Source organism: Streptomyces thermodiastaticus, assembly GCF_014656135.1.
Classification (GTDB): domain Bacteria; phylum Actinomycetota; class Actinomycetes; order Streptomycetales; family Streptomycetaceae; genus Streptomyces; species Streptomyces thermodiastaticus.
The window spans coordinates 114902-171287 of record NZ_BNBV01000002.1 but is presented as its reverse complement, the minus strand read 5'-3'; the positions used below and the strand labels follow the sequence as shown (position 1 = coordinate 171287).

The window sequence follows — 56386 nt, the reverse complement described above, 5'->3', positions numbered from 1 at the left end:
GTGCTGTGCACCCCGGTGTACGAGCCGTTCGGCATCGTGCCGCTGGAGGCGATGGCCTGCGCGGTGCCCGTCGTCGCCACCGACGTCGGCGGCCACCGCGACTCCGTCGCCGACGGCCGCACCGGCCGCCTGGTCACCCCCGGCGACCCGGACGCGGTGGCCCGCGCGGTCCGCGACCTGCTGGGCAGCGCCCGGCTCCGCCGCCGCTGCGGCAGCGCGGGCCGCGCCCGGGTCCTGGCCCGTTTCACCTGGCCGCGCGTCGCCGACGGCGTCGAGCAGGTCTACCGGCGTCTGACGGCCGAGAGCGCACCGCGGCCGCAGGTGGCCTGAGTGCCCACCGCCCGTCCTGAGTGCGCACCGCCCGTCAGCCCACCGAGCCCACGGAGGTGACGAACATGAGCGTCGAGTCACCGGCCGTCACCGGACACTGCGACGAACTGCTGCTCGCCCTCGGCCGCTTCCGCGCGTCCGCCCACATCACCCAGCGCTGGGGCGAGCATCTGGCCGCCGTCCTCGGCGGCGGCGGGCGGCTGCTGGCCGCCGGCAACGGCGGCAGCGCGGCCCAGGCCCAGCACCTGACCGCCGAACTCGTCGGCCGCTACCGCGACGACCGGCCGCCGTTCTCCGCGATCGCCCTGCACGCCGACACCTCCTCCACCACCGCCATCGCCAACGACTACGGCGTCCACGAGGTGTTCGCCCGCCAGGTGCGCGCCCACGGCCGCCCCGGCGACGTGCTGATGCTGCTGTCCACCAGCGGCGCCAGCGCCAACCTGCTGTCCGCGGCCGACGCCGGACGCGCCGCCGGCATGCGGGTGTGGGCGCTGACCGGACCCGCGCCCAACCCGCTCAGCGCGGGCAGCGACGAGGCGCTGTGCGCGGCCGGGTCCTCCACCGCGACCGTGCAGGAACTCCACCTGGTCGCGGTGCACATGATCTGCGCCGCCTTCGACGCGGCCCTCGAACGGACCGGGAGGTGACATGGCGGGAACGTCTCCCCTGGTCGTGGTCGGCGACGCCCTGCTCGACCGCGACCTGACCGGACGCGCCGACCGGCTGGCGCCGGACGCACCCGTGCCGGTGGTCGCCGGCTGCACGGAACGCACCCGTCCCGGCGGCGCCGCCCTGGCGGCCCTCCTCGCCGCCCGCGACGGCCGCGACGTCACCCTGATCACCGGCCTGGACGACGGCCCGGCCGGCCGCACCCTGCGCCGGCTGCTGGAGCCCTGGCTGGAGCTGGTCGCGCTGCCGATGACCGGCGCCCTGCCGGAGAAGACCCGCATCCTCGCCCAGGACCGTCCCGTGGCCCGCCTGGACCGCGGTGACGGCCGGGCCCGCGAGGCCACCGCGGCCGCCCGCGCCGTGCTCGCCGCCGCGCCCGCCGTCCTCGTCTCCGACTACGGCCGGGGCGCCGCCGACGTGCTGCGCCCGCACCTGCGCGGGCGCACCCCGGTGGTGTGGGACCCGCACGCGCGCGGCGGCCGGCCGGTGCCCGGCGCCCGCCTGGTCACCCCGGCCCGCGCCGAGGCCCGGACCTTCGCCGCCGCACTGCCCGGCGGCCGGGCGGCGGACGGCGCGGCGCCTTGCGGCACCCCGGCCGCCGCGGAACTGCGCGCCCACGCCGAGGAGGCCGCCGCCCTGCTGCGGCACTGGCGGGCCGGCGCCGTCGCCGTCACCCTCGGCGCGCGCGGCGCCCTGCTGTCCTACGGGGAGCACCCGCTGCTGGTGCCCGCGCCCGCCGGCCACCACGGCGACGCCTGCGGCGCGGGCGACCGGTTCGCGGCCACCGCGGCCGGGCTGCTCGCCGACGGCGCGCTGGTCGGCGAGGCCGTGGAGGGCGCGGTCGCCGTGGCCACCGCCTTCGTCGGCGCCGGTGGTGCGGGCGCCCTGTCCGGCACGGCGCACCCCGGCGGTGCGCCGCGTTCCCCGGCCGCACCGCCGCCCGGCGACGACCCGGCGGCGCTCGTCGCCCGCATCCGGGCGGCCGGCGGCACCGTCGTCGCCGCGGGCGGCTGCTTCGACCTGCTGCACGCCGGGCACGTCGGCCTGCTGCAGGCGGCCCGGCGCCTCGGCGACTGCCTGGTGGTGTGCGTCAACTCCGACGCCTCCGTGCGCCGCCGCAAGGGCGAGGGACGGCCGGTCAGCCCGCTCGCCGACCGGGTCCGTGTGCTGCGTGCCCTGTCCTGCGTGGACGCCGTCGCCGTCTTCGACGAGGACACCCCCGAACGGCTGCTGTCCCGACTCCGCCCGGACGTGTGGGTCAAGGGCGGGGACTACGCGGCCGCCGACCTGCCCGAGGCGGCCCTGCTGCGGGAGTGGGGAGGCCAGGCCGTGCTGCTGCCCTACCTCGACGGCCGCTCCTCCACGGTCCTGATGGCCCGGGCGGCGGGAGGCGCGTCATGACCGGCACGGCACCGTCAGGACCGACGGCGCCTCAGCCCGCCCGCACCGTGCTGGTGCTGCGCGCCCTCGGCCTCGGGGACCTGCTCGCCGGCGTCCCCGCGCTGCGCGCCCTGCGCCGCGGCTTCCCCGGCCACCGGCTGGTGCTCGCCGCACCGGCCGGGCTGCGGGAGGCGGCCGCCGCCACCGGTGCCGTCGACCGGCTGCTGCCCGCCGCCGCGCCCGGCCGCGCCGTGCCGCGCACCCTCGGCTGGACCGGCCCGCCCCCGGACGTCGCCGTCGACCTGCACGGCAACGGCCCGCCCAGCCACCGCCTGCTCGCGGCCCTGCGCCCTCGTCGGCTGTTCGCCTTCGCCCACCCCGGCACCCCGGACATCGCGGGCCCGCCCTGGTACGCCGACGAGCACGAACGCGACCGCTGGTGCCGGCTGCTGCGCTGGTACGGCCTCGACGCCGACCCCGCCGACCTGCGGCTGCCCCGTCCCGCCGGGCCGGGCCCGGCCCCCGGCGCGGTCGTGGTGCACCCCGGGGCCGGATCCCCGGCCCGCTGCTGGCCCGTCGAACGGTTCGCCGTCGTCGCCGAGGCGCTGCGCGCCCGCGGCCACCGGGTCGTGGTCACCGGGGGAGCGGACGAGGACGGCCTCGTCGCCGACCTCGCCAAGCGGGTCCGCCTGCCCGACACGGACGTCTTCGGCGGCGGCCTGCCCTTCGCCCGGCTGTCGGCGCTGGTGGCCGGCGCCCGTGCCGTCGTCAGCGGCGACACCGGCATCGCGCACCTCGCCGTCGCCCTCGCCACCCCCTCGGTGACCCTGTGCGGCCCGGTCGCCCCCAGCCGCTGGGGTCCGCCCCCCGGCGACCCGCGCCACCTCGCCCTGTGGCACGGCCCGGAAGGCGACCCGCACGGCCGCCGTCCCGACCCGGCCCTGCTGAGGATCCGTCCCGACGAGGTCCTGGCCGCCCTCGACACGCTCCCCGGGCCGCGGGGCTGACCCCGTCTCACCGACGCCATGGACGACGCACCCGTCGGCGTGGTCATCGCCACCCGCGACCGCTCGGACCGCCTCGCCGTCACCCTGCGGCATCTGCTGGCGCTGCCCGAGCGGCCGCCGGTCGTGGTGGCCGACAACGCCTCCACGGACGACACCCGCGCCCTGCTCGCCCGTGACTTCCCGCAGGTGCGGGTCCTCGCCCTGCCGTCCAACCGGGGGGCGGTGGCCCGGACCCACGGCGTCCGCGCCCTGCACACCCCCTGTGTGGCGTTCTGCGACGACGACTCGTGGTGGGCGCCGGGCGCCCTGGCCACCGCCGCCCGCCACTTCGAGCAGCACCCGCGGCTCGGCCTGCTCGCCGCCCGCACCCTCGTCGGCCCCGACGAACGGGACGACCCGATCGACGAGGTGCTCGCGCACTCCCCGCTCGGCCAGGTCAGCGACCTGCCCGGCACCCAGATCCTCGGCTTCCTCGCCTGCGCCGCCGTGGTGCGTCGCACCGCCTACCTGGGCGCCGGCGGCTTCCACCCGCTGCTGTTCTTCGGCGCCGAGGAGACCCTGCTCGCCTACGACCTGGCCGCCCGCGGCTGGGGCGTCACCCACTGCCCGGACGTGGTCGCCCACCACCATCCGGCGCCCGGACCCCGCGCCGGCCGGCCCGCCGTGGTCCGCCGCAACGAGACCCTCACCGCCTGGCTGCGCCGCCCCCTGCCGTACGCCCTGGCCCGCACCGGCGCCCTGGCCGCCGACGCCCGCCACGACCCGGCGGCCCGGCAGGCCCTGCGCGAGACGCTCGCCCGCCTGCCGCACGCCCTGCGCGCCCGCCGCCCCCTGCCCCCGCACATCGAACGCGCCGCCCGACTCCTGGACGAGACATCATGAACGACCCCCGCACCACCGTCGTGGTCATCACCCACAACCGGCGCCCCGAACTGCTGCGCACCCTCGACCGGCTCGCCGAACTGCCCGAACAGCCCGAGGTGTTCGTCACCGACAACGCCTCCACCGACGGCACCTCCACCGCCGTCGCCCTGCGCCACCCGCAGGTGCGCCTGGTGCGCCCCGGCCGCAACCTCGGCGCCGTGGGCCGCAATCTCGCGGTGCGCCGGGTCCGCAGCCCGTACGTGGCGTTCTGCGACGACGACTCCTGGTGGGCACCGGGCTCCCTGTCCGCCGCGGCCGACCTGCTCGACCGGTACCCCGCGCTCGGCGCGGTCACTGCGCGCATCGTCGTCGAACCGGACGGCACCGAGGACCCCATCGTCGAGGAACTGCGCACCTCGCCCGTCCCCGGCCCGTCCTGGCTGCCCGGCCCGGCGCTCGGGTCCTTCCTCGCCGCGGCAACGGTCCTGCGCACCGAGGCGTTCCGGCGGGCCGGCGGCTTCCATCCACGGCTGTGGCTCGGCGGCGAGGAGGAGCTGCTCGCCGCCGACCTGGCCGCGGACGGCTGGTGGCTGTCCTACGCCGAGGACCTGACGGTCCACCACCACCCGAGCGTGGTCCGGGACCATACGCGCCGCCGCCATGACGGCATCCGCAACACCCTGTGGTTCACCTGGCTGCGCCGGCCCGTCCGGCCCGCCCTGCGCCGCACCCTGCACCTGGCCCGCACGGTGCCCCGTGACTCCGTCTCCCTGAAGGCGTTCGCCGAGGCGGCCGCCGCCTGGCCGTGGATCGTGCGCGAGCGGCGCGTGCTGCCCCCGGGCGTGGAGAGGCGGCTGCGGGCGCTGGAGGACAGCCAGCGCACCTCGAAAGCCCGCCGGTACACGGGGTGAGTCGCTGCAGGTGCGTCCCACCGGCGCCGCCGCACGGGGTGAGTCCCACCGGCGGTACGGCGTTCCCCGGGCCCGGGGGGAACGTGCCCGCCTCCGGCCCGTCACCGGCCGGAGTGCTCAGCCGCCGCGTGCGGACGACCACCGGCACAGCAGCCTGAGCACGGCGAACGACGCCGGCGCCCACAGCACCGCGAACGCCCAGATCACCCCCGGATCGTCGGTGACGATGCCGGCCGCCAGCAGAGCGGCGCTGACCAGCACGAGCAGCACCGCGGTCCAGGGCCGCGGGGCCCACTGCGCCACCTTCGACAGGTCCGGGCGGTGCCGGCGCGGCGGACGCAGCCGCCGGGCGAGCCGGCGGTCACGGCTCAGCGCGCGTTCGATCTCGTCCAGGATGCGCTGTTCGTGCTCGGGAAGTCTGCTTGTCGACACTGTTGCTCCTCAGGGGACCGGTCCTCACGGGGACCGAGCTGCCTGTCCCGTCGGGGTCCGGGTGCCCGTGCCCCCTGCGGGTTAACCGGTGCGCAGCGGCCGCAGCGCCCGCAGCAGCTCCTCGGCGCCGTCCTGCCGGGCCCCCGCCGCGAACTTCTCGCACACCTGCCGGGCGGCGACCCGGCCCGAGGTCAGGCACCAGCGCCACCAGTGGTCCAGCTCGTCCCGTCCGAGGCGTTCGGCGGGCACCAGCGCGGGCCAGCCGCAGGCACGGGCCTGCGCACTCACCTTCGCGCCGCCCGCCACCGGGTCCACGGCCAGCGCGGGCGTGCCGGTGCGCAGGGCGAGCACCATGCCGTGCAGCCGGTCGGTGACCAGGAGGTCCAGCCGGGCCAGGACGGACTGCAGCTGGGCGGGCGTGGCGCACATCCGCCAGTCACGGGTGTCCAGCCGGGTCTCCAGCTCCAGCCGCGCGCAGTCCTTGCCGTGCAGCCAGGCGGTCAGCTCCCGGGCGACGCGGTCGTGCCGGCGTGCCGCGCCGTACTCGTGCTGGCCGTGGGTGAGGATCACCCCGGCCACGGGCCGGGCGGGCAGCGCGGGCGCGCGGGCGGCCAGGTCCAGGCGGGGCCCGGCGCCGGGCGCGTCCCGGGCGACGACATGGTGGAAGCCGGTGACGGCGGCACCGCCCGGGTCGATCACCGAGGTGCCCACCGCGACCCGCAGACAGTGCGCGAACCGGCGGTGCAGCCGTTCGACCTGCGGCCCGTGCAGCGGACCGCACACGAACACCAGCTGCCCGTACCGTTCGGGCACCACCTCGTCCAGGTGCAGCGCGCGGGGCCGGAAACCGGGACTCCAGGCGACGTCGTAGGGCAGCCCCGCCCGCCGCAGCACGTCCTCCATCCGGTGCAGCGCCAGCACGTCACCGGCGGTCGCCTCCCCGTCGGGAAAGGAGAACCAGCCCGTGAGCAAAGTCCGCGGGGCATCGTCTCGCCCGTGCACAGTGCCCCCGGGTGCCCGCCGGCCGCACGGGTCACACCCCACCCCGGGGTCACCGCACACACGGAACCCCGCGGACCCGGCTCAGGCGTCGCCGGCCTCCTCCTCGCCCATGCGCAGCTCGACGTCGAGGACGTTCTCGTCCCGGAACAGCTCGGAGGCCAGCCGGCCGGCGTCCGCGGTGCCCTCCAGGCGCAGCAGCACCTGGGCGGCCGCGCCGGCGTGCCGGGGCAGCCGGTCGGCTCTGACCTCCAGGATGCGGAAACCCCGCCGGGTGCACAGCTGCATCAGCTGCGGCAGCAGGGCCTGCCCGGTCAGATACGTCAGCCGCAGCTCCACCGTGGCAGGGGCCGTGGCGGCGCTGAGCCGGCGGGACAGCGGTGCGTAGCCGCGGACCACCAGGAAGTGCAGTGCGGTGACCGCCAGGGCGAGGACCGGCAGCCCGCCGCCGCAGGCCATACCGACCGCGCAGGTCAGCCACACGGTCGCGGCGGTGGTCAGCCCGCGCACCGCGTCCCGGCGCACGAAGATCAGGCCACCGCCGATGAAGCCGATGCCGGAGACGATCTGGGCGGCCACGCGGGAGGGGTCGAAGGAGACGTTGTCCAGGTGCAGCACCTGCAGAAAGCCGTGCTGCGACACCTCCATCATCAGGGCGCTGGCGACGCCGACCAGGGTGTGGGTGCGCAGCCCGGCGCTCTTCTGATGCGCCTCCCGTTCCAGGCCGATCAGACTCGACAGCAGCAGGGCGAGCCCCAGCTCGGCCAGCTGCCGCGGGCCCTGTCCTTGGGTCACGTCCCACAACGGAACCGCAAGCCACGGCATGCGTCTCCCTTCGCCGCTCGCTCGTGCGCCGTCCGTCGGCCGTCCTGCGACTTCGGCGGCGTCAGGTTGGGGCGCGCCCGGCCCCGCGGGCCGTCACCGCGGCCCGGCGGTGCGGGTGACCCGACCACAGCTGAGGGGGTACCCGGAAGCCGCTGCGGGACGCCGCCGGGCGGGCGCGCGGCACCCGGGCGGACGCACACGGCGGCAGCCCGGACCGGACGGTGCGCAAGGGCTGTCCGCAGGCGGTGAGCAGGTCACAGCAGGAGAGGAGCAGCACGTGACACGGATGGACCCCGCCCAGGCCCGGCAGTGCTTCGCGGCCGCCCGGGTGGCCCGGCTCGCCACGGTCGACGACCTGGGCTGCCCCCACCTGGTGCCGATCGTGTTCGCCACCGACGGCGCCGACCACGTCGTGACGGCCGTCGACCGCAAACCGAAGAGCACCGCACGGCTGCGGCGCCTGCACAACATCGAGGTCACCCCGGCCGTGTGCCTGCTCGCCGACGGCTACGCCGAGGACTGGTCGAGGCTGTGGTGGGTCCGCGCGGACGGCGGCGCCCGGATCGTGCCGCCCGACGCGCCGGACCTGGCCACCCGCGAGGAGTACGAGGCCGCGCTGGTGCGGCTGCGGGCCAAGTACCCGCAGTACCGGGACGACCCGCCGGCCGGGCCGGTGATCGTGGTCGCCGTCCACGACTGGACCGGATGGCAGGCCGACCCGGCGTCCGCCCCGCTCCCGGCCGGGTGAACGGCCCCGCTCGGACCCGTGCCCGTACGGCCCCGGTTTGGCCCGGCCCGTTCTGGCTACGCGGCGGGCAGGGACGTCGTCCCGCGTCCCCGTGCCCAGCCCGGCCCCCGGGAGGTGGCCCCATGACCCGGCGAGTACGCGACGTGATGTCCCCCGGTGCGGTGGCCGTCGAGCCGATGACCACGCTGGAGAACGCGGCCCGTGTGATGCGCGAGCAGAACGTCGGCGACGTCCTGGTGGCCTACGACTGCGATCTGTTCGGTGTGCTGACCGACCGGGACATCGTGGTCAGGGCCGTGGCCGGCGGCAGCGACCCGCACACCGCCACGGCCGGCCAGGTGTGCACCCGGCCCCCGGTGGTCACCCTGACCCCCGACGACACCACCGACCACGCCGCCGAGCTGATGCGCCAGTACGCGGTGCGCCGGCTGCCCGTCGTCGAGCACGGCGGCTGCCCGGTCGGCATGGTCAGCCTCGGCGACCTGGCCACCACCGACGACCCGCACTCCGCGCTGGCCGACATCAGCAGGGCCGACCCCAACCGCTGACCGGACCTGTTGGAAGACCTGTTGGAAGGGGGCGTTGCGGGCTTCTCGTGGCGGCCCGCAACGCCCCCGGCCTGTGTCCCCGGGACGGGGTCGGTCAGGCGGCGACCTGCTCCGCGACCTGGGACGAGAACGTGGTCATCCGGGTGTACACACCCGGATGACCCGCCGCCGCGCAGCCGTTGCCCCAGGAAGTGATCCCTGCCAGGACGCCCCCGACGAGCAGGGGACCGCCGCTGTCGCCCTGGCAGGTGTCCACGCCGCCGGAGGTGTATCCGGCGCAGACCATGTCGCTCGCGACGAAGTGGGAGCCGTACACGCGCGCGCAGTCGGTGTCGGCGACCACCGGCACGGTCGCGGTGCGCAGCTGGTTGGAGGCGCTGCCGTTCTCCGTGGTGGTCCCCCAGCCGAGGACGCGGGCGACGGTGCCCGGCGCGTACACGCCCGTGTCACCGGCGGCCACATAGGGCGCCGGGGTGTACGGCATCGCGGTGGCGAGCGTCAGCACCGCCACGTCGTCGCCGCTCGTGGGGTCCGTGAAGCCGGGGGCGACCCAGATCCGGCTGACCCCGCTCACCGTGCCGTCGGTGCCGTCGAGATAGGTGCGGCCCCCGACCACACGCAGCTTCGCGGGAGTCTCGCCGGCCACGCAGTGCGCCGCGGTCACCACCTTCCGGGCCGCCACCAGGGTCCCCCCGCAGAACTGGTTGCCGGCCGCGTCGGTGATCTGCGTGACGAACGGGTACGCGTCGGTGGTGGTCGGCGTGCCGCCGACGACGGGCCGGGGAACACCGCCGGCCGGGCGAGGATGCGCGGTGGCGGCGGGGGCGGCGAGCAGAACGGTCGCGGCGGCCGCCGTCAGTGCGGCGGCGGTCCGTCTGCCGCGCCTGCGTCGGGCACGGGTGAGGCCGAACATGCGTCTCCTCGTGAGCTGGCCGGTGGGGGGTCGCACGGGTGGGGGTGGAGCTGGACACGCATGTCCGCGCCGTGAGGACGGCCGTCCTGTGCCCGGGCGAGCGGCACGCCCGCCAGGCTAGGGGCCGCCCCGCACGCCTCCAATGAGGGAACCCCCTACGGGGATGGGGCAGGGAAAACCCTCGGTCGGATGGCCTCGGCCGTCCCTGACCGCCCCCGGCCGGTCCCCGGTCGGCCGGGGAAGACCTCGGCCGGTCCGGGGTCCGCCGGCGGCGGCCCTCACTGGATCCACGCCGTCAGTCAACCCGCGCCGCGCTCACTTCGCGCGCCGGGCCGCCGCCAATCGGACGATGTCGACCCGCGAACGGATCCCCAGCTTGCGGTAGACCCGGGTCAGCGTCGCCTCCACGGTCTTGACGCTGACGAACAGCCGTGCCGCGATCTCCCGGTTGGTGGCGCCCTCGATGACGAGCGCGGCCACCTGCCGTTCCATCGACGCCAGTTCGTCCAGGGCCGCCGGCAGATGCTCCGGCCGGGCCGGCCGGGCCAGCGCGGCGGCCTCCACCTGACGCAGCCACGGCAGCGCGCGGCACCGCCGGAACAGCCGCGCCGCCTCGTCGTACGACGCTGGCCCCGGCCGCCGGCCGCTGCGCAGCCGGGCCAGCGCGAACGCGGTCCGCGCCTCCTCCAGCCCGGTGCCCAGGGCCGCGAGCCGGTCCTGCGCCGCCGTCAACTGGACGACGGCCGCCCGGGTTTCGCCGCGGGCCGCGCGCAGCAGCGCCTCGGCCCGGTCCAGCACGGCCAGCATGCCCTGCCGGCCCAGCCGTGCGGCCTGCTCCCGGGCGGTGTCGACGACCTTCTGCGCCTCCTCGGTCTCTCCGGTGAGCACCAGCGCCTCGGTCAGGTCCCCGTGCCAGCGGCCGCGCGCCGGATCGGTGATGCCCAGCGCCCGCTCCAGCTTGCGCACCCGGCGCAGCGCCGCCACCGCCGCCGGTGCGTCACCGGCCACGAAGTGGGCGTGCCCCAGCGCGGCCAGGGCCCGCGAGAGGTACATCTGGTCGCCGTCCTCCTCGGCGAGCCGCACCGCCTCCTCGGCCAGCTTCAGCGCCGTGCCGGGGTCACCGCCGTCGGCCTCGGCGAGCGAGGCCAGCATCGCGGACGCGCCCTCGCCGATGCCGGTGTCCCGGGCCAGCCGCAGGCTCTCGCGGGCCAGGTCCAGCGCGCGGCCGCAGTGCCCGGCGCGCAGTTCGGTCTCGGCGAGCGACCGCAGATAGTGCACCTCGCTCTCGGCCATGCCGCGCCCCCGGACCTCGCGCAGCAGCGCCGTGATGGTGGCCCGGGCCTCGGCGAGCCGGTCGCTCATCAGCAGGAAACGGAAACGCGCCGAGCCGACGCCGTTGTGGTGGCAGGCCACGTACGCGTCCTGAGGCTCGCTCATCGCCCGTTCGATGGTGGCGGCGGCGTCCGGATGGCCCATCAGCGTCTCGGTGGAGGCCTGGAAGGCCAGCGCCATCAGTTCGGTGCGGCGGTCCTCGCCGCGCGCGGCCAGCTCGGCGGCGTGCGCGGCCTCCCGGCGCGCCTCGGCGAAGTCGCCGGCCACCACCAGACCCCGCCAGGCCAGCTGGTAGTGGACCAGCGCGAGCAGCCGCGGGTCGTCGCCGGCGTCGGCGAGGGCCTGGGGGAAGACGGCGTCCACGTCGCCGAGGGCCTGCCCGGCGGCCTCGATCACCACCATCCACGCCCGCACCCGCTCGGCCGGCACGGTGGCGCGGGCCAGCACCCCGTGGGCGATGTCCCGGGCGAGGTCGACCTCCCCGGCCGTGATGGCGTCCTCCGCGGCCAGCAGCCGCCGCTCGTCCGGCCCGGGGTCGCCGTCGGCGGGGGTGTGCCGGGCGGCGAGCAGCCCCAGCGAGGCGGCCACCGAGGGCGCCCCGCGGTCCCGGGCCAGCGCGGCGGCCTCCGCGAGCCGGGCGGCCACCTCGGGATCGGTGCCGGTGGTGGCCAGCGCCAGGTGGCGGGCCCTCTCGATCGGGTCGGCGGCGGCGGTGGACAGGGCGGCGTGGGCGGCCCGGCGCTCTTGCGCGGAGGCCTCCGCGTACAGCGCGGCCGAGATCAGCGGGTGCGCGAACCGCACGGCCGGGCCCTCCGGTTCGGTGGCCAGCAGCCCGAGTTCGGCGGCGCGGGCGCATTCCGTCTCGGCGTTCACCCGTCCGGCCGCGCGCAGCAGCGCCAGAGTGGGGCGGGCGCCGGCGCTCGCCACGAGCAGCGTGCGGCGGGCCTCGTCCGGCAGCATCCGCAGCCGGCTGAGCACCAGGGCGCGCAGCGAGGTGGGCACCGGCAGCGGCTCGCCGGGGCGCGGCGGGGTCGGGTTCTCGGCCAGGGCACGGCCCAGCTCCAGGGCGAACAGCGGGTTGCCGCCGCTGGTGCGGTGGATGTCCCGGACGGTGGAGCGGGGCAGGTCCCGGTACCCGCGGTGGCCGAGCAGCGCGGAGATGTGGGTCCGGGTCAGCGGGCGCAGCCGCACCGGGAGGGTGTCGGGCGGACAGGGGGGTCCGCCCGCCCGGCCGAAGCCGAGTGCGACGGAGCGGTCGTAGCTCTCGTCCTCGGTGCGCATCGCGCACAGCATCCGCACGGGTGTGTCGCCCAGCCGGCGGGCGGCGAAGCCCAGCAGTTCGGCGCTGGCCGCGTCCAGCCACTGGAGGTCGTCGGCGACGACGAGGACCGGCCCCTTCGCGGCGAGGGCGCGCAGCACGGACAGCACCGCCAGGCGCAGCGCCAGACCGTCGCGCCGCAGGCTGGACTCGCCGCGGCCGGTGAGCGCCGACTCCAGCGCGGTGCGCTGCGCGGCGGGCAGCTCGCCGGAGACCTCTTCCAGCACCAGCCCGAAGAGATCGGCCAGCGCCAGGAACGGCAGGTGCGATTCGGATTCGGTCGCCGAACAGCGCAACACGGTACGCGCCGACGGGGCGCATTCCGCGGCCAATGCCCGCAGCACGGTCGACTTTCCTATTCCGGCCGGCCCGTGCAGCAGCACACTGCCGCCCCGGCCGAGCTGCTCCTTTGCCGCCGCGACGGCCTCGTCGTGGCCTATGACCAGGTCGGAGCGGTGGCCCGCAGGGCCCATGAAGTCCCGTCGCACGGTCACCGCTCCTCTCGTGTGTCGTGGCCGCACTGAATTCTAGGCACCGCGCCCTTGAATTCCGTCCGGCCGGGGAGCGGGGGAATCGGTGACGGTTCGCACACCGCGGGAATCGGCGGCGGCGCACGGGACGCGGGAATCACGGCACCGCACCGGGCAGGGGCCCATTTCCGTCTTCGCCCGCGGAATGCACACCCGCACCCGGCGGCTGCCGCCGCAGCGGACCGGGACCCCTACGGCAGCACGCCGGCCCTGCGGGCCGCGACCACCGCCTCGCCGCGGGTGTGGGCGTTCAGCTTCCGCATGGCCGAGCGCAGATACGCCTTGACGGTCTCCGGACGCAGGCCCAGTCGCGCAGCGGCGGCCCGGTTGGTCGCACCGGAGGCCACACAGGCCAGCACGTCCACCTCCCGCGGCGCCAGGTTCACCCGCTGCGCCGGGGCGGCCGCGGCGGTCAGCAGACCGCAGGCGTCCAGGAGCTCGGCCCGCAGCCGCGGGTCCGCGATCCGCGGGGCCAGGGCGCGCAGCGCCGCGTGCGCCTCGCGTACCTGCTCCCAGGCCGCGTTCGCCGGCCGTCCCGGCGCCGTCCCGGTCCGCGCGGCGGTCAGCAGGTCGCGCGCCTCCTCCCGCGCCACGAACGCCTGCTCCACGTCCCGCGCGGCCTGCACGGCCGCGGCGAGCGCACGGTCGCCCAGCGGCTGCGCCGTGCGCAGCGCCCCGTACAGCACACCGCGCACCCGGCGCCGCACCACCACGGGCACGGCCAGCACCGCGCGCAGCCCCTCCGCGGCCACCGCCGCGTCGTACTCGTGGCTGATCTGCCGGGACAGCGAGTAGTCCGTCACCGCGCACGGACGGGCCAGCGCCACCGCCTTGCCGCCCAGCCCGTTGCCCGCGGTCACCGCCAGCGCGCTCAGCGCGCGTGTGGCCGTACCGCTCAGCTCGCTGATCCGCACCCGGGGCACGCCCGGTTCCACCAGGCCGCCGAAGGCGACGGGCAGTCCCGTCGCCCGCCGCAGCCGCACCAGCGCACCCCTGATCTCCGCCGCCCCGGACGCCTCCGCCGACACCTGCTCGCCCCTTCGTCACGGACCCGACCCACACACCCCCGTTCGGGGGTGGTGAGACCCGCATCACGGATTACACGATGTGACGCAGCCGCCCGGCAACGGTCCGGATGTGATGGGCTTTGGAGGACGCATGACGACAGCGACGGAGCTGTTCCGCCAGGCGCGGGATTTCCTGCTGGAACACCGCGAGGACTACGACACGGCCTGTGCCGGCTTCCGATGGCCCCGCCCCGACCGGTTCAACTGGGCGCTGGACTGGTTCGACGTCATCGCCGAGGGCAATGACCGCACCGCCCTGCACATCGTGGAGGAGGACGGCACCGAGACCCGCCTGTCCTTCGCGGAGATGTCCGAGCGCTCCGCCCGCGTCGCCACCTGGCTGCGTGAGCGCGGGGTCGCCGCCGAGGACCGGATCCTGGTCATGCTCGGCAACCAGGCCGAGCTGTGGGAGACCGCACTCGCCGCGATGAAACTGCGCGCCGTCGTCATCCCCGCGACCCCGCTGCTCGGCCCCGCCGACCTGCGCGACCGCGTCGAGCGCGGCCGGGTGAGGCATGTGATCGTGCGCACCCAGGACGCCGCCAAGTTCGCCGAGGTGCCCGGCTCCTACACCCGCATCGCCGTCGGCGGCCTGCCCGGCGAGGACGGCTGGCAGCGGTACGAGGACGCCTACGACGCGTCCGCCGCGTTCGTCCCCGACGGCCCCACCCTCGCCGACGACCCGCTGATGCTGTACTTCACCTCGGGCACCACCGCCCGCCCCAAGCTGGTGGAGCACACCCATGTGTCGTACCCGATCGGGCACCTGGCCACCATGTACTGGATCGGCCTCACACCCGGGGACGTGCATCTGAACATCTCCTCGCCGGGCTGGGCCAAGCACGCCTGGTCCAACCTGTTCGCCCCGTGGAACGCCGAGGCGACCGTCTTCATCCACAACTACACACGTTTCGACGCCTCCCGGCTGATGGCCGAGATGGACCGGGCGGGTGTGACCACGTTCTGCGCCCCGCCGACGGTGTGGCGCATGCTCATCCAGGCCGACCTGACCCAGCTGCGCACCAAGCCCCGCGAGGCCGTCGCCGCCGGCGAGCCGCTCAACCCGGAGGTCATCGAGCAGGTGCGCCGGGCCTGGGGGGTGACCATCCGGGACGGCTTCGGACAGACCGAGACGGCCGTGCAGATCTCCAACAGCCCCGGCCAGCGCCTGAAGACCGGCTCGATGGGCCGGCCCAGCCCCGGGTACCGCGTCGAACTGCTCGACCCGGTCACCGGCGCACCCGGCGCCCGCGAGGGCGAGATCGCGCTCGACCTGTCCGTGCGGCCCGTGGGCCTGATGGCCGGCTACCACGGCGACGCCGACCGCACCGCGGAGGCGATGGCGGGCGGCTACTACCGCACCGGCGACATCGGCTCCCGCGACGAGGACGGCTACATCACCTACATCGGCCGCGCCGACGACGTCTTCAAGGCATCCGACTACAAGATCAGCCCGTTCGAGCTGGAGAGCGCGCTGCTGGAGCACGAGGCGGTGGCCGAGGCGGCCGTGGTGCCCGCCCCGGACGAGCTGCGCCTGGCCGTGCCGAAGGCGTACATCGTGCTGGCCGAGGGCTGGGAGCCGGGCCCGGACACCGCCAAGGTCCTCTTCGAGCACTCCCGCCGGGTCCTCGCCCCGTACAAGCGCGTCCGCCGCCTGGAGTTCGGCGACCTGCCCAAGACCGTCTCCGGCAAGATCCGCCGCATCGAGCTGCGTCAGGCCACGGCCGCCGGCTCCGACCACGAGTACCGTGAGGAGGACTTCCGGTGAGCGAGCTGCCGCACACCCAGGCGCCCGCGCTGTCGTACGCGCACGGCACCGGAGCCACCGCCCTGCTCGGCGACACCATCGGCGCCGACCTGGACCGGACGGTGGCCGCCTGGCCCGACCGGGAGGCCCTGGTCGACGTGGCCTCCGGACGCCGCTGGACCTACGCCGAGTTCGCCGCGGACGTCGACCGGCTGGCCCGCGCACTGCTCGCGAGCGGTGTCGCCAAGGGCGACCGGGTCGGCATCTGGGCGGTCAACTGCCCCGAGTGGGTGCTGGTGCAGTACGCCACCGCCCGCATCGGCGCGATCATGGTGAACATCAACCCGGCCTACCGCACCCACGAGGTGAAGTACGTCCTCGACCAGGCCGGTGTCAGCCTGCTGTTCGCCACGCAGCGCCACAAGACCAGCGACTACCGCGCGATGGTGGAACAGGTGCGCGGCGCCTGCCCGAAGCTGAGGGAGACCGTCTACTTCCAGGACGCGAGCTGGGAACAGCTGCTCGCCCGCGGCAGCTCCGTCGACGACGGTCAACTGCGCGCACGTGCCGCGGAGTTGTCCTGCGACGACCCCATCAACATCCAGTACACCTCGGGCACCACCGGCTTCCCCAAGGGTGCCACCCTCTCCCACCACAACATCCTCAACAACGGATACTTCGTGGGGGAGTTGCTCGCCTACAGCGAGCAGGACAGAATCTGCATACCTGTCCCGTTCTATCACTGTTTCGGCATGGTGATGGGGAACCTCGCGGCCACCTCGCACGGCGCCTGCATGGTCGTCCCGGCGCCGTCGTTCGACCCCGCCGCGACCCTGGAGGCCGTCCAGCGGGAGCGCTGCACCTCCCTGTACGGGGTGCCGACGATGTTCATCGCCGAGCTGAACCTCCCCGGTTTCGCCGACTACGACCTGTCCACCCTGCGCACCGGCATCATGGCGGGCTCGCCCTGCCCGGTGGAGGTGATGAAACGGGTGGTCGCCGAGATGCACATGGCCGAGGTGTCCATCTGCTACGGCATGACCGAGACCTCCCCGGTGTCGCTGCAGACCCGCAGGGAGGACGACCTGGAGCATCGCACGGGCACCGTCGGCCGCGTCCTGCCGCACCTGGAGGTGAAGGTCGTCGACCCGGTCACCGGGGTGACCCGGCCCCGCGGAGTCGCCGGGGAGCTGTGCACCCGCGGCTACAGCGTGATGCTCGGCTACTGGGAGCAGCCGGACAAGACCGCAGAGGCCGTCGACGCGGGCCGCTGGATGCACACCGGCGACCTCGCGGTGATGCGCGAGGACGGCTATGTGGAGATCGTCGGCCGGATCAAGGACATGATCATCCGTGGCGGCGAGAACATCTACCCGCGCGAGATCGAGGAATACCTTTACGGTCACCCGAAGATCCGTGACGTACAGATCGTCGGCGTTCCGCACGACACCTGGGGCGAGGAGGTGCTCGCCTGCGTCGTCCCGCGGGACCCGGCCGACCCGCCCACCCTGGAGGAGCTGCGCTCTTTCTGCGAGGGCCGCCTCGCCCACTACAAGATCCCCAGTCGGCTCGAGATCCTCGACACCTTCCCGATGACCGTGTCCGGGAAGGTGCGCAAGGTCGAGCTGAGGGAGCGGTTCGGGACGAGCGGCTGAGCGGGGCGGGCGGTGCCTCGGGTGATCGACCGCGGCTGAACCGGTCGTGCGCGCGAGCAGGCCGCCCGGTCTGTGATGGCGGCCGAGTGCACATTTTGCCGTCTCGGCCGCCTCCTCGCGGGACCGCCGACGCCTGTACTGCTGTGCGGAGGCGGTCCCTTTTCCTGTTACACGGTCAACTCTGCGCCCATGACGGCGACCTGGCTGGTCGTAAGCAAGTCCTGGGAGCGCTTCTGCACTGTCCTGTCCCACTCCGACGGCGGCACGTGGTGCGCAGGGAACAGTCACCGTCCTCAAGGTGAAGTCCTTACCTCCAGCGCGGCTGTGACGTACGACTCGCCGCCTGTCGATGCCTCGCCTGACCAGCGCAGATACGCGATCGGTATGTATCTTGCAGCAGTGACATTGGTGTAACCGTTACTCAACGCTCTGTACTTGCCTGGCACGACAGCTCGGGGCGTCGGCGCACGGCGCCCGTACTCAACGCAACGAGACGGACACCATATGGGGGAGGCAGGCCTGTACCAGGATTTGCCGGCGGCCAAACCGAAGGAGCTGCGCGCCCGCGGCCAGTACCGAGAGTTCGTCGACATCAACCGGAGGGCCGGCAACTATCCCAAGGTGCTGCGTCGCACCGCCGATGGACGCACCTGCCAGGTGACGGTCTGGTGCAGCAACGACTACCTGGGCATGTCCCAGCACCCGAAGGTCCTCGCCGCCATGCACGAGGCGGTGGACGAGTACGGCGCCGGGTCCGGCGGATCACGCAACATCGGCGGTACCCACGCCCATGACGCCCGGCTGGAGGCGTCGCTGGCCGAATGGCACGGCAAGGAAGCCGCCTTGGTGTTTCCTACCGGGTACTCCTCCAATGACGCCACACTCCAGTGCCTCCTGCGCGTTCTGCCCGATCCGTTCGTCGTCTCCGACGAGCTGAACCACGCGTCGATCATCAACGGCATACGCAGTACCAGGGCCGATCGCGCCATTTTCCGTCACAACGACGTGGAGCATCTGGACGAGTTGCTGTCCCGTCAGCCGCATGACCGCCCGAAGGTCGTGGTCTTCGAGTCGGTGTACTCCATGGATGGCGATGTCGCCCCGATCGAAGGGATCGTCGAGGTCGCCCGGCGCCACAATGCCCTGACGCATCTGGACGAGGAGCACGCCGGCCGGTCCACCACAGCCGAGGCCGACTGGGAGCGACTGGGATGACCGCGCCCGCCGCACGGCGCCAGGGGAAAACAGCTCCCGGGCGTCGAGTGCCAGGCGGGAGGGCGGGCGACGGGGCCCTGGTGCCCCGTCCACCAGCCGCCGCTCAGGACGCCGCGGTGCGGTTCCTGACCGGCCGGGTCACCTGCTTCGCCACACACGCCGGCATGCCGTTCACCACCACGACCCCGGGGGCAGCGTCACCGTCGGCCCGTACGGCCCCGCGACGGCCGCCCGCGGCCGCCTCCCGCCCCTCCGCCGCCCGCACCGGCTGCGGTGCGTTCGCTGCATGCGGGGCGTCCGACGCGTCCGCCAGGTTCGCCGTCTGCGCCGCCGAAGCCGCCTGGGCGGCCGCGCGACGCCGGTAGGCGCCGGGCGGCATGCCGATCAGTTCGGTGAAGCGGGTGGTGAACGTCCCCAGCGACGCACAGCCGACGGCGAGGCACACCTCGGTGACGCTGAGGTCGCCGCGCCGCAGCAGCGCCGCCGCGCGCTCGATGCGCCGGGTCATCAGGTAAGCGTAGGGCGACTCGCCGTAGGCGGCCCGGAACTGCCGGCTGAGGTGTCCGGCGGACATGTGCACACCCCGGGCCAGCTCCTCCACGTTCAGCGGCCGCGCGTACTCCCGGTCGATCCGGTCGCGGACGCGGCGCAGCCGGGCGAGATCGGCCAGGCGCTGCGCCTCGGCCTGCGCACGCCGCCACTCGGGCCGGCACATGGGGACGCACCCCTTCCTTCGGTCAGCGCAGTTCCTGGATGCGCACCAGGTTGCCCGCCGGGTCGCGGAAGGCACAGTCCCGGACGCCGTACGGCTGCTCGGTCGGCTCCTGGACGACCTCGGTGTCGCCCGCCTGCACCTGCTCGAAGACCTCGTCCAGGTCTTCGGTGGCCAGCATGATCCAGCCGTAGGTGCCCTTGGCCATCATCTCGGCGATGGTACGGCGCTCGGCCTCGGTGATGCCCGGGTCGGCGGCGGGCGGCGCCAGCAGCAGGGAGACGTCGGGCTGGCCGGGCGGGCCGACCGTGATCCAGCGCATCGTGCCCTGTCCGACGTCGCTGCGGACCTCGAAGCCGAGGACGTCACGGTAGAAGGCGAGGGACGCGTCCGGGTCGTCGTGCGGGAGGACGGTGGTGTGAATGGTGAGCTTCATGCCGAGCAGACTAGGTCCGGTGCCGAGGCCCGCGCTTCTCGAATCCTGACCGGTTCTCCCCGGGGCGGGGACAGCTGGTGTCCAAGGCGGAGAAAAAGGTGTCCGGGGCGGGAAAGGAACGAGGGGCCCGCCGCCCCCGTGCCGGCGGGGCCCTCGTGGAAGAGGGTGCCCGCGCAGGGCGCCGGCCGATCCCCCGCGGGCCGGGTTCAGAGGTTGATTTGAGCATGGCGTACCCCGCCTACGTCCCGTGCCGTAGGCGGCGGGACGCGGGGGAGTGCACGGGCGGCGTCCGGCTCACCAGTCGTGGTCCGACAGGCCCGGCCAGTCGTCCGGGCCGCCGCCCTGCCACTCGATGAGGTCGCTGTCCTCCACCTCGATCCGGTCCAGGTCGGCGAGCCGGAGAATCTCGATCACGTCGTCCAGGTGGGACGCGAGTCCGAGGGTGACATCGCCCTCGGTGACCCGCCGGGAGCCGTCCAGCGCCGGGGAGTGCACCACGATGTGCGGATGCTGGGTGTCCATGCCTTCAGCCTCCTGCGCCCGCCGCCGCTGTGCACCCCGGGAGCTCCGGTGCGCTCCGGGGGCCGGGTCCCCCGGCCTCGGCGGCGGCCGCATCTGCCCGGACACCGGCTCGCGCGTCAGGTTGAGCGCGTGCGACGGAGAGCGGAGTTCATGACCGGACCCTTCGACCTGGACGAGGTGCCCGCCCACGCGGTGGTCGCACGGAAGGCCATCGAGGGCGCCGCGCTGCCGCGGTGGGCGCGGAGGCGTCAGCTGTCCGCAACGCATTCCGTACACGGTGTTCGCGCCCACGGAGGCTGCCGTGACGTCGACATCCCTGCCGTCGGGCCTCGCCCGCCTCGACGCTCTCCCGTCCGATGCGGCGCGCGCCGCCCTCCTTCCGATCTGCGCCTCGACGACGTGGGCCGATCGGGTGCTCGCCGCCGGCCCTTCGCCGCACCCGAGGAGCTGTACGCCGCGCCCTCGCCGCGCTGACGACGAACGACCTCGCGCAGGCGATGGCCGGGCATCCGCCGATCGGCCGTCCGCGGCCGGGGAAGGCGGCCTCCGCCCGCGAGCAGAGCGGCATGACCCGCGCCTGTGCGGACCTCAAGGCGGAGATGCACGCACTCAACCAGGCGTCCAGCGCACGTTCGGCCATGTGTTCCTGATCTGCGCCACCGGGCTGACCGGCGAGCAGATGCGGGACGCGGCGGCCGAGCGGCTCCGCGACACGCCGGAGCAGGAGTGGGAGACCGTCCGCGCCGAGCTGGGGAAGATCAACCGTGTCCGGCTCGCGCGACTGATCGAAGAGGACACCATGAGCACCGAGACCGCCGCCTCCGTGTCCACACATGTCCTGGACACCGGTACCGGCCGGCCCGCCGCAGGTGTCCCCGTCCGGCTCTCCGCCCGCTCCGGACGTACCGGCGGCTGGCAGGAGCTGGGCGGATCCGCCACCGACGCCGACGGACGGTGCCGGGACCTGCCGGCGCTGCCGGAGGGCACCACCCACGCGCGGCTCGTGTTCGACACCGAGACGTACGCCGCCACGGCCCGTGCGGCGGCCCGGCGGGACGCGCCCGCGCTCCCGGACGGCGAGAGCGGCAGCCCCGTGTTCTTCCCCGAGGTCGCCGTGGCCTTCGCGGTGGTGCCCGGCGAGCACTGCCACGTACCGCTGCTGCTCTCCCCGTTCGGCTACTCCGTGTACCGAGGGAGCTGACCGACACCATGACCCGATGCGTCCTGGGACAGAACCAGTACGGAAAGGCCGAGAACCGCGTCGTCAAGATCACACGTGACGGCGACACCCACCACATCAAGGACCTGAACGTCTCCGTCGCCCTGTCCGGCGACATGGAAGAGGTGCACCGCAGCGGTTCCAACGCGAACGTCCTGCCCACCGACACCACCAAGAACACGGTGTACGCCTTCGCCGCACGGTTCGGCATCGACAGCGCCGAGGACTTCGGCATCCGGCTCGCCCGCCACTTCGTGGACGACACCGCACCGATCCACCGGGCCCGCATCCGCATCGAGGAGTACGCCTGGGACCGGATCGGCACCTTGGGCGGCGGCACCCCCGCCACCGGTCACTCCTTCGTCCGCACGGGCCAGGAGACCCGGCGCGCACAGATCACCTACGACGGCCAGAGCGTCCAGGTCCTGTCCGGTCTCAAGGACCTGACGGTGCTGAACTCCACCGGCTCCGAGTTCTGCGGCTTCCTGAAGGACGAGTACACCACCCTGGAGGAGGATTGTGACCGCATCCTCGCCACCACCGTCTCCACCTGGTGGCGGCACACCTGGGACGGCACCGGCGCGCCCGCCCCCGACTGGGACCGCTCCTACCGGAGTGTGCGCACGCACGCGCTGCGGGCGTTCGCCGAGACCTACTCGTACTCGCTGCAGCAGACCCTCTTCGCGATGGGCGTCCGGGTGCTGGAGTCCTGCGACGGGATCGACGAGATCCGTTTCTCGATGCCCAACCAGCACCACGTCCGCTCGGACCTGTCGCCCTTCGGCATCGCCAACGACGCCGCCGACGGCGCCGTGTACCACGCCGCCGACCGGCCCTACGGCCTGATCGAGGCCACCGTGCTGCGCGACGGCGCCGACCAGCTCATCCCGGCCGACCTGACCAACCTCTGACGCGGACCACCTGCCCGGCCGGTCACGCCGAAGGAAGCACCGTGGCACGGCCTGCGCGGGGTCCCGTCCCCGGCCGCCACCGGACGGACAAGGGAGCGCCATGGCAGCACCGGAAACCCAGCGCATCGTCATCGACAACTGTGCGATCGCGACCGTGGACGCCGACGACACCGAGCACGCCTGCGGCCATCTCGTCATCGCCGGCGGCAGGATCGAGTCCGTGGGCGCCGGCCCGGCACCCGCGGGCCTCGGCGATGTGGTCCGCCGGATCGACGCACGCGGTCATCTGGCCACACCCGGCCTGGTCAACACCCATCACCACTTCTACCAGTGGCTCACCCGGGGCCTGGCCACCGATCACCACCTGTTCGACTGGCTGGTCGCGCTGTATCCGCTGTGGGCGCGCATCGACGAGCGGATGTGCTACCGCGCGGCGCAGGGATCGCTGGCGGTGCTGGCCAAGGGCGGCGTCACCACCACGATGGACCACCACTACGTCTATCCGCGCGGCTGCGGCGACCTGTCCGGCGCGATCGTCAGGGCCGCCCGGGAGACGGGCCTGCGCTTCACGCTCGCCCGCGGCTCGATGGACCGGAGCGAGAAGGACGGCGGCCTGCCCCCGGACTTCGCCGTGGAGAGTCTGGACGGCGCCCTCGCCGCCACCGAGGAGACCATCACCGCGCACCACGACGCCTCCTTCGACGCCATGATCCAGGTGGCCGTCGCCCCCTGCTCCCCGTTCTCCGTCTCCACCGGACTGCTGCGCGAAAGCGCGGAGCTGGCCCGCCGGCTCGGTGTGCGGCTGCACACCCACGGCTCGGAGACCGCGGAGGAGGAGAAGTACTGCCAGCAATTGTTCGGGATGCGCCCCACTGACTACTTCGCGTCCACCGGGTGGCTCGGCGACGACGTCTGGATGGCGCACTGCGTGCACATGTCCGACGCCGACATCGCGGCGTTCGCACGCACCGGCACGGGGGTCGCGCACTGCCCGTCCTCCAACGCCCGGCTGGCCGCGGGCATCGCGCGGGTCCCCGACCTGCTCAAGGCAGGCGTCCCGGTCGGCCTCGGCGTGGACGGCACCGCCTCCAACGAGTCCGGCGAACTGCACACCGAGCTGCGCAACGCCCTGCTCGTCAACCGCCTCGGCGCCCACCGTGCGAAGGCGCTGAACGCCCGTCAGGTGCTGCGGATGGCCACGTACGACGGCGCCCGGGTCCTCGGGCGGGCCGGGCAGATCGGCTCGCTGGAGCCGGGCAAACTGGCCGATGTCGTGCTGTGGCGGATGGACACCCTCGCCCACGCCTGTATCGCCGACCCGGTGACCGCACTGGTCTTCGGGGCCGCTGCCCCGGTCACCGCCTCCTTCGTGGGCGGCCGGCAGATCGTCGAGGACGGCCGGCTGCTCACCGTCGACGAGGACGCCGTCGCCCGCGCCACCCGCGAGGAGGCCCGGCGTCTGGCCCGGATCACCGCCGAGGGCTGATCCACTCACCGCCGTGGACCGATCCGCGAGCGGACCCGACGGCGTGCCGACCAACGGGAGGAGTTGCTGTGGCCGCCCACCCCGTGGACGCGAGACCTCCCGCGCTCACCCTCCGAGTCCACCGCGGACATGCCGGCCCTCGGCGAGATCGTCGGACGTCCGGCGGACGAGCGGACCGTGACGGCGGGGCTGCGCGCGGACACGCTCTCTGGTGCTGATGGGGCTGTGCCCGGTGGCGTTTTCCCCGGATCGCCGTCGTGCCGCGCCCGGTGCTCGGCGGCGCCGGGATGGTCCTGTTCGGCTCGGTCGCCGCCGGCGGCATCCGGACCCTGGCCGGGGCCGGACTCGGCCACGGCGAGAACGCCACGATCGTCGCCGTCTCCCTCGCCGCCGGGATGATCCCGGTGACCGCGCCGGAGTTCGCTCGCTCATGCCTCTCCCTCCGGCTTCCACGCACTGCCCACCGATCCTGGCACGCGACCTCGCACACGCTCACACGCGCCGTGGGGACGCCAGCACATACCTGACCCGGGTCCGTGGCTCGGTGTACTCCCCGGCCTGCCATCCGGCCCGCTCCAGCGTGTCCGCCCACGCCCGCAGCGCCGCCGGCGGCCCGTACACCGCGACCGCCTCCGGCTGCCCGGTCGCCCGCACCCGGTAGCCGTCGCCGTCCGGCCCGGCCGGGTGGTGCCCCGCCGCCTCCAGGGCCAGCGCCGCGGCCCGCACCAGATGCGACCGCTCCCATGCGCAGGGCCGGCCGGCCGCCCCGTCCGGGTTGGTCATCCGGCGCAGCTCCAGCAGCCCCTGCCAGGCGCCGCGCACCTCCCGCGCACGTACCGCCTCGTCCTGAGGGAGCTCCTCCGCATCGCCGATGCGCGCGGTGAACACGCCGGGCTCGGGCAGCGCGGGGGCCGGATCCGGCGGCGCCGTGGGCTCCTGCGCGCGTATCCGGTGCCCGGCCGGGGTCAGGAAGTGGTCGTGCGGCGGGCGCGGATGCCGGAACGCCAGGCCCCGCTTCACCAGCGCGGCGAGCTGCGCCGGCGTTCCGCGCAGCCGCCCGGTCACCGGGTCGGCGGCGTCGATCAGACGTCGTTGCGCGGCGGTCGGCGGTCGGGTCACGGCGTGCTCCTTCCGGCGGTCGCCGGCGACGCCGGCACCTGGAACGTGTCCGCGCACGTCCCGTCCGCCGCCCCGGCGTACGGACGACACGACGTCACGGACATGGCCTGCTGCAACGCAGGCTACGCCGGGGGTCTGACATTCCACTGAGCGATCACCGGCCGGCCGTGCTCGGTGCCCAGCCGGCACAGCGTCCCGGTGCCCAGCTGGAACAGCGCACCGGACGACGCCGGCAACCCCAGCCACCGGGCGGTGAGCACCCGCAGGAAGTGCCCGTGCGACACCAGCACCACCACCTCCTCCTCGCCGGCGCCCGCCGCCTCGGCCGTGGCCAGCATCCGGTCGGCGCGCTCCCCGACCTGCTCCGGGCTCTCCCCGGGACGGTCCGCCGGCCCCGGCACCACCCCGTCGGTGAAGAGAAACCAGTGCGGCCGCTCCCGCAGGATCTGCGCAGTGGTCACGCCCTCGTAGCCGCCGTAGTCCCATTCCTGCAGGTCCCAGTCGGTCCGCACGCCGGTCAGCCCGATCAGCTCGGCGGTCTCCTGCGCCCGCTGCCGGGGACTGGCGAACGCCGCCGCCACCCGCAGCTGCCGCAGCACGGGCGCAAGCCGTCGCGCCTCCTCGCGGCCGTGCTCGGTCAGCGGCACGTCCGTCCGGCCGGTGTGCCGCCCGGACCGCGACCACTCGGTCTCCCCGTGCCGGACGAGAATGAGATCAGCCATGCCGCACAGGCTAGGGCCGGCCTCCGCCGCCCCGCGGGATCAGCGCGCGAGCGCCAGGCGGTGCCGGGCCGGACCCCGGCGGCGGACACACCGGTTGCCGCCGGCTACTGCCGGTACCCGCTCAGGAACCGCCCGATCCGGCCGATCGCCGCCTCCAGCACGTCCGCGTGCGGCAGGGTGAGGATGCGGAAGTGGTCGGGTTCCGGCCAGTTGAAGCCGGTGCCCTGGACGACCTGGATCTTCTCGCGCAGCAGCAGGTCGAGCACGAACTTCTCGTCGTCGTGGATCCGGTGGACCTCGGGGTCCAGACGGGCGAAGGCGTACAGGGCGCCCTTGGGTTTGACGCAGGACACGCCGGGGATCTCGTTCAGCTTCCGCCAGGCGACGTCGCGCTGTTCGCGCAGCCGGCCGCCGGGCGCGGTCAGCTCACGGATGGACTGGCGGCCGCCGAGCGCGGCCTGGACGGCGTACTGCGCGGGCGCGTTGGGGCACAGGCGCATGGAGGCCAGCATGGTCAGGCCCTCCAGGTAGTCGCGCGCGTGCTGCTTGGGGCCGGTCACCACCAGCCAGCCGGAGCGGAAACCGGCCACGCGGTACGTCTTCGACAGGCCGCAGAAGGTGAGGACGACCAGATCCGGGGCGAGCGCGGCGGCCGAGTGGTGCACGGCGTCGTCGTAGACGATCTGGTCGTAGATCTCGTCGGCGAACACCATCAGGTTGTGCCGGCGGGCGAGATCGAGGATGCCCTCCAGGATCTCCTTGGGATAGACGGCGCCGGTCGGGTTGTTCGGGTTGATGATCACGACGGCCTTGGTGCGGTCGGTGATCTTCGCGGCCATGTCGGCCAGGTCCGGGTTCCAGTCCGCCTGCTCGTCGCACCGGTAGTGGACCGCCTTGCCGCCCGCGAGGGTGGTCACCGCCGTCCACAGCGGGTAGTCGGGGGCGGGGATCAGGATCTCGTCGCCGTCCTCCACCAGGGCCTGCACCGCCATCGACACCAGCTCCGAGACGCCGTTGCCGAGGTAGATGTCGTCGACGCCGACGTCCAGGCCGAGGGTCTGGTAGCGCTGGGCGACCGCCCGGCGGGCGGAGAGGATGCCGCGCGCGTCGGTGTAGCCGTGGGCCTGCGGCAGCATCCGGATCATGTCCTGGACGATCTGCTCGGGCGCCTCGAAGCCGAACAGCGCCGGGTTGCCCGTGTTCAGGCGGAGCACGCTGTGGCCCGCCTCCTCCAGCGCGTTGGCGTGCTCGATCACCGGGCCGCGGATCTCGTAACAGACCCCGTTGAGCTTGTTCGACTGCCGGAACTCCATGCGCCCCTCCCGGAGAGTTGTGTTGCTTGGTTTTACCAAGTGGACGCTTGGAAAGTCCAACAACGTGTCTAGACTGCGTCGCATGTCACCTCGCCGAAGCTACGACCAGTACTGCTCCGCCGCCCGCGCGCTCGACCTGGTGGGCGACCGCTGGACCCTGCTGATCGTCCGTGAACTGCTGGCCGGGCCCCGCCGTTACACGGATCTGCACGCCGACCTGCCGGGCGTGAGCACCGACGTCCTCGCCTCCCGGCTGAGGGACATGGAACGGGACCGACTGGCCACCCGGCGCAGGCTGCCGCCGCCCGGTGCCGCCTACGTCTACGAACTGACCGCGCGGGGAAGGGCGTTGCTGCCGGTGCTGCAGGCGCTGGGGGAGTGGGGGCAGGCGGAGCTGGGCGAGCCGCGGCCCACGGACGCGGTGCGGGCGCACTGGTTCGCGCTGCCGCTGCTGCGCGCGCTGCGCGGTGCCCAGGGCGCGGGCCTGGTCGAAGTGTGCGTCGAGGCAGGCGTGTTCCATCTGTACGTCGGCGCCGGCGAGGACGCACCCGCCTACGGGGACGGACCGGCGCCCGCCGAACCCGACGCCCGGCTGGTGCTCGATGCCGCCGCCTGCACGGCACTGGCCCGCGGGGAGACGGACCTGGCGGCGGCGCTGCGGCAGGGCGGTGCGACCGTCAGCGGGGACAGCGCCCTGGCCAAGGCCCTGCGGGACGCCGCATGACGGAAGGCCCGCACCCTGGCCGGGTACGGGCCTTCCGTTCCTCCTGCTGTCCGAGTCGGCGTCAGACGCCCGGCGGCGCCTGCGAGGGCCGCCCCGAACCCCGGGTCAGGGCATAGCCGCCGATGCCCGCGAGCGCGGCCAGGATCGCGCCGATCCCCGTCCACACCCAGCGGTCCGACCACCAGCCCGACGACCAGCCGTCGTCCGGCTCGATGTCCGACAGCACCGCGCCGCGGTCGTCGTCGTCCTTCTTCGAGGTGACGGCGATCCCCGGCACCAGGGGCTCGGCCAGCGAACCGTCCACGGCCGCCGCACCGCCGATGTCCTTGGAGTCCACCCGCACCTCGGCGTCGACCGGGAGACCCAGGTCGGCGTCGCCGAGCGAGACGACGGTGAGCCGGATGTAGTACGTGCCGGGCAGCGGGTCGTTCGCCCACGGTTCCGACCAGGCGCGGACCGTGCGCAGCACACACGTCAGGTCCACGGAGGCCGCCCCCGTGCCCACGGTGCGCGTCTGGGCACCCCACTGGCAGGCCTGGCGGCGCCGCAGGCCGTCGTAGACGTCCACCTGCCAGGTCTGCGTGGTGTGCTGCTCCGGCAGCTTCACCGTCGCGTGCACGGTGGGGCGCTGCCCGGCGTCGGCCGGGAACGACCAGTAGAAGTAGTCGCCGGTGGAGCCGTTAGCGGTGGCCCGCCGCCCCTGCTCGATCTGAGTGGCGGTACGGAACGACGTGCCCGCCTGGGCGGGCACCGAGCTGTCACCGGACGGGCTCGCGGTGGGGGTGTCCGCGGCAGCGGGTGCGGCCGACAGCCCCAGCATCAGCAGGGCGGCGCCCAACGCTCGTATCGCACGCATCAGTTCGTCCTCCACACAGCGATCCGCCAGCGCGACAGCCAGCCCCACACCAGTCCGGCCAGGAAACCGACCACCACGAGCACGCCGAGCAGCCACCAGCCCCTGCCCAGCCCGAAGGCCGCGACGTCCGAGGCCTGGTCCGGGCCGTCCACCACGTCGACGGTCAGCTCCAGCGGCAGGCCCGGCGTGGTCTTGACCCCGGGGGCCGCCGCGAAGGAGTTGGTGACCTGCAGGCACACCATCTCCGGGGAGGCGTTGTCGTCGTCGCTCTCCGGCCGCGGGTAGCGCAGACCCGTGGAGATCATGTCGGTGCGGCCGGTGCCGGCCGCCTCACCGCGCACGATCTCCCGGCCGTGCACGGTCACCGCCCGCAGCAGCACGCCGTAGTCCGGCCGCACCGCCCGGTCGTCGGCCACGCTCACCGAGGCGCGCAGCTCCTGCCCGGGCTCGACCTGCACCCGGTACCAGCGCTGCTGCCCGAACTCCTCACGGTCGGTGTACAGGCCGGACTGCAGCTCGGGCGCCTTGCCGCACTCGGTGGCGCCCTGCGTGGCCACCGGTGTCACCACCGGGTCGGCGGCCCGGTCGACCAACTGGCCCACCCGGTCGGTCAGTTCCTTCTTGTGCCGCACGGAGGTGTAGGTGCCGCCGGTCGCGTCCGCGATGCAGCTGAGCTGGTCGCGGGTCTTCGCGTCCGGCACCAGGCCGAGGGTGTCGATGGTCAGGCCGATGCCCTGGGCCGCGATCTCGCGGGCCACCTCGCACGGGTCCAGGGGCTGGCAGGTGTCCTCGCCGTCACTGATCAGCACGATACGGCGGGTGCCGTCGCCGCCCTTCAGGTCGGCGGCCGCCTTCTGCAGCGCCGGCCCGATCGGGGTCCAGCCGGTCGGCACCAGCGTGGCCACCGCCGTCTTGGCCTCGGTGCGGTCCAACGGGCCCACCGGATACAGCAGTTCGGTGTCCTTGCAGCCGGTGAGCCGGTCGTTGCCCGGGTAGTTGGCGCCGAGGGTGCGGATGCCGAGCCGGACCTCCTTCGGCGTGGCGTCCAGCACCTCGTTGAACGCCTGCTTGGCCGCGGCCATCCGCGACCCGCCGTCGATGTCCCGCGTGCGCATGGAACCGCTGACGTCCAGGACCAGCTCGACCTTCGGGGCGGCCTTGCCGTCCGGTTCCTCGTCGGCGACCGCACCGGCAGGGAAGGCCAACCCGGCCGTCAGGGCGGCGAGCAGAGCACAGACTCCCGCCGCCAGCCGTTGTCTTGTGATCATCGGCGGATCTTATTGATCGGCGGGGTCCGGCATCAAAACGAGCTGATCGGCAGTCAGCGGATGCGGCAAGCGGGTCCATCGATCACCCGGCCTGTCCGGCGACAGCCGCATGAGCGTCAGTGCCTTGGCGGGAATCGAGGTCTGACGCAGCGCCAGACAATCGCCGTCGTCGGGCAGTTCCCGCAGAACCGGCTCCAGCGCTGCGGCCAGTGCGGGCGCCGAACCGGCCGTGCTCGCCAGGGCGCCCGCCACCAGCGAACCGAACAGCTTCCGCCGCAACGCCACCGGGTCGTCCGTCAGATTGCGGGCGGGCAGGTCCGGCACCGGGATGCCGTGCCGGGCCAGCCGGGCGGGGCTGACCCGGACGTCGGCGACGTCCCGGTACACCAGCCGCCGCGGCGTCCCCGCCTCGGACAGCACGACCAGCAGGTTCTGCCCGTGCGCCTCCAGGGCCACACCCAGCTGAAGCATCCGCAGCCCGGCCGTCAGGGCGAGCCGGGTGAACGCCGTGAGCCAGCCGGGCGAGCGGGGCAGCCCGGTCCTGGCGAGGGCGGCCACCGGCAGGACCTGCTCGCCGGGTTCCGCGCAGACACGCGGCGACTCGCGCCACAGTGCGGCGAGGTCGGGACAGTGGGCCGTGACCGCGCCGAGGGTGCGGGTGATGTGCAGCAGTCCGTCGGTGCGAGCCGCCAGCTCGGCCATGAACGCCGACAGGGTCTGCGACGCCGCCACCGAGCCGACCGAGATGTCCCGCACCGACGACGTCAGCCGGGCCGACAGCGCCGTCTTGACGTGCGGGCCGCCGTCCGGCAGGGCCAGCGTGCGCAGCGACATCAGCGGATGCGCGGGCAGCACACCGGCCGTCGCGGGACGCGCGAGCACATGCCCGGCCTGCCACGGATGCACCGGCACCAGCAACCGCTCCCCGTCGCGCAGGTGTTCTGGCCACTGACCGGTCACCAGGCACTCCCGGGCCGGCACCGGCAGCAGACCCAGCCGGACCACGGGCCGGTGCTCCGGGCCGTACGCCAGCTGCTCGGCCACCGAGAACCCGGGCCGGGAACGGCAGGCGGGGTGGTAGGGGTGCCCGTCGACCACCCGCTGCTCCCACTCCCAGTCGGTCGCCGGCGCCCGACCGGCGTCCCCGGCCGGCTGGTCCGCCCGGGACAGCGCCAGGGAGGCGACGCAGTGCGCCAGTTCCGCGGCGAACGCGTCGCCGTGCGGCACGGACAGCGCGGCGGTCAGCCGCGCCGGGTCGTCGTACGCCGTGCCGTCGAGCCACACCTCGGTGACACCGGCGGACGTGGCGTACGGGTCCGAGGGCGGCCCCGACAGGGTGCGGCCGTCGCCGAGTCGCAGCACCAGGCCGTCGCGGACCCGTTCCCGTGCGGTGATGAACGGCAGCGGTTCATGGACCAGCGCCCGCCACAGCCGGGTCAGCACCGACGCCCGCGCACCGGGCAGCTCGGCCGCGTAGCGTGGGAGAAGACCAGGACGCACGGCCGCCAGCTCCTCGCCGACGGCCGCCTCGGCGGTCCGGGGACGGTGCACGGTCGGCCTCCTCCCTGCGACTCGGGCGTCATGGCGACGCCCCCCGGGTAGACATACTGATCGCTCTCGCACCGCGGGCGCACCCCGGTGCAGCGGTGCGCATCCGAGGCCGACGAAGGGGAACGCGTGGACCTGATGCCGCCCGGCGACGACGTCGCGGAGCGCGCCGACGCGTACGCCGCCGCGCCCTTGCTGAACTGCCTGATCCGCGAGGTCGCGGAGGCCCTGCCGGACCCGGAGGGCCACCGCGTCTACCGGCTGCCCGGACTCGGCCGGCTGCTGCGCGTGCACGGCGGGCGGCGCCCGGAGCGGCCGGAGGTGCTCACCGCGGGCCGCTGGCGGCGCATCGGCCATACGGAACTGGTCAAACTCGTGGCCGAGGAGATGCGCCGGCACACGGGTCTGTCCAACGACGAACTGCCCGCCGAGATGCTCGACAGCCGCGACGCGGTGGCCGCGCTGCTCACCGCACGCGAGAGGGCGGCACCCCCGGACGACCCCTATCTGCGCTCCGAGCAGTCGCTGCTCACCGGCCACCCCTGCCACCCCGCTCCCAAGGCACGCGGCGGCGGACCGGTCGCCTCCTGGCTGCCCTACGCCCCCGAGGCGCACGCCCGTTTTCCGCTGACGCTGCTCGGGGTGCGCGCGGACCTGGTGGTGGAGGAGGGCGACACCTCCGCGCTCGACACGCTCGGCGAGGCACCGCCCGGCTACCGGCTGCTGCCCGCCCACCCCTGGCAGCTGGACCTGGTGGGCCGCGACCTGGCCGGCCCCTTCGCCGACGGGCGTCTTGTCCGCCTGGGCACCACCTCCTTCGAGGTGTGGCCCACGGCCGCGATCCGCACCGTGCACGCGCCCGGCCACGACCTGTTCCTCAAGTTCAGCCTGGATGTGCGCATCACCAACGACATCCGGCGGCTGTGGCGGCACGACCTGCTCCGGCTGCGCCGCACCGACGCGGCGGTGACCCGTGCCTTCGCCGCGCTCGGCGGCCCGGCGGCCTGGCTCAGCGACCGCGGCTACCGCACGGCGTCCTTCGCCTTCGAGGAACTCGCCGTCGTCGTCCGCGACGGGCTCGCCCGGCATGTGCTGCCCGGCGCGACCCCGCTGCTGGCCGCCGCCCTGGCCGAGACGGGCGACGGCCACCCGCTGGATTGCGCCCCCGACGCCGCCGGCTGGTGGGCGGCCTACCTGCGGCAGGTGGTGCCGCCGGTGCTGGGCGCCTTCGCCCGCCACGGCGTCGTCCTGGAGGCCCATCTGCAGAACTCGCTGGTCGCGGTGGACGCCGCGGGCCGGCCCGTGCAGGCGCTGTTCCGGGACGCGGAGGGCGTCAAACTGCTCCCGGACGTGACCCGCGCGGCCGGCTGGGAACGGCTGGTGTACTGCCTGGTCGTCAACCACCTCGGCGAGATCGCCGCCGCCCTGGCCGAACGCCGCCCCGGACTCGACCCGTGGTCCGCGGTCCGCCGCGAACTCGCCCGCCACGACCTGCCGGAGATCCCCGCCCTGCTCACCGCACCGACCCTGCCCGGCAAGACCAACCTGCTGCTGCGCTGGACCGGCGCGGACGGCGCCGACGTCCGCTACCGCCCGCTGCCGAACCCGCTGGCGAGGAGCTGAGGAGAAGGCGCCGGGCGGAGCACCGGCCGGGCGGGCGGGTGAGCCGCCGGCCGTCACAGGCAGCGAACGCCGGTCAGCTCTTCCGCCGCCGCCCACAGCCGCCTGCCGACGACCGGATCCGCCGCCTCCCGGCTCATCCGTGCCTCGCCGACCCGGCCGCGTGTCTCCCGGAAGGTACAAGACCTGCCCTCCTCGCGTAGCACACCATCGGTTCCCCACGACCCGAAAGCCGTGGCGCGGCCCGACGCGGCCGTCGCTGTTCTCCTGGGGGACGACCGCACCCGTACGTGTCTCGCCGCCGAGGCGTACCGGCCACGTGCCGCACGGGTGCCCGGACGCACCCCGGGGACACGATCGACGGCTCCGCCCGGTGACCCGCCCCTGTCCGACGAGGATGTTCCAGCCATGACACCGTCCAGTGGTGCGCCGTGCGCCGCAGGCGCCGGGCCGGCCGCACGTGTTGTACGCCCACCTCCGTCTGCTGGTGACGGCGGCCCTGTTCGGACGCCTGGCCGGCCCTCGCCTCCCCGGCCGTGAGACCGACCGCCGTCGCCTGCGTCTTCTCCTGCCGGGGTCTTTGCGGTGCCGGTCCGTCGACGGCCACGATGCTGATGTTCACCGTGCCCGTGTCCAAAGTGAGCTCGTCCGTCCTCTTTCCGGGCGAGTCCTTCACTCCCGTCCAGGACATCGGCACGGTCGCCCTTCGGGGCGGTCGTCGCTGTGACGGACGGGCGCCTGCCGCGGGTGCGCCGCCGGTCCGCTGCCGTTCCGGCGCCGGCGGCCGCGGCCCCGGCGGACGACCGCTGGCCGATCGCCGGGCCGGCCGGGAGGGGTGCGCGTCGGGCCGGGTCGGCAAGGGACGTTCGTGCGGGACGTTCGTCAGGACGACGGAGAGCCGGCCGGAACCCGGTCGTCAGCCGGGACGCCGAGCAGATCCAGGGCGCCCTGGATCGCGTGGTCGAAGGGCTCGGTGGACTGCTCCGCCCGGGCCAGCGCGTAGCCGCCCTGGATGACGGCGGCCAGGGCGGCGGCGGTCTGCTCCGGCCGCAGCCGCGCGTCCAGCTCGCCCGCCGCCTGCGCCTCGGCGATGGCCTCGGCCAGGCAGCGGTTCAGCACGGCGAAGGTCTCCCGGACGGGGGCGCGCAGCTCGTCGTCGGCGACGATCTCCGGGTCGCCCGCCAGCCGGCCCATGCTGCATCCGCGCAGCACGTCGCGCTGCAGCAGCAGATACGCGACGATCCGCTGCAGCCCGGTGCCCTCACCCGAGAACACCTTGCGCACCTGGTCCTGCATCAGCTCGGCGCTGCGGCGCTCGGCGGCCAGCACGAGATCGGCCTTGCCGCGGAAGTGGTGGTACATGCTGCCCTGGCCCACGCCGGAACGGCGCAGGATGGCCGTGGGGCTGGTGCCCACGTAGCCGCGGTCCCACAGCAGCTGGCGGGTGCCTTCGATCAGGCGGTCCTTGGCGTCGGAGGAGCGTTCCACACCCCAGACCATACATACGAGTATGTCGGTCGGCAACGTTCGCGCATACATACTTGTATGTATGGTGTACCTGGTGCCGGTGCGGGACCGGCCGTATCCGAATTGGTCGTGACAGAAGCGGCCGTATCCGGTCAGAGAGGACGACATGGCGTACAAGAACTCCGTCGAGATCGTGGAGGCGTTCTGGGACCAGGTGTGGAACGCCCACGACCCGGAGAAGGCCGACGACTTCGTCGTCGAGGACTTCGTCATCACCAACGCCGGTGAGCGGATCGAGGGCCGGGAGAACTTCAAGGCCTGGATCAAGGCCTTCCTGGACCAGGTGCACGACCTCAGGCTGGAGTCGGTCGAGACCTTCCAGAACGAGGACGGCAGCCGGGTCGCCTCCCGCTGGCGGGTGCACGGGCGCAACAACGGCGTGATGGGTACCGAACCCGACGGGCGGCCGATCTCCTTCACCGGCACCGCCGTCTGGGCGGTGCGCGAGGACGGCAAGCTGGTGCACAACTGGGTGGAGCGCGCGAGCTTCGAGCTGTACCAGCGCCTGACCGGTGCCGTGACCGGAAACGACTGACCGGAGACGAGCGACCGGCTCCCCGGGCGGCGTGGCCGTCGGCCAGGAGCGTCGCGCCCGCGCGGCGGTGGGGGGCTGTCCGCTCTTGGCCCGGGGGCGCCGCCACTCCGGGTCGCGGAGCTTTTCGGCCGACGGGCGGGGTGCGGTATTTATCCGGGTCGACGCGCGCCTGGAAGGGAGACGGGGAGTCGTTGCCTGCGCGGCGGTGTGTCCGTGGAACTCCATCACGGGCGCGGACACGACGTGCCCCTCGGCCCCCGAGGCGACGGTTCTCATTCGGTGAGCGAGTGTGAACGCAAGGCCCGGGAGAAACCGGAGCGGTTGTCATTCGTGTACGAGGACCGGCGATCGGGCCACGAGGGTGTCCGGCCGGCCGGCGAGGACCACCGACGAGACAGTCGATGCGCTGGCCGCCCGGGTCGCCCGGACGGCGTTGCTGCCCTCACCGCCGGGTTGCTGTCCTGACCGCCGGGCACGGGTGGCGAAGTCCGCGCTACGGCGGACGGTCACGGCGCCGGCGGGGCGCGGGCCAGGCCGATGGAGGGCCTGGCCCGCGTCTTGTCCGGGGACGGGGAACGCGTCGGGGCACCGCGCGGGCGGCGACGCCGCGCGGTCACGGCGCCGGGACGGTCTGCCGGCGCCGTCGTCTCCGTATGGACGCAGGGACGTGAGGTCCGCCCTGGAAGAACAGGGATCCCCGGTCACCACCCAGGACGCGGAGCAGCGCGTCAGGACGGCCACCCGCAAAGTACGTACAAGACGCGCTGTCCGGGGTGGGACATCATCAGGCGAATGCAAGACCTGAATGCCCCCGTGCGTTCCGACGCGAAGACCGCTGTTCTCCTTCGGGAGAACGTGCGGGCCAGGCAGCACCTCGATGTGACCGCGTCCCGGTCGGTGGATTCAGCTCGGTGCTTCCCGGGACCGCGGACGAACCGTACGAGGGTTCCGAGAACATCGCGCATCCGCCGACGTTCCGGCAGCCCGAGCGGTTGCCGACAAGGAGAGCCGCTTCGACGGCTGATGCACACGCGGTCTGGCGTGGTGTCCCGCGATCCGGTGTCGCTTCGGCCGGCTCGATCTCGTCGGTGTCGGTATGTACGGGCTCCAGAACGCCGCGCACAGAACGCTGACGGGCGCCACTTCGTACCGCGCGGCACGAGCAGCGACGGCGCCGGCGACCTTCGACCTCCGACGAGGATGTTCCAGTCATGAAACCATCACATGAGGCATCGCAGGCCCAGGGGCAGCCGAGCCTGAGCCACGCTCATGTCTACCTGCTGATCACGATGTTCTTCTTCGGGACGGCTTTCACCAGTTCCAAAGTCGTCGTCGAGCAGATGCCCCACCAAGTGGCAGCGGCGTTCCGATTCGGTGGCGGAGCGGTCATTCTGCTCGTCATACTCGCGATCACACGTCGCGCCTCGGGGGAACACACACCCTTCTCGTGGCGTGAGGTCGTCCTCGCGGGATCCGTCGGTCTCGTCGGCGTCTTCGGCTACAACTTGTTCTTCTTCTGGGGGCTCTCGCTCGCACCGTCGGTCGACGGGACGATCCTGGTGCCGGTCCTCAGCCCGGTACTGACGGTCACCATACTGCTGCTGACGCGTCAGGAGACGGCGTCGGTGTCACGGCTCGTCGGTCTGGCTCTGGGACTGGTCGGTGCCGCGGTCTTCTTCGTCGGCGCCGACGACGGCACCGGCCTCAGCGGAAGCCGGCTCACCGGTGACTTCGTCTACCTCATCGGATCGGGCTGCTGGGCCGTGTACAGCATCGCCTCCAAGAAGCTGCTCGGCGGAATGAACCATCTGCGGGCGACCACGTACGGTACGTGTGTCGGCGCCTTGGCCCTGGTGCTTCTCGCCGCCCCGTCCGCATCGTCCGTCCAGTGGGGCGATGTGTCCGGGAGCATCTGGCTCAACATCGCGTACCTGGCGGTGGGGCCGACCGCCATCGCCTACATCTTCTACTACCGGGGCCTGGACAGCGTCAGTCCGTCGACGGCCACGATGCTGATGTTCACCGTGCCCGTGTTCGGAGTGAGCTCGTCCGTCCTCTTCCTGGGCGAGTCCTTCACTCCCGTCCAGGACATCGGCACGGCCGTGCTTCTGGTCGGCGCGATCTTCGCAGTGTCGGGCGGGCGCTTCCTGCGACGCCGTCAGCCGGCCGCCGCCCCCGCCGAGACGACGGCGGCGGACGACCGCACTGCGGTGTCCCGCTGACCCTGAGCTGACCTTTATGGTCGCGCGTCGAGACGGCACGGTCTCGACGCGCGATCCTGCGCAAGGTGCCGTCCCCCGCGAGCTCGGGAGGGACGCGGTGTGCCCCCCCGCATGGAGCCGGGAGGCACACCGCGCGGTCGCCGGTCAGTCGATGGGCAAGCCGGTCGTGACGGCCACGTGCCCGGCTATCTCCTCGTGCTGCTCGCCGACCGTGAGCGTGCCGGTGGGCTCGGTCATCATGATCTCGCCGGGCCGTCGGTCGTGGGCTTGTGCTCCACACCGCGGGGCACCACGAACACCGAGCCCTGAGGCGGCAGTACGACCGGCCTTTCGCCTTCTTCGTCCCGCAGCCAGATGGTCGCGGGGCAGCGGCACCGGCGCGGCGGCTCGGGCAGCCGGTTGGTAGGGTCGTTGGGTGCCGGCCGGGAACAGCGGCCGCACCGCCCCGGCGGCCTGCCGGGACGGCGGACGCACCCACCGGGCGGCACCAGGGGCCGAGTCCCTCCCGGGTGCGGACCGGGACGCCACCCCTGCGCGAGCCGCGGGGGAGCGTGCCGGGAAAGGACAGCGAATCGGCGATGGGCCTGGGAGCATGCTGAGAGAGGTCACCGCGACCCGCTACCTGGCGCCGCTGCACTCCGGCGGCTCCGTCCCCGGGGTCGTCGAGGCCGACGACCTGGGCACCTACGTCGTGAAGTTCACCGGGTCCGCGCAGGGACGCAAGGCGCTGGTCGCCGAGGTGGTCGTGGGCGAGCTGGCACGCGCCCTCGGACTGCGCTTCCCGGAACTGGTGCTGGTGCACTTCGATCCGAAGCTGGGTGCGAGCGAGCCGCACCAGGAGGTGCGGGACCTGCTGAACGCCAGCCGCGGGGTGAACCTCGGCATGGACTTCCTGCCGGGCGCGCGGGACTTCACCCCGCAGACCGCCCGGGATCTGACGGTGGATCCGCTGGAGGCCGGCCGGATCGTCTGGCTGGACGCGCTGACCGCGAACGTGGACCGCACGGTGCACAGCTCCAACCTGATGATCTGGCCCACCTTCGGCACCGTGCCGCCGCGGCTGTGGCTGATCGACCACGGTGCCGCGCTCGTCTTCCACCACCGCTGGGACACCTCGGAGCCGGAGAAGGCGTACGACCTGAGGCATCACGCCTTGGGGCACTACGGGCCCGACGTGCGGGCGGCCGACGCGGAGCTGGCGCCCAAGGTGACCAGGGAGCTGCTCGGCGAGGTGCTGGCCGAGGTCCCGGACGCCTGGCTGGAGGGCGAGCCCGGCTTCGACGGCCCGCAGCAGGTCCGCGACGCCTACGTCGACTACCTGGCCGCACGAGTGCGGGCGTCCGCGGCCTGGCTGCCCACCTGCTTCCCCAGCCGACAGGAGCTGGCGGCCGAGGAGGCCCGCCGCGCTGCCCGCATCCAGCAGGGCCGGCCGGACTGGCTCAAACACGTCCCCGACCTGCACGGCAGGCCGTCCGCACAGCAGGACTGGTCGGCCCACCTGGGCTGACCGGAGCCGGGAGAGGCCGCCCGGCCCCGCGGACCGGTCAGCCCTCCAGCTGCTGATACGCGGGCACGGTCAGGAAGTCGGCGAAGTGCTCGTCGAGGGCGACCTGCAGCAGCAGGTCGTGCGCCTGCTGCCAGTGCCCGGCGGCGAAGGCCTCGGCGCCGGTCTCCTCGCGGATGGTCTCCAGCTCCTGTGCGGCGATCGCGCGGACGAGATCGGGCGTGACCCGCTCGCCGGTGTCCAGGACGACTCCGGCGTCGATCCACTGCCAGATCTGGGAGCGGGAGATCTCCGCGGTGGCCGCGTCCTCCATGAGGTGGAAGATGGCGGCCGCGCCCTGGCCCCGCAGCCAGGACTCGATGTAGCGGATGCCGACCTGGACGGCGTTGACCAGGCCGCCGCGGGTGGGCTTCGCCTCCAGAGTGTCGACGGCGAGCAGGTCCTCGGCGGTGACCTGCACGTCCTCGCGCAGCCGGTCCTTCTGGTGCGGCTTGTCGCCGAGCACCCTGTCGAAGCACTCCATGGCGACCGGCACCAGGTCGGGGTGGGCGACCCAGGAGCCGTCGAAGCCGTCGTGCGCCTCGCGGTCCTTGTCGGCGCGGACCTTCTCGAGGGCGACCCGGTTGACCTCGGGATCCCTGCGGGAGGGGATGAACGCCGCCATGCCGCCGATCGCGTGCGCCCCGCGCTTGTGGCAGGTCCGCACCAGCAGTTCGGTGTACGCCCGCATGAACGGGGCCGTCATGGTCACCGCGTTGCGGTCCGGCAGGACGAACTTCTCCCCGCAGTCACGGAAGGTCTTCACCAGGGAGAACAGATAGTCCCAGCGGCCGGCGTTCAGGCCGGAGGCGTGGTCGCGCAGCTCCCAGAGGATCTCCTCCATCTCGAACGCGGCCGTGATCGTCTCGATCAGGACGGTGGCGCGGACGGTGCCCTGCGGGATGCCGAGGCGGTCCTGGGCGAAGACGAAGATCTCGTTCCACAGCCGCGCCTCCAGGTGGGACTCCGTCTTCGGCAGGTAGAAGTACGGTCCCTTGCCGCGGTCGAGCAGGCGCCGGGCGTTGTGGAAGAAGTACAGGCCGAAGTCGACCAGGGCGCCGGGCACCGGCCGGCCGTCGGCGTCGGCGAGGTGACGCTCGTCCAGGTGCCAGCCGCGGGGCCGTACGACCACCGTGGCCAGTTCCTCCTCCGGGCGCAGGGCGTACGACTTGCCGGACACGGGATCGGTGAAGTCGATGGTCCGGGTGAAGGCGTCGATCAGGTTCAGCTGGCCGAGGACGATGTTCTCCCAGGTGGGTGAGAGCGCGTCCTCGAAGTCGGCGAGCCAGACCTTCGCGCCCGAGTTGAGGGCGTTGATCGTCATCTTGCGGTCGGTGGGACCGGTGATCTCCACCCGGCGGTCGTCCAGGGCCGCGGGCGCCGGAGCGACCTGCCACGAGTCGTCCGCGCGGATCGCGGCCGTCTCGGGCAGGAAACCGATCGTCGCGGTGCGGGCGATCTCGGCGCGGCGCTCCGCCCGGCGGGCCAGCAGCGCGTCACGGCGCGGGGTGAACCGCCGGTGCAGCTCCGCCACGAAGGCGAGTGCCGCGTCGGTGAGGACCTCCTCCTGCCGGGGAAGCGGCCCGGCGTCGACGACGGTCAGCGGGGACGACGCGGATGCGGACATCAGCTGTCACTTCCTTCGGCGGTGGCACCGGGTGCCCGGAGCGAACGGACGGGAGCAGCGCACCCCCGCGAGGACGACGCGGGACCGGCCGTCGGCGCGAAACCGGCCGTCAGGGTGATGCGGGGACGAGAGAGCCGGTGTTCCGGTGGGTGGATCGTAGTTTTCCCGTCCTGGAACCTCAACGGTCGCCGGGATTCGGTGCCGCCGGGTTCACGAGGTGCCGCAGGTCCTCCTCGGTGTCGATGTCGTACGCCTGCGCCACGTCCCCGCACTCGACCAGCGTGAGCGCGTCCTGGTGCGCCCTCAGATACGCGCGTGCCCCGCGGTCGCCCGTCGCACTCGCCGCGACGCCCGCCCAGTGCGCCGCGCCGAACAGCACGGGATGGCCGCGCACGCCGTCGTACGCCGCCGCCACCAGCGACGACGCGTCCCGGTACGCCGCCAGCACCCGGGCCGCCGCCTCGGCCCCGATCCCCGGCTGGTCCACCAGCGACACCAGCGCCGCCCGGGCGCCCGTGCCGGACAGCGAGTCCAGCCCCGCCCGCAGCGAGGACCCCATGCCCTGCTCCCAGCCGGGGTTGTCCACCAGGACGCATCCCTCCAGCCGGGCCCGCCGGCGCACCGTGCCGCCCCCCGCACCGAGCACCACGTGCACCCGCGTGCACCCGGCCGCCCGCAGGACCTCCACCGCGTGCTCCACCAGCGGCCGGCCTCGGTGGACGAGCAGTGCCTTGGGCCGCCCGCCGAGCCGCCGCCCGCCACCGGCCGCCAGGACCAGGCCGGCGACCTCCTGACGCGGAAGATGTGTGCGTGTCATGGCTCCTGCATACCCGACGTCTCGGCGCGGCGGGTGTCCTCGACGGACTGAATTTCCGCCCGGATGCTGGCGCGTGAGGCCCGGGTTGTCGTTTACTGGCCCGCATCCGGCAACTGCGCACGACGGTGTGCGAGGGGGAGGGCTGTGTTGCGGAGCGTGGAACAGACGCCGGTGACCGGCAGCGACGAGGATCCCAGGGTGACGGGACTGCGCACCGCCGTGTCCCGGCTGCGCCGGGAACTCGCCCTGCACCCGTCGGAGTTCCCCGATCGCGCCATAGCCGAGGACGAGCTGGCCGCCCTCGCCGCGATGGCGGACGACGGCACGCCCGAGATCCGGCGGCTGAGCCGCTCCCTGCTGCTGATCGCCGGGTCCATAGGGTCGGTCAGCGCCCTCGCCCCCGGCCTGGCACAGGTGCGGGCCGCGGTGGACCTGTTCGGCGAGCCGCCGCGCTCGTAGGTGCGTCGCACCCTCCCGGCCGCCGTTCCGGGGCGCCGCCGCTCAGGCCGTCGTGCCCGAGCCGTCCAGGGCCTGGGAGAGTTCCTTCGCCACCTGCTGCAGCACCGGCACGATGTGTGCGGTCGCCGCCTCTGTGACCCGGCCCGCCGGCCCGGATATGGAGATCGCTGCGGCGGTGGGGGAGCCGGGGATGGTCACCGCCAGGCAGCGCACCCCTATCTCCTGCTCGTTGTCGTCCATGGCGAAGCCCTGCCGGCGCACCTGAGCCAGCGCCGCGAGGAAGACGTCCGGAGAGGTGATGGTCTTCTCCGTGACCGCGGGCATGCCCGTCCGGGCCAGCAGGGCACGCACCTCGTCGTCGGGGAAACGGGCCAGCAGCGCCTTGCCCACACCCGTGGAGTGCGGCAGCACCCGCCGGCCCACCTCGGTGAACATCCGCATCGAGTGCCGGGAGGGTACCTGGGCCACATACACGACCTCGTCGCTGTCGAGCAGCGCCATGTTCGCCGTCTCGCCGGTCTCGTCGACCAGCCGGGCCAGATAGGGGCGGGCCCAGGTGCCCAGCAGCCGGGAGGCGGACTCGCCCAGACGGATCAGCCGGGGGCCGAGCGCATACCGCCGGTTGGGCTGCTGGCGTGCGTAACCGCAGAGCACGAGCGTGCGCATCAGACGGTGGATGGTGGGCAGCGGCAGCCCGCTCGCCGAGGCCAGCTCGCTCAGACCGACCTCGCCTCCCGCGTCCGCCATCCGCTCGAGCAGAACGAAGGCGCGCTCCAGTGACTGCACTCCGCCGCTGGAGGAGGGCCTGGCGGAGTCATTGGTCCTGGCGCTGGACGTCGGCACGGCGCGTTCCTTTCGGGGCTGGCAGGGAGCCAACTCTAGCGGGGAGGCGGCCGAAACCCGTCCGGTAGAAAGCACGTTCTGTCTGCCGAAATCATGACTCCGTTCAGCGGAAGACTCCAGGGTCTACAGCCCGGTCGCCGCGCCGCCTCGGGGCTGTCTTGACGGGCCTCAAGGCGGAGTGAAGTCTCCTTCGACGAAACGTCGAAGTCCGGTCCACGGGGGTGTGCCCGCCGGGCGGCGTGCATGTGTCCCTGTGGGTCAGACCCGTGCGTCCGCGCGGGTGTGCGCGGGGCAGGTGCTCCGCTCGCCGCGGGCGGCAAAAGGCGAGGTCCGGGTGTCCGGCGTACCACTGATGCTGCGCTCCACACGTGTCGTCACGCCCGAGGCGACACGCGCCGCCTCCGTCGCGGTCGCCGACGGCACCATCGCGGCCGTCCTGCCCCACGACGCCCCGGTACCGGCCGGTGCACGCCTGGTCGGCCTCGGCGACGACGCCCTGCTGCCCGGACTCGTCGACACCCATGTGCACATCGACGAGCCGGGCCGCACCACCTGGGAGGGTTTCGGCAGCGCCACGCGCGCGGCGGCGGCCGGCGGCATCACCGCACTGATCGACATGCCGCTCAACTCCCTGCCGCCCACCACCGAGGTGGAGCACCTGCGGACCAAGCAGGACGCGGCCCGCGGCACGGTGCGCGTCGACGCCGGCTTCTGGGGCGGCGCCGTGCCCGGCAACCTCACGGAGCTGCGGCCGCTGGTGAAGTCCGCCTGGCTGCGCGGCGAGCGGGTCTACGCCGACGGCGAGTTCACCGAGCCCAAAGGCCGTCTGCTCACCCGGCCCCCACCAGGCCGCCCCGGGGGGCCCGGCGTGCCGGCACCCGCACAGCGGCCGACACCGGGGGCACCGGCCCCGCGCCGGAACTTTCCGGACCGGGTCCGGCGTTGTGCCGGGCGTGACCCTTCAGCAGAACATCGTCGGCAACGCCATGCAGATGGCGGTCGTCCAGTTGCAGCCCGGCCAGACCGTCTACTGCGAGGCCGGCAAGTTCCTGTTCAAGACCGCGAACGTGACCATGGAGACCCGGCTGTCCGGGCCGTCCGACGGCGGCCGGCAGGCCCAGGGCGCGGGCGGCCAGGGCGGCGGCGTGGGCGGGCTGCTGCGCCAGGCCATGGGCACGGCCATGCAGGTCGGCCAGCGCGTCCTGGCGGGCGAGTCGCTGGCGTTCCAGTACTTCACCGCCCAGGCCGGGGAGGGCACCGTGGGCTTCGCGGGCGTGCTGCCCGGCGAGATGCGCGCCCTGGAGCTGGACGGCACCCGCGCCTGGTTCGCCGAGAAGGACGCCTTCGTCGCCGCCGAGTCCACCGTCGACTTCGGCATCGCCTTCACCGGCGGACGCACCGGCTTCAGCGGCGGCGAGGGGTTCGTGCTGGAGAAGTTCACCGGCCACGGCACGGTGATCATCGCGGGTGCCGGCAACTTCATCGACCTCAACCCGGCCGACTTCGGCGGCCGCATCGAGGTCGACACCGGTTGCGTCGTCGCCTTCGAGGAGGGCATCCGCTACGGCGTCCAGCGCGTCGGCGGCCTCAACCGCCAAGGGATCATGAACGCCGTCTTCGGCGGAGAGGGACTGTCCCTGGCCACACTGGAGGGCGACGGCCGGGTCGTCCTGCAGTCCCTCACCATCGAAAGTCTCGCCAACGCCCTGAAGAAGGCCCAGGGCGGCGACAAGCAGGGGCCGACGGGAGGGCTGTTCTCCACGCACGTCGGCTGACCCTCCGGGAGCCGTCCGGGGCGGGCGACGAACGATCATCATCGTGATCGCTTCACCGCTTGTACCGGAAAACTCCACGAAGTTGTCGTTGACATGCCATGCTCTACGCGCGTCATCATGGGTCCATGCGATTCCCCCCACACCTCACGCGTCTCGGCGCCGCGGGCGCCCTTCTGTCCGCCCTCCTCGTGGGCGGCACCGTCACCGCCGGCCCGGCGAACGCCGCCGTGGCCTCGGTCGGTCACATCTGCTACAGCGACCTGCCCCCCGAGGCGTACGACACCCTCGACCTGATCGAACAGGGCGGTCCGTTCCCCTTCGAGCAGGACGGCACGGTCTTCCAGAACCGTGAGGGCGTGCTGCCGCAGCAGGAGACCGGCTACTACCACGAGTACACGGTCATCACCCCTGGCTCGCAGACCCGCGGTGCCCGGCGCATCGTCACCGGCGAGAAGTACCAGGAGGACTACTACACCGCGGATCACTACGAGACGTTCGACTTGATCGACTTCGGCTGCTGATCCGCACGGACGGCGCCTCCGGTTCCCCGGCCGGCGCCGCACAGGCCGCTCGCCCCGCGGACCCCCCACCCGCCGTACGCGGCCGCGGGGCGGGCAGCGGCGGCCCACGCATCCGCCGGCGATCAGGGCAGCAGAACGATCCGGCGTCCGTGCAGCTCGCCGCGCTCCATCCGGCGGTGCGACTCGGCCGCCGCGCTCATCGGCGCGTACTCCACCGCGCGCGGACGCAGACCGCCCTCGGCGAGCAGCCGGTTGATCCGCTGCGCAGCCTCCGCCAGTTCGCCGGCCGTCGCATGCGAGAGGGCGAAGCCGCGCACCGAACCCTCCTTCAGATACAGCGGGCCCACCGGCAGCACCGGCTCGTCCCCGAACCCGGCCAGCAGCACGATGCGGCCCCGGCGGGCCAGCACGGTCACCGCGGTGCGCAGGTCGTTGTGCCCGGAGGTGTCGACGTGGACGTCGATCCCGTCGGGAGCCAAGGCCGCCAGGCGCTCGGCGAGGCCCTCGGCGCGGTAGTCCACGACCTCGGCCGCGCCCAGCGACCGCACATGGTCGTGGTCCCGCGGCGCGGCGGTGGCCAGTACGCGTGCCCCCGCGCGCACGGCGAACTGCACCAGCGCGCTGCCCACATTGCCCGCCGCGCCACCGACCAGCACCGTCTCGCCCGGCCGCGGTCTGCCGTGCCGGAACAGCGCCAGACAGGCCGTGACGGCCGGATGCACGACGGCCACCGCCTGCTCGGGGCGCACCCCGTCCGGTAGCCGGTAGAGCCGGTCGGCGGGCACCGCCGCCCGCTCGGCCGTCGCCCCCTGCCGGCCCTCGTGGCCCAGGCTGTCGCACCACACCGTCTCGCCCGCCGCGAACCCCGACCCGGCCGAGGCCACCGTGCCGACCAAGTCGCGCCCGACGACGAACGGAAACGGCAGCGGCGTACGGAACCGGCCGGAGCGGACCAGCGTGTCCACCGGATTCACCGCGGTCGCCAGCACGTCCACCAGGACCTCGCCGGGACCGGGCACCGGATCGGGCAGCTCGCCCCAGCGGATCAGCTCGGCCGGGCCCCGTTCCTCGATGTACGCGGCACGCATGAACGCCCATTGTCCCAGCGGAAGGGGCCGGACGCAGCGGGGAACGCATCCGGCCCGGCGGGCAGCAGGACGCCCCGTGCCGTCCGGGTGCCGCGTCTCACCGCGCCCCGGCCGCGAACCCGCCCGGGATCTCCGCCAGGGCCACCGGCCGGTGCTCACGGCGGGAGATCTCGCAGGCCTCGGCGATGCGCAGGGCCTGCAGGGCCTCGCGGCCGTCGCACGGGTTGGGCCGCTCCCCGCGCACGACCTCGACGAACGCGGACAGCTCCGCCTCGTAGGCCGGGCCGAAGCGTTCCAGGAACCCCGGCCACGGCTTGTCCGCCGCCGGCGGCCCGGTCGGTTCGACGGAGGCGATCGGGGTGCGGTCGTCGAGGCCGACCACCACGGTGTCCCGCTCGCCGGCGAGTTCCATGCGCACGTCGTAACCGGCGCCGTTGACCCGGGTCGCGGTGGCCGTGGCGAGCGTGCCGTCGTCGAGGGTGAGCAGCGCCGCGCCGGTGTCGACGTCGCCGGCGTCCCGGAACATCGCCGGGCCCGCCGCGGAGCCGGCCGCGTAGACATGCACCACCTCGCGGCCGGTCACCCAGCGCAGGATGTCGAAGTCGTGGATCAGCGTGTCCCGGAACAGTCCGCCCGACAGCGGCAGCCACTCCGCGGGCGGCGGCGCCTGGTCGCAGGTCAGCGCGCGGACCGTGTGCAGCCGGCCGAGGCGTCCCGAGCGCACGGCCTGCCGTGCGCCGGCGTACCCGGCGTCGAACCGGCGCTGGAACCCCATCTGCAGGATCGTGCCCGCCGCCTCCACCTCGGCGAGCGCGGCCAGGGTGCCCGGCAGGTCGAGCGCGATGGGCTTCTCGCAGAAGACGGGCAGCCCGAACCGGGCCGCCCGGGCGATGAGATCGGCGTGCGCCGAGGTGGCCGCGGTGATCACCACCGCGTCCACGCCCCAGGTGAAGACCTCGTCCACCCCGGGCGCCGCGGTCTCGCCGAGCCGGTGGGCCAGCTGCCGGGCCCGTTCCGGGTCGGCGTCGGTGAGGATGAGCGAGCCGACCCCGCTGTGGCGGCTGAGCGTTCTCGCGTGCAGGGTGCCGATGCGGCCCGTACCGATGACCCCTATGCGCATGCCAACAAAGTGCGGGCGGAGGCCCGTCCATGTCAAACAGCATGTCCGGACAACCGGACGATACGACTTTCCGTCAACCGGTCACCCGGCTAGGCTCGCACCGTGCCCAAAGCAGAAGCGGACCCCACGGTGTCTCTTGAGCTGCGAGTGGACCGGAACTCGCCGGTGCCACTCTACTTCCAGCTGGCGCAGCAGCTCGAGGCCGCGATCGAACGCGGAGCCCTCACCCCGGGCAGCCTGCTGGGCAACGAGATCGAGCTGGCCGCGCGGCTGGGACTGTCCCGGCCCACCGTCCGCCAGGCCATCCAGTCGCTCGTCGACAAGGGGCTGCTGGTGCGCCGGCGCGGCGTGGGCACCCAGGTCGTGCACAGCAGGGTGAAGCGCCCGCTGGAGCTGAGCAGCCTCTACGACGACCTGGAGGCGGCCGGGCAGCGTCCGGCCACCACCGTCCTGGTCAACACGCTCGTCGCGGCCTCCGCCGAGGTGGCCGCCGCCCTAGGGGTGGGCGAGGGCGCCGACGTCCACCGCATCGAACGGCTGCGGCTGGCGCACGGCGAGCCCATCGCGTACCTGGTCAACTACCTGCCGCTCGGCCTGCTGGACCTGGAGACCGGCCGGCTGCAGGCCACCGGCCTGTACCGGCTGATGCGGTCGGCGGGGATCACCCTGCACAGTGCCCGCCAGTCCATCGGCGCCCGCGCCGCCACCGCCGCCGAGGCGGACCGGCTGGGCGAGAAGGAAGGCGCCCCCCTGCTCACCATGGAGCGCACCACCTTCGACGACACCGGACGCGCGGTGGAGTTCGGCACCCACATCTACCGGCCGTCCCGCTACTCCTTCGAGTTCCAGCTGCTGGTACGGAGCTGACCCGTAAACGGGCCCGGACGGAGTGCTCCCGGCCGCCGGAGCGCACGCCGTCACGACGCTTCCGGACCGTCCCGGCCGCGCCTTCCGCGCCGGGCCTCGCCCGCCGCCCGCCGTGCCCGCGCCGCACCCTCCGGGCTGGTCACGATGTCCGGACAAGCCGTCGCGCGGCCCTCCCCGGCGGGCCGCCGTCCTGTGCTGGTGTTCGATAATGAGACGTTCGGGGCTGATGAGGTGGTCATCGGCCCCGTCTGTACGTCCGAAGCACGCAGCAAGAACGGCAAGAAGGGCACGGCCTCGTGGCACGGTTTCCAACCTGGGTAGGCATCGCGCTGGCGGGGGCACTGTCGTTGTCCCTCGCGGGGTGCAGCAGCACCGGCGGCAAACGGGCGGAGGACGCCCGCAAGGCCGCCACGGCCCAGGGCAGGGCGGCGGTGAACACGCCCCGCTGGACCTTCGCGATGATCACGCACTCCGGTGACGGCGACACCTTCTGGGACATCGTCCAGAACGGTGCCCGGCAGGCCGCGCGCAAGGACAACATCGACTTCCTGTACTCGCACGACGACGAGGCCCAGCAGCAGGCCCAGCTCGTCGACGCCGCGGTGGACAAGAAGGTCGACGGCATCATCGTCAGCCTCGCCAAGCCCGACGCGCTCAAGGCCGCCCTCACCCGCGCCGAGAAGGCCGGCATCCCGGTGATCACGGTCAACTCCGGGTCGGCCGAGTCCAAGGCCTTCGGCGCGCTCACCCACGTCGGCCAGGACGAGACCGTGGCCGGCGAGGCCGTGGGGGAGGAGCTGAGCAAGCGCGGCAGGAAGAAGGTTCTGTGCGTGCTGCACGAACAGGGCAACGTCGGCCACGAGCAGCGCTGCGCCGGTGTGGCCGAGACCTTCACCGGCAAGGTCGAGAACCTCTACGTCAACGGCACCAACATGCCCGACGTGCAGTCCGCGATCGAGGCCAAGCTGCAGGCCGACCGCTCCGTCGACGCGGTGGTCACCCTCGGCGCGCCCTACGCGGACACGGCCGTGAAGGCGAAGAAGGACGCCGGCAGCAAGGCCGAGATCGACACCTTCGACCTGAACGCGTCGGTCGCCGCCGAGCTGAAGAACGGCACCCTCGGCTTCGCCGTCGACCAGCAGCCCTATCTGCAGGGCTACGAGGCCGTCGACCTGCTGTGGCTGTACAAGTACAACGCCGACGCCCTCGGCGGCGGCAAGCCCGTGCTCACCGGCCCGCAGATCGTCACCAAGGACCAGGCGGCCGCACTGGAGGAGTACACGAAGCGGGGCACCCGATGACCGCGACCACTACCACCACCGAGACACCGGGCACCCCGTCCGGGAGCACCACCGACGAAAGGATTCTCCCGAGGTCGCCGCTGCGGAAACTGCTCGCACGGCCCGAGCTGGGCTCGGTCGTCGGCGCGATCGCCGTCTTCGTCTTCTTCGCCTTCGCCGCCGACGGCTTCCTGCGCGCCACCAGCCTGAGCACCGTCCTGTACGCGTCCTCGACGATCGGCATCATGGCGGTCCCGGTCGCCCTGCTGATGATCGGCGGCGAGTTCGACCTGTCCGCGGGCGTGCTGGTGACCTCCTCCGCGCTGATCTCGTCGATGTTCAGCTACCAGATGACCGCCAACGTCTGGGTCGGCGTCGGCGTGTCCCTGCTGGTCACCCTGGCCATCGGCGCCTTCAACGGCTTCATGCTCACCCGCACCGGGCTGCCCAGCTTCATCATCACGCTGGGCACCTTCCTGATGCTCACCGGCATGAACCTCGGCTTCACCAAGCTGATCGACGGCACCGTCTCCACCAAGACCATCGGCGACATGGAGGGCTTCCCCTCCGCGCACGCCGTCTTCGCCTCCACCCTCACCGTCGGCGGCGTCGACTTCAAGATCACCATTGTGTGGTGGCTGGTGCTGGTCGCCCTCGCCTCCTGGATTCTGCTGCGCACCCGCCCCGGCAACTGGATCTTCGCCGTCGGCGGCAACCAGGACGCCGCACGGGCCGTCGGCGTGCCGGTCACCCGGACCAAGACCGGCCTGTACATGGGCGTGGCCCTGGGCGCCTGGATCTCCGGCCAGCACCTGCTGTTCTCCTTCGACGCGGTGCAGTCCGGCGAGGGCGTCGGCAACGAGCTGATCTACATCATCGCCGCCGTCATCGGCGGCTGCCTGATCACCGGCGGCTACGGCAGCGCCGTCGGCTCGGCGATCGGCGCCCTGCTGTTCGGCATGACCAGCAAGGGCATCGTCTTCGCCGAGTGGAACCCGGACTGGTTCAAGTTCTTCCTCGGAGCGATGCTGCTCCTCGCGACCCTGCTCAACACCTGGGTCCGCCGGCGCGCGGAGGCGAGCACCAAGTGACAGGCGAGCACGAAGTGACACAGACCTCAGCCGGCACCCAGCACGCCGAAGCCGGCACCCAGCACGCCGAAGCCGGCACCCAGCAGGCCGATGAGGCCGGTGCGCGCACACCGCTGGTGGAGCTGTGCGACGTCAGCAAGCACTACGGCACCGTCCGCGCCCTGGAGGGGGTCTCCCTCGAGGTGCACGCCGGTGAGATCACCTGCGTCCTGGGCGACAACGGCGCCGGCAAGTCCACCCTGATCAAGATGATCGCCGGACTGCACCAGCACGACGGCGGGGCGCTGCGCATCGAGGGCGAGGAGACCCGGCTGACCTCCCCGCGCGACGCCCTGGACCGGGGCATCGCCACCGTCCACCAGGACCTGGCCGTCGTCGGTCTGATGCCGGTGTGGCGGAACTTCTTCCTCGGCTCGGAGCCCCGCAAGGGCCGCGGCCCCTTCAAGCGCCTGGACGTCGACCTGATGCGCCGCACCACGCGCGAGCGGCTGCTGCGCATGGGCATCGACCTGCGCGACGTCGACCAGCCCATCGGCACGCTCTCCGGCGGTGAACGCCAGTGCGTGGCCATCGCCCGGGCCGTCCACTTCGGCGCCAAGGTGCTGGTCCTGGACGAGCCCACCGCCGCGCTCGGCGTCAAGCAGTCGGGCATGGTGCTGAAGCACGTCGCGGCCGCCCGCGACCAGGGCCTCGGAGTGGTGCTCATCACGCACAACCCGCACCACGCCCACCTCGTCGGGGACCGGTTCGTGCTGCTCAAGCGCGGCACGATGGTCGGCCACCACACCCGCGACGAGATCACCCTGGAGGAGCTGACCCGGCAGATGGCCGGCGGCAGCGAGCTCGACGACCTGCGTCACGAGCTGGAGAAGACCACCTCCTGACCCCTGCGCCATCTCCGCCGTCCACGCCCGGTGACAGGGCGTGGACGGCGCACGTACGCCTCCCCCGTGCAGGGCGTGCCACGGGGGAGCGCCCCACCGAACGGAGACGCGCCCCGCGCACAGGCGCGGCCGTACGGCGCCCTCGTGTATCCGTGCGCTCCCTCACACAGACCCCGGCAGTCACCGGCCGCACCGGTGGCCCGTACGCCACGCTTACCGGACGTGCGGCAGAATCGGGGCCGATGAGCACCTACCGCGACTTCACCGCCCCCATCGGCTCCCGGCGCGCCCCCGTGCTGCGCACGGTCGGCACCCGTGAGCGCCGCTCCCACCTGACCGCACCCAGAGTGCCGACGGTGGGCATCGACATCGGCGGCACCAAGGTGATGGCGGGCGTCGTCGACGCCGACGGCAACATCCTGGAGAAGCTGCGCACCGAGACCCCGGACAAGTCCAAGAGCCCCAAGGTCGTCGAGGACACCATCGTGGAGCTGGTCCTGGACCTGTCCGACCGGCACGACGTGCACGCCGTCGGCATCGGCGCGGCCGGCTGGGTCGACGCCGACCGCAACCGCGTGCTGTTCGCCCCCCACCTGTCCTGGCGCAACGAGCCGCTGCGCGACCGCCTCTCCGAGCGCCTGTCGGTGCCCGTGCTGGTCGACAACGACGCCAACGCCGCCGCCTGGGCCGAGTGGCGCTTCGGCGCCGGCCGCGGCGAGGACCACCTCGTCATGATCACGCTGGGCACCGGCATCGGCGGGGCCATCCTGGAGGACGGGCAGGTCAAGCGCGGCAAGTTCGGGGTGGCCGGCGAGTTCGGGCACATGCAGGTCGTGCCCGGCGGCCACCGCTGCCCGTGCGGCAACCGCGGCTGCTGGGAGCAGTACAGCTCCGGCAACGCCCTGGTGCGCGAGGCCCGCGAGCTGGCCGCCGCCGAGTCCCCGGTCGCCTACGGCATCATCGAGCACGTCAAGGGCAGCGTCTCCGACATCACCGGCCCGATGATCACCGAGCTGGCCCGCGAGGGCGACGCCATGTGCGTCGAACTGCTCCAGGACATCGGCCAGTGGCTCGGCGTCGGCATCGCCAACCTGGCCGCCGCCCTCGACCCGTCCTGCTTCGTCATCGGCGGCGGGGTCTCCGCGGCCGACGACCTGCTCATCGGCCCCGCACGGGACGCCTTCAAGCGCCAGCTGACCGGCCGGGGCTACCGCCCCGAGGCGCGCATCGTGCGCGCCCAGCTCGGTCCCGAGGCCGGAATGGTCGGCGCCGCCGACCTCGCCCGGCTGGTCGCCCGCCGCTTCCGGCGCGCCAAGCGGCGCCGGGTGGAGCGCTACGAGCGCTACGAGCGGTACGCCGAGGCACGGCGGGCGGCCCGGGAGGCACTGTGACGATGTCGCTGCCCCGCCAGGCGGCGCCTCCCGACGAACCGCCACCACAGCCGGCCGAGGACCGACGGCACCGCATCCGCCGCCGCGCGCTCACGCTGCTGATCATCGTGCTGCTGATCGGTGTCCCGGCCGGCTATCTGGTGATCTCCGCCGACCAGAGCCGCAACAGCGGCAAGGACAAGGAGCAGAAGTACGCGGCGACCGGCCTCACCCCGACCTACCCGGCCAAGGTCCAGCAGCGCCTGTACCAGGTGCCGATACCGCACCCGGCCGACCGCGTCGCCTCCTACGAGACGAACAACTGGAAGACCAGCCGCCTGTACGTGCAGTTCCGCACCACCCAGGCCGGCCTCGACACCTTCCTCGACGCCCTCGGCGTGGGCCGCGCGGACCTGAAGAAGGGCGCCGTCACCATCGACGCCCGCGACCGGCAGGTGTCCGGCTGGACATTCGAGAACCCCGGCGACTGGTGGGGCCTCACCCACCGCCAGAAGAACCCCGCGCCCACCCAGAACGTCATGGTCGACCTCACCGACCCGGTCCTGCCCATGGTGTACGTCGTCTCCCGCACCGTGCCCTGAGCACAGCCGAGCTGTGAAGCGGTGGCGGCCTCACGACGCTGCCCGGCCAGGGCCGCGGCGGCCGTCTCCGGCGCCGGACAGCCGATTGTCAGACCCCGCCCGTACAGTCGGGGACGGCTGATGCGAGCGGCGATCGGAGGTGACAGGGCGCATGAGCGAGCCGACCGTGACCGAGGCGTACGGGACCGCGGACACCGTGTCCGTGCGGCTGGCCGCCGTCTTCCTCCCCGCCTCGCTGCCGCGCCAGGGCCGCATCGCCCTGTGGGACCCGGACACCGAGGTGTGGCCCGAGGACGGCCCGCCCGCACCCCCGGGCACCGGCACGGCGGACCCTGACGGCGCACCGCGGCGCACGGACCTCACCGTCGTCCGCCCGCACGGCCGGGGCGTCCGCCGCCGCACCGTCCCCGCCCTGACCCTCCCGCTCGACCAGGCCCTGCCCCACCTCGTGCGCGCCCGGCACGACCCGGCGGCCCACCCCGCCACCGCCTGCTGGGGCGCGGCCGCCCTGCACGCCCTCTCGCTCGTCGCCCGCGGCAAGCTGCTGCCCGGCCTCACCCCCGGCGGCCACGACGCCTGGCGCGCCGGCCCCCTCGACCCCGACGACATCGCCCACCTCAGGGCGATCGCCGCCGCCCTGCCCCCGGAAGGCCACGCGGTACCCCTGCCGGGCCCCGGCCCGCTCCTGCTGCCGGAACCGGTGGCCGTGCTGCGGTCCTTCCTCGACGCCGTCGCCGACACCCTGCCCCGCACCCCCGCCGCGCCGCACGTCTGCGGCGCCCCCTTCGCCGGCCGGCGCCCCCAGCACCTGCCCGCCGCCCGGGACTGGGCCGCCGAGGTCGCCGCCGGCACGGACGCCGGCGTCCGCATCTCCCTGCGGCTCGACCTGTCGCCCCACGACCTGTTCGACCCCGACCCCGGCCCGGATGCCGGCACCCGCCCGGCGGGCGCGGCGATCGTCCAGGTGCACAGCCTCGCCGACCCCACGCTCATGACCGACGCCGCCGACCTGTGGTCGGGGACGGCCGAATCGGCGTTCGGCCCCCGCGCCCGGGTGGACGCCGCCCTGGCGGTGCGGCGCGCCGCCCGCGTCTGGCCGCCCCTGCACCGGCTCGCCGACCAGGACACGCCCGATGTGCTCGCCCTGTCCGAGGACGAGGTGAGCGACCTGCTCGGACCCGCCGCCACCCGGCTGGCGGCCGCCGGCGTCGCCGTGCACTGGCCGCGCGAACTGGCCCACGACCTCACCGCCACCGCCGTGGTCCGGCCCGCCCCGGGCTCCGCCGCCGACGGCACCGGCTTCCTGCAGAGCGAGGAGCTGCTGCAGTTCCGCTGGCAACTCGCGCTCGGCGGCGACCCGCTCACCGAGGCCGAGATGGACGCGCTCGCCGAGGCCCACCGCCCCGTCGTCCGCCTGCGGGACCGCTGGGTGCTCGTCGACCCCGCCCTGGTGCGCAAGGCCCGCGCACGCCACCTGGGCCTGCTCGACCCGGTGCGGGCGCTCTCCGTCGCCCTCACCGGCACCGCCGAGGTCGACGGCGAGACGGTCGAGGCGGTCCCGGCCGGTGCCCTCGCGACCCTGCGGGACCGCATCACCGCCGGCGTCCGGCCCGCCGAGCCGCCCCCGGGCCTGAACGCCACTCTGCGCGACTACCAGCTGCGCGGCCTGGCCTGGCTCGACCTCATGACCTCCCTCGGCCTCGGCGGCTGCCTCGCCGACGACATGGGCCTGGGCAAGACCGTCACCGTCATCGCCCTGCACCTGAAACGCGCCCGCCGCGAACCCACCCTCGTCGTCTGCCCCGCCTCCCTGCTCGGCAACTGGCAGCGGGAGATCCACCGCTTCGCGCCCGGCGTCCCCGTCCGCCGCTTCCACGGCCCCGCCCGCACCCTGGACGGCCTCGACGGCGGCTTCGTCCTCACCACCTACGGCACCCTGCGCTCCGCCGCCGGCGACCTCGCCGGGCAGCCCTGGGGCATGGTCGTCGCGGACGAGGCCCAGCACGTCAAGAACTCCGCCTCGGCCACCGCTGAAGCCCTGCGCACCATCCCCACCCCCGCCCGCGTGGCCCTCACCGGCACCCCCGTGGAGAACAACCTCTCCGAGCTGTGGGCCCTGCTCGACTGGACCACCCCCGGCCTGCTGGGCCCGCTGAAGTCCTTCCGCGCCCGGCACGCCCGCGCCGTCGAACAGGGCGAGGACCAGGAGGCGACCGAGCGCCTCGCCCGCCTGGTGCGCCCCTTCCTGCTGCGCCGCAGGAAGTCCGACCCCGGCATCGCCCCCGAGCTGCCGCCCAAGACCGTCACCGACCACCCGGTCCCGCTCACCCGGGAGCAGGCCGCGCTGTACGAGGCGGTGGTGCGCGAGTCGATGCGCGCCATCGGGACGGCCGGGGGCATGGCCCGCCGCGGCCTGGTGCTCAAGCTCCTGACCAGCCTCAAACAGATCTGCGACCACCCGGCCCTGTATCTGAAGGAAGACCTGAACAGCCCGCAGACGGACCACGCTTCGCACGCCGGCGGCCGTCTCGCGGCCCGCTCCGGCAAGCTCGCCCTGCTGGACGAGCTGCTCGACACCGTGCTCGCCGAGGAGAACTCGGCCCTGGTCTTCACCCAGTACGTCGGCATGGCCCGCCTGATCACCGCCCACCTCGCCGCCCGCGCCGTCCCCGCCGGCCTCCTCCACGGCGGCACCCCCGTCCCGGAGCGCGAACGCATGGTGGACCGCTTCCAGAGCGGGGCCACCCCGGTGCTGGTGCTGTCCCTGAAGGCCGCCGGCACCGGCCTCAACCTCACCCGCGCCGGCCATGTGGTCCACATCGACCGCTGGTGGAACCCGGCGGTCGAGGAGCAGGCCACCGACCGCGCCTACCGCATCGGCCAGACCCAGCCCGTCCAGGTGCACCGCCTGATCACCGAGGGCACCGTCGAGGACCGCATCGCCGAGATGCTCGAAGCCAAACGGGCCCTGGCCGACGCGGTCCTCGGCACCGGCGAGTCGGCCCTCACCGAACTGACCGACCACGAGCTGGCCGACCTGGTCGCGCTGCGAAGGGAGGCTTGATGGAATCCCGTCCCGCCGACGCCGCCCGGTGCGCTCTGCGTGCCGCCCGCCGGCAGCAGACCCCCGCCACAGGCACCGAGGACACGCCCCGGCCGACGCCCCGCACGCCCGGCCCGCAACACCCGGCGCCCAGCGGCCGCCGCCCGGCCGACGCCGCCCGCGCCGCCCTCCGCGAGGCACTGGCGGCCCGGCGCGCGGCCGC

At 73.7% G+C, this 56386-nt stretch carries 51 protein-coding genes and 3 pseudogenes (2 of these 54 cut by a window edge); 33 read left to right on the top strand and 21 right to left on the bottom strand.

The annotated features are described in order from the left end of the window. The 6 genes from IE286_RS02765 to IE286_RS02740 all read left to right on the top strand — a co-directional run. Window positions 1-330, top strand: the 3' portion of a protein-coding gene (locus tag IE286_RS02765) for a glycosyltransferase (protein WP_189794945.1). Its footprint begins 894 nt before the window's first position; the window shows 330 of its 1224 coding nt (coding positions 895-1224); the start codon falls outside the window, past its left edge; it ends in the stop codon at window positions 328-330. Window positions 331-395: 65 nt separating this feature from the next. Next, window positions 396-980, top strand: coding sequence for a D-sedoheptulose-7-phosphate isomerase (locus IE286_RS02760; RefSeq protein ID WP_189794944.1), 585 nt, complete (start codon window positions 396-398; stop codon window positions 978-980). Between the two features lies 1 nt (window position 981). Next, window positions 982-2403: a D-glycero-beta-D-manno-heptose 1-phosphate adenylyltransferase gene (gene rfaE2, locus IE286_RS02755; RefSeq protein ID WP_189794943.1), complete on the top strand. Its 1422-nt coding sequence runs from the start codon at window positions 982-984 to the stop codon at window positions 2401-2403. Further along, window positions 2400-3389 (top strand): glycosyltransferase family 9 protein, encoded by a 990-nt coding sequence (locus IE286_RS02750; RefSeq protein ID WP_189794942.1) that lies wholly within the window; start codon window positions 2400-2402, stop codon window positions 3387-3389. Before rfaE2 ends, IE286_RS02750 begins: the two co-directional genes overlap by 4 nt. A gap of 18 nt (window positions 3390-3407) precedes the next feature. Beyond that, window positions 3408-4271: a glycosyltransferase family 2 protein gene (locus tag IE286_RS02745; RefSeq protein WP_189794941.1), complete on the top strand. Its 864-nt coding sequence runs from the start codon at window positions 3408-3410 to the stop codon at window positions 4269-4271. After that, window positions 4268-5164, top strand: a complete 897-nt coding sequence (locus IE286_RS02740) for a glycosyltransferase family 2 protein (protein ID WP_189794940.1) — start codon at window positions 4268-4270, stop codon at window positions 5162-5164. Before IE286_RS02745 ends, IE286_RS02740 begins: the two co-directional genes overlap by 4 nt. 117 nt (window positions 5165-5281) lie before the next feature. On the opposite strand, the gene IE286_RS02735 is transcribed toward IE286_RS02740, so the two are convergent. The 3 genes from IE286_RS02735 to IE286_RS02725 all read right to left on the bottom strand — a co-directional run bounded on the left by IE286_RS02735 (window position 5282) and on the right by IE286_RS02725 (window position 7420). After that, the gene (locus IE286_RS02735) at window positions 5282-5596 is read right to left on the bottom strand and encodes a DUF3040 domain-containing protein (RefSeq protein WP_189794939.1); all 315 of its coding nucleotides are present in this window, start codon (window positions 5594-5596) and stop codon (window positions 5282-5284) included. A gap of 81 nt (window positions 5597-5677) precedes the next feature. Beyond that, the gene (locus IE286_RS02730) at window positions 5678-6568 is read right to left on the bottom strand and encodes a polysaccharide pyruvyl transferase family protein (protein ID WP_229861923.1); all 891 of its coding nucleotides are present in this window, start codon (window positions 6566-6568) and stop codon (window positions 5678-5680) included. 111 nt (window positions 6569-6679) lie between these two features. Beyond that, complete coding sequence (locus IE286_RS02725; protein ID WP_189794938.1) at window positions 6680-7420, bottom strand: MgtC/SapB family protein; 741 nt, start codon at window positions 7418-7420, stop codon at window positions 6680-6682. A gap of 286 nt (window positions 7421-7706) precedes the next feature. On the opposite strand from IE286_RS02725, the gene IE286_RS02720 reads away from it, so the two are divergent. Together IE286_RS02720 and IE286_RS02715 are read left to right on the top strand one after the other, a co-directional pair. After that, the gene (locus IE286_RS02720) at window positions 7707-8168 is read left to right on the top strand and encodes a TIGR03668 family PPOX class F420-dependent oxidoreductase (protein ID WP_189795110.1); all 462 of its coding nucleotides are present in this window, start codon (window positions 7707-7709) and stop codon (window positions 8166-8168) included. 122 nt (window positions 8169-8290) lie between these two features. Further along, the gene (locus IE286_RS02715) at window positions 8291-8716 is read left to right on the top strand and encodes a CBS domain-containing protein (protein ID WP_189794937.1); all 426 of its coding nucleotides are present in this window, start codon (window positions 8291-8293) and stop codon (window positions 8714-8716) included. Between the two features lie 94 nt (window positions 8717-8810). Here IE286_RS02715 and IE286_RS02710 read toward each other — a convergent pair whose 3' ends face one another. The 3 genes from IE286_RS02710 to IE286_RS02700 all read right to left on the bottom strand — a co-directional run bounded on the left by IE286_RS02710 (window position 8811) and on the right by IE286_RS02700 (window position 13837). Beyond that, a complete protein-coding gene (locus tag IE286_RS02710) occupies window positions 8811-9629 on the bottom strand; it encodes a S1 family peptidase (RefSeq protein WP_189794936.1) in 819 nt (272 codons plus the stop codon). A gap of 315 nt (window positions 9630-9944) precedes the next feature. After that, on the bottom strand, window positions 9945-12773 hold the full coding sequence (locus IE286_RS02705; RefSeq protein WP_189794935.1) for an AAA family ATPase: 2829 nt from the start codon (window positions 12771-12773) through the stop codon (window positions 9945-9947). Window positions 12774-13000: 227 nt separating this feature from the next. Next, complete coding sequence (locus IE286_RS02700) at window positions 13001-13837, bottom strand: helix-turn-helix transcriptional regulator (protein WP_189794934.1); 837 nt, start codon at window positions 13835-13837, stop codon at window positions 13001-13003. A 130-nt stretch (window positions 13838-13967) separates the two neighbouring features. Between IE286_RS02700 and IE286_RS02695 the strand changes: the two genes are divergently transcribed. The 3 genes from IE286_RS02695 to IE286_RS02685 all read left to right on the top strand — a co-directional run bounded on the left by IE286_RS02695 (window position 13968) and on the right by IE286_RS02685 (window position 18493). After that, a complete protein-coding gene (locus tag IE286_RS02695; protein WP_189794933.1) occupies window positions 13968-15644 on the top strand; it encodes an AMP-binding protein in 1677 nt (558 codons plus the stop codon). Further along, window positions 15641-17278, top strand: coding sequence for an AMP-binding protein (locus tag IE286_RS02690; RefSeq protein ID WP_189794932.1), 1638 nt, complete (start codon window positions 15641-15643; stop codon window positions 17276-17278). Before IE286_RS02695 ends, IE286_RS02690 begins: the two co-directional genes overlap by 4 nt. A gap of 504 nt (window positions 17279-17782) precedes the next feature. Further along, on the top strand, window positions 17783-18493 hold the full coding sequence (locus IE286_RS02685; RefSeq protein ID WP_189794931.1) for an aminotransferase class I/II-fold pyridoxal phosphate-dependent enzyme: 711 nt from the start codon (window positions 17783-17785) through the stop codon (window positions 18491-18493). Window positions 18494-18596: 103 nt separating this feature from the next. Here IE286_RS02685 and IE286_RS27835 read toward each other — a convergent pair whose 3' ends face one another. From IE286_RS27835 to IE286_RS02670, 3 genes are all read right to left on the bottom strand, one after another. Further along, window positions 18597-19208: a helix-turn-helix transcriptional regulator gene (locus tag IE286_RS27835; protein ID WP_189794930.1), complete on the bottom strand. Its 612-nt coding sequence runs from the start codon at window positions 19206-19208 to the stop codon at window positions 18597-18599. Window positions 19209-19230: 22 nt separating this feature from the next. Further along, complete coding sequence (locus IE286_RS02675; protein ID WP_189794929.1) at window positions 19231-19641, bottom strand: VOC family protein; 411 nt, start codon at window positions 19639-19641, stop codon at window positions 19231-19233. Between the two features lie 294 nt (window positions 19642-19935). Further along, window positions 19936-20163, bottom strand: a complete 228-nt coding sequence (locus IE286_RS02670) for a hypothetical protein (RefSeq protein WP_189794928.1) — start codon at window positions 20161-20163, stop codon at window positions 19936-19938. A 301-nt stretch (window positions 20164-20464) separates the two neighbouring features. Here IE286_RS02670 and uraD point away from each other — a divergent pair. The 5 genes and pseudogenes from uraD to IE286_RS02650 form a co-directional block, all read left to right on the top strand. Next, window positions 20465-20959, top strand: a pseudogene (gene uraD, locus IE286_RS27000) (2-oxo-4-hydroxy-4-carboxy-5-ureidoimidazoline decarboxylase); the annotation flags it as partial. A gap of 3 nt (window positions 20960-20962) precedes the next feature. Beyond that, on the top strand, window positions 20963-21364 hold the full coding sequence (gene uraH, locus IE286_RS02665; RefSeq protein ID WP_189795109.1) for a hydroxyisourate hydrolase: 402 nt from the start codon (window positions 20963-20965) through the stop codon (window positions 21362-21364). A gap of 8 nt (window positions 21365-21372) precedes the next feature. Further along, window positions 21373-22293 (top strand): factor-independent urate hydroxylase, encoded by a 921-nt coding sequence (pucL, locus tag IE286_RS02660; RefSeq protein ID WP_189794927.1) that lies wholly within the window; start codon window positions 21373-21375, stop codon window positions 22291-22293. 100 nt (window positions 22294-22393) lie between these two features. Further along, window positions 22394-23779 (top strand): 8-oxoguanine deaminase, encoded by a 1386-nt coding sequence (locus IE286_RS02655; protein ID WP_189794926.1) that lies wholly within the window; start codon window positions 22394-22396, stop codon window positions 23777-23779. A 105-nt stretch (window positions 23780-23884) separates the two neighbouring features. Next, window positions 23885-24201 (top strand): annotated as a pseudogene (locus tag IE286_RS02650) (solute carrier family 23 protein); the annotation flags it as partial. A gap of 70 nt (window positions 24202-24271) precedes the next feature. Here IE286_RS02650 and IE286_RS02645 read toward each other — a convergent pair. The 3 genes from IE286_RS02645 to IE286_RS02635 all read right to left on the bottom strand — a co-directional run bounded on the left by IE286_RS02645 (window position 24272) and on the right by IE286_RS02635 (window position 26933). After that, window positions 24272-24898, bottom strand: coding sequence for a hypothetical protein (locus IE286_RS02645; protein WP_189794925.1), 627 nt, complete (start codon window positions 24896-24898; stop codon window positions 24272-24274). Window positions 24899-25020: 122 nt separating this feature from the next. Continuing rightward, a complete protein-coding gene (locus IE286_RS02640; protein ID WP_189794924.1) occupies window positions 25021-25620 on the bottom strand; it encodes a histidine phosphatase family protein in 600 nt (199 codons plus the stop codon). Window positions 25621-25724: 104 nt separating this feature from the next. Next, window positions 25725-26933 (bottom strand): pyridoxal phosphate-dependent aminotransferase, encoded by a 1209-nt coding sequence (locus IE286_RS02635; RefSeq protein WP_189794923.1) that lies wholly within the window; start codon window positions 26931-26933, stop codon window positions 25725-25727. Window positions 26934-27015: 82 nt separating this feature from the next. Between IE286_RS02635 and IE286_RS02630 the strand changes: the two genes are divergently transcribed. Then, entirely contained in the window at window positions 27016-27657 is a 642-nt protein-coding gene (locus IE286_RS02630) for a winged helix-turn-helix transcriptional regulator (RefSeq protein WP_189794922.1), read from the top strand. A gap of 61 nt (window positions 27658-27718) precedes the next feature. Here IE286_RS02630 and IE286_RS02625 read toward each other — a convergent pair whose 3' ends face one another. Genes IE286_RS02625 through IE286_RS02615 form a run of 3 tightly spaced genes read right to left on the bottom strand, consistent with a single transcriptional unit; the run spans window position 27719 to window position 31332 of the window. Then, the gene (locus IE286_RS02625) at window positions 27719-28513 is read right to left on the bottom strand and encodes a hypothetical protein (protein ID WP_189794921.1); all 795 of its coding nucleotides are present in this window, start codon (window positions 28511-28513) and stop codon (window positions 27719-27721) included. Further along, the gene (locus IE286_RS02620; protein ID WP_189794920.1) at window positions 28513-29781 is read right to left on the bottom strand and encodes a VWA domain-containing protein; all 1269 of its coding nucleotides are present in this window, start codon (window positions 29779-29781) and stop codon (window positions 28513-28515) included. The genes IE286_RS02625 and IE286_RS02620 overlap by 1 nt, the downstream gene beginning before the upstream one ends. A gap of 9 nt (window positions 29782-29790) precedes the next feature. Further along, window positions 29791-31332 carry an IucA/IucC family protein gene (locus IE286_RS02615; protein WP_189794919.1) on the bottom strand — a complete coding sequence of 514 codons (1542 nt, stop codon included), beginning with the start codon at window positions 31330-31332 and terminating at the stop codon, window positions 29791-29793. A gap of 135 nt (window positions 31333-31467) precedes the next feature. Here IE286_RS02615 and IE286_RS02610 point away from each other — a divergent pair, with 135 nt between their 5' ends. Next, window positions 31468-32952 carry an IucA/IucC family protein gene (locus IE286_RS02610; RefSeq protein WP_189795108.1) on the top strand — a complete coding sequence of 495 codons (1485 nt, stop codon included), beginning with the start codon at window positions 31468-31470 and terminating at the stop codon, window positions 32950-32952. Between the two features lie 879 nt (window positions 32953-33831). Here IE286_RS02610 and IE286_RS02605 read toward each other — a convergent pair. Further along, window positions 33832-34449 (bottom strand): TetR/AcrR family transcriptional regulator, encoded by a 618-nt coding sequence (locus IE286_RS02605; RefSeq protein ID WP_189794918.1) that lies wholly within the window; start codon window positions 34447-34449, stop codon window positions 33832-33834. A gap of 133 nt (window positions 34450-34582) precedes the next feature. Here IE286_RS02605 and IE286_RS02600 point away from each other — a divergent pair, with 133 nt between their 5' ends. The 3 genes from IE286_RS02600 (at window position 34583) to IE286_RS02590 (ending at window position 38740) form a co-directional block, all read left to right on the top strand. Beyond that, window positions 34583-35011, top strand: a complete 429-nt coding sequence (locus IE286_RS02600; protein ID WP_189794917.1) for an ester cyclase — start codon at window positions 34583-34585, stop codon at window positions 35009-35011. 1211 nt (window positions 35012-36222) lie between these two features. Then, window positions 36223-37233 (top strand): DMT family transporter, encoded by a 1011-nt coding sequence (locus IE286_RS02595; RefSeq protein ID WP_189794916.1) that lies wholly within the window; start codon window positions 36223-36225, stop codon window positions 37231-37233. A gap of 592 nt (window positions 37234-37825) precedes the next feature. Beyond that, window positions 37826-38740, top strand: coding sequence for a HipA family kinase (locus tag IE286_RS02590; RefSeq protein WP_189794915.1), 915 nt, complete (start codon window positions 37826-37828; stop codon window positions 38738-38740). A gap of 37 nt (window positions 38741-38777) precedes the next feature. Here IE286_RS02590 and aceB read toward each other — a convergent pair whose 3' ends face one another. Together aceB and IE286_RS02580 are read right to left on the bottom strand one after the other, a co-directional pair. Further along, window positions 38778-40403, bottom strand: coding sequence for a malate synthase A (aceB, locus tag IE286_RS02585; RefSeq protein ID WP_189794914.1), 1626 nt, complete (start codon window positions 40401-40403; stop codon window positions 38778-38780). A 178-nt stretch (window positions 40404-40581) separates the two neighbouring features. After that, window positions 40582-41220: a nucleotidyltransferase family protein gene (locus tag IE286_RS02580; RefSeq protein WP_189794913.1), complete on the bottom strand. Its 639-nt coding sequence runs from the start codon at window positions 41218-41220 to the stop codon at window positions 40582-40584. Window positions 41221-41391: 171 nt separating this feature from the next. Between IE286_RS02580 and IE286_RS02575 the strand changes: the two genes are divergently transcribed. Next, window positions 41392-41679 carry a DUF5955 family protein gene (locus IE286_RS02575; RefSeq protein WP_372462507.1) on the top strand — a complete coding sequence of 96 codons (288 nt, stop codon included), beginning with the start codon at window positions 41392-41394 and terminating at the stop codon, window positions 41677-41679. 42 nt (window positions 41680-41721) lie between these two features. Here IE286_RS02575 and IE286_RS02570 read toward each other — a convergent pair whose 3' ends face one another. Continuing rightward, window positions 41722-42522: an IclR family transcriptional regulator gene (locus IE286_RS02570; RefSeq protein WP_189794911.1), complete on the bottom strand. Its 801-nt coding sequence runs from the start codon at window positions 42520-42522 to the stop codon at window positions 41722-41724. 352 nt (window positions 42523-42874) lie between these two features. Here IE286_RS02570 and IE286_RS02565 point away from each other — a divergent pair. From IE286_RS02565 to IE286_RS02555, 3 genes and pseudogenes are all read left to right on the top strand, one after another. Beyond that, window positions 42875-43279 (top strand): annotated as a pseudogene (locus IE286_RS02565) (amidohydrolase family protein); the annotation flags it as partial. Between the two features lie 196 nt (window positions 43280-43475). Then, complete coding sequence (locus IE286_RS02560; RefSeq protein WP_189794910.1) at window positions 43476-44297, top strand: AIM24 family protein; 822 nt, start codon at window positions 43476-43478, stop codon at window positions 44295-44297. Window positions 44298-44422: 125 nt separating this feature from the next. Then, window positions 44423-44818, top strand: coding sequence for a guanyl-specific ribonuclease (locus IE286_RS02555; RefSeq protein ID WP_189794909.1), 396 nt, complete (start codon window positions 44423-44425; stop codon window positions 44816-44818). A 122-nt stretch (window positions 44819-44940) separates the two neighbouring features. Here IE286_RS02555 and IE286_RS02550 read toward each other — a convergent pair whose 3' ends face one another. Continuing rightward, on the bottom strand, window positions 44941-45906 hold the full coding sequence (locus tag IE286_RS02550) for an NADPH:quinone reductase (protein WP_189794908.1): 966 nt from the start codon (window positions 45904-45906) through the stop codon (window positions 44941-44943). A 97-nt stretch (window positions 45907-46003) separates the two neighbouring features. After that, window positions 46004-47026: a Gfo/Idh/MocA family protein gene (locus IE286_RS02545; protein ID WP_189794907.1), complete on the bottom strand. Its 1023-nt coding sequence runs from the start codon at window positions 47024-47026 to the stop codon at window positions 46004-46006. Window positions 47027-47155: 129 nt separating this feature from the next. Here IE286_RS02545 and IE286_RS02540 point away from each other — a divergent pair, with 129 nt between their 5' ends. The 8 genes from IE286_RS02540 to IE286_RS02505 form a co-directional block, all read left to right on the top strand. Beyond that, window positions 47156-47893 (top strand): GntR family transcriptional regulator, encoded by a 738-nt coding sequence (locus IE286_RS02540; protein WP_189795107.1) that lies wholly within the window; start codon window positions 47156-47158, stop codon window positions 47891-47893. A 296-nt stretch (window positions 47894-48189) separates the two neighbouring features. Continuing rightward, window positions 48190-49194, top strand: coding sequence for a sugar ABC transporter substrate-binding protein (locus tag IE286_RS02535; protein ID WP_189794906.1), 1005 nt, complete (start codon window positions 48190-48192; stop codon window positions 49192-49194). Next, window positions 49191-50264, top strand: a complete 1074-nt coding sequence (locus IE286_RS02530) for an ABC transporter permease (protein WP_189794905.1) — start codon at window positions 49191-49193, stop codon at window positions 50262-50264. The genes IE286_RS02535 and IE286_RS02530 overlap by 4 nt, the downstream gene beginning before the upstream one ends. Before the next feature lie 113 nt (window positions 50265-50377). Beyond that, window positions 50378-51148, top strand: coding sequence for an ATP-binding cassette domain-containing protein (locus IE286_RS02525; RefSeq protein WP_189795106.1), 771 nt, complete (start codon window positions 50378-50380; stop codon window positions 51146-51148). Between the two features lie 242 nt (window positions 51149-51390). Beyond that, window positions 51391-52539: an ROK family glucokinase gene (locus IE286_RS02520; protein WP_189794904.1), complete on the top strand. Its 1149-nt coding sequence runs from the start codon at window positions 51391-51393 to the stop codon at window positions 52537-52539. After that, window positions 52536-53120, top strand: coding sequence for a sugar kinase (locus IE286_RS02515; RefSeq protein WP_189794903.1), 585 nt, complete (start codon window positions 52536-52538; stop codon window positions 53118-53120). The genes IE286_RS02520 and IE286_RS02515 overlap by 4 nt, the downstream gene beginning before the upstream one ends. A gap of 151 nt (window positions 53121-53271) precedes the next feature. After that, window positions 53272-56184, top strand: a complete 2913-nt coding sequence (locus IE286_RS02510; protein ID WP_189794902.1) for an SCO1167/SCO6262 family helicase — start codon at window positions 53272-53274, stop codon at window positions 56182-56184. After that, window positions 56184-56386, top strand: partial view of an SWIM zinc finger family protein gene (locus IE286_RS02505; protein ID WP_189794901.1) — the start only. 2137 nt of this gene lie beyond the right edge of the window; only the first 203 of its 2340 coding nucleotides appear in the window; its start codon is at window positions 56184-56186; its stop codon lies beyond the right edge, outside the window. The genes IE286_RS02510 and IE286_RS02505 overlap by 1 nt, the downstream gene beginning before the upstream one ends.

Bases quoted from the DNA above. Each gene is read 5' to 3' on its own strand.
- IE286_RS02555 (WP_189794909.1), top strand. From the start codon at position 44,423: ATGCGATTCCCCCCACACCTCACGCGTCTCGGCGCCGCGGGCGCCCTT.
- IE286_RS02520 (WP_189794904.1), top strand. From the start codon at position 51,391: ATGAGCACCTACCGCGACTTCACCGCCCCCATCGGCTCCCGGCGCGCC.
- IE286_RS02760 (WP_189794944.1), top strand. From the start codon at position 396: ATGAGCGTCGAGTCACCGGCCGTCACCGGACACTGCGACGAACTGCTG.
- aceB (WP_189794914.1), bottom strand. From the start codon at position 40,403: ATGTCCGCATCCGCGTCGTCCCCGCTGACCGTCGTCGACGCCGGGCCG.
- IE286_RS02590 (WP_189794915.1), top strand. From the start codon at position 37,826: ATGCTGAGAGAGGTCACCGCGACCCGCTACCTGGCGCCGCTGCACTCC.
- IE286_RS02545 (WP_189794907.1), bottom strand. From the start codon at position 47,026: ATGCGCATAGGGGTCATCGGTACGGGCCGCATCGGCACCCTGCACGCG.
- IE286_RS02530 (WP_189794905.1), top strand. From the start codon at position 49,191: ATGACCGCGACCACTACCACCACCGAGACACCGGGCACCCCGTCCGGG.
- IE286_RS02670 (WP_189794928.1), bottom strand. From the start codon at position 20,163: ATGGACACCCAGCATCCGCACATCGTGGTGCACTCCCCGGCGCTGGAC.
- IE286_RS02685 (WP_189794931.1), top strand. From the start codon at position 17,783: ATGGGGGAGGCAGGCCTGTACCAGGATTTGCCGGCGGCCAAACCGAAG.
- IE286_RS02610 (WP_189795108.1), top strand. From the start codon at position 31,468: ATGCCGCCCGGCGACGACGTCGCGGAGCGCGCCGACGCGTACGCCGCC.
- IE286_RS02695 (WP_189794933.1), top strand. From the start codon at position 13,968: ATGACGACAGCGACGGAGCTGTTCCGCCAGGCGCGGGATTTCCTGCTG.
- IE286_RS02750 (WP_189794942.1), top strand. From the start codon at position 2,400: ATGACCGGCACGGCACCGTCAGGACCGACGGCGCCTCAGCCCGCCCGC.
- IE286_RS02720 (WP_189795110.1), top strand. From the start codon at position 7,707: ATGGACCCCGCCCAGGCCCGGCAGTGCTTCGCGGCCGCCCGGGTGGCC.
- IE286_RS02620 (WP_189794920.1), bottom strand. From the start codon at position 29,781: ATGATCACAAGACAACGGCTGGCGGCGGGAGTCTGTGCTCTGCTCGCC.
- IE286_RS02715 (WP_189794937.1), top strand. From the start codon at position 8,291: ATGACCCGGCGAGTACGCGACGTGATGTCCCCCGGTGCGGTGGCCGTC.
- IE286_RS02710 (WP_189794936.1), bottom strand. From the start codon at position 9,629: ATGTTCGGCCTCACCCGTGCCCGACGCAGGCGCGGCAGACGGACCGCC.
- IE286_RS27835 (WP_189794930.1), bottom strand. From the start codon at position 19,208: ATGTGCCGGCCCGAGTGGCGGCGTGCGCAGGCCGAGGCGCAGCGCCTG.
- IE286_RS02605 (WP_189794918.1), bottom strand. From the start codon at position 34,449: ATGGTCTGGGGTGTGGAACGCTCCTCCGACGCCAAGGACCGCCTGATC.
- IE286_RS02630 (WP_189794922.1), top strand. From the start codon at position 27,016: ATGTCACCTCGCCGAAGCTACGACCAGTACTGCTCCGCCGCCCGCGCG.
- uraH (WP_189795109.1), top strand. From the start codon at position 20,963: ATGAGCACCGAGACCGCCGCCTCCGTGTCCACACATGTCCTGGACACC.
- IE286_RS02600 (WP_189794917.1), top strand. From the start codon at position 34,583: ATGGCGTACAAGAACTCCGTCGAGATCGTGGAGGCGTTCTGGGACCAG.
- IE286_RS02740 (WP_189794940.1), top strand. From the start codon at position 4,268: ATGAACGACCCCCGCACCACCGTCGTGGTCATCACCCACAACCGGCGC.
- IE286_RS02550 (WP_189794908.1), bottom strand. From the start codon at position 45,906: ATGCGTGCCGCGTACATCGAGGAACGGGGCCCGGCCGAGCTGATCCGC.
- pucL (WP_189794927.1), top strand. From the start codon at position 21,373: ATGACCCGATGCGTCCTGGGACAGAACCAGTACGGAAAGGCCGAGAAC.
- IE286_RS02745 (WP_189794941.1), top strand. From the start codon at position 3,408: ATGGACGACGCACCCGTCGGCGTGGTCATCGCCACCCGCGACCGCTCG.
- rfaE2 (WP_189794943.1), top strand. From the start codon at position 982: ATGGCGGGAACGTCTCCCCTGGTCGTGGTCGGCGACGCCCTGCTCGAC.
- IE286_RS02655 (WP_189794926.1), top strand. From the start codon at position 22,394: ATGGCAGCACCGGAAACCCAGCGCATCGTCATCGACAACTGTGCGATC.
- IE286_RS02675 (WP_189794929.1), bottom strand. From the start codon at position 19,641: ATGAAGCTCACCATTCACACCACCGTCCTCCCGCACGACGACCCGGAC.
- IE286_RS02510 (WP_189794902.1), top strand. From the start codon at position 53,272: ATGAGCGAGCCGACCGTGACCGAGGCGTACGGGACCGCGGACACCGTG.
- IE286_RS02595 (WP_189794916.1), top strand. From the start codon at position 36,223: ATGAAACCATCACATGAGGCATCGCAGGCCCAGGGGCAGCCGAGCCTG.
- IE286_RS02635 (WP_189794923.1), bottom strand. From the start codon at position 26,933: ATGGAGTTCCGGCAGTCGAACAAGCTCAACGGGGTCTGTTACGAGATC.
- IE286_RS02625 (WP_189794921.1), bottom strand. From the start codon at position 28,513: ATGCGTGCGATACGAGCGTTGGGCGCCGCCCTGCTGATGCTGGGGCTG.
- IE286_RS02640 (WP_189794924.1), bottom strand. From the start codon at position 25,620: ATGGCTGATCTCATTCTCGTCCGGCACGGGGAGACCGAGTGGTCGCGG.
- IE286_RS02580 (WP_189794913.1), bottom strand. From the start codon at position 41,220: ATGACACGCACACATCTTCCGCGTCAGGAGGTCGCCGGCCTGGTCCTG.
- IE286_RS02725 (WP_189794938.1), bottom strand. From the start codon at position 7,420: ATGCCGTGGCTTGCGGTTCCGTTGTGGGACGTGACCCAAGGACAGGGC.